The organism is Aliiroseovarius sp. S2029 (assembly GCF_023195575.1).
In the GTDB taxonomy this organism is placed as follows: domain Bacteria; phylum Pseudomonadota; class Alphaproteobacteria; order Rhodobacterales; family Rhodobacteraceae; genus Aliiroseovarius; species Aliiroseovarius zhejiangensis.
Genome location: NZ_JALPQE010000003.1, coordinates 56,248 through 112,807 on the forward strand (window position 1 = coordinate 56,248; position 56,560 = coordinate 112,807).

A 56,560-nucleotide genomic window follows, 5' to 3' on the forward strand; every position below is an offset into this window, starting at 1 on the left:
CCTTTGTCGCGGGCCATTCGCTGGGCGAATACTCGGCGCTGGCGGCGGCCGGCACATTTTCGATTGCCGACGCGGCCCGGTTGTTGCGTGCACGGGGCAAAGCCATGCAAGAGGCCGTGCCCGTAGGGGTCGGGGCGATGGCGGCTTTGCTGGGGCTGGATTTTGAAACAGCCGAAGCCGTGGCCTTGGAAGCAGCACATGATCAGGTCTGCCAGGCGGCCAATGACAATGATCCGGCACAGGTGGTTGTGTCCGGCCACAAGGAGGCGGTCGAGCGCGCCGTCGAAATCGCCAAGGCCAAAGGTGCGCGACGCGCGGTATTGTTGCCGGTCAGTGCACCGTTTCACTGCGCCTTGATGCAGCCCGCTGCGGAAGCGATGGCAGAGGCGTTGTCGCATGTTGAGATGAAAGCGCCTGTCGTGCCATTGGTGTCGAATGTGCGGGCGCGCGCGATTTCCGATGCAACCACGATCAGGTCGCTGTTGGTTGAACAGGTCACAGGCTCGGTGCGCTGGCGTGAAAGCGTGGCGTGGATGGCTGAACAGGGTGTGACCGAGATCTGGGAAATTGGTGCAGGAAAGGCCTTGTCAGGCATGATCCGGCGCATTGCAAAAGATGTCGAAACGCGCGCGGTTGGCGCCCCGGACGATGTCGCCGCTGCGGTGGCGGCGCTGAACGGGTAGGCAGTTTCAGGAGATTTCGAAATCTGCTGTCAGTCCCGTCGCGGGGAATGGCACCTGTAAAGAGATGAAGAAGGAAATATAAATGTTTGATCTGACTGGAAAGAATGCGCTGGTCACTGGGGCGTCGGGCGGCATAGGTGGGGCGATTGCCACGGCTCTTCACGGTGCCGGGGCGACTGTGGCGTTGTCCGGCACTCGTGTGGAACCGCTTGAGGCTCTGGCCGCAGAGTTGGGCGAGCGGGCGCATGTACTGCCCTGCAACCTGTCGGATGGCGACGCCGTGGATGCGCTGCCCAAGCAGGCGGTCGAGGCGATGGGATCGGTGGACATACTGGTTAACAACGCCGGGATCACCCGCGACCAGATTTTCATGCGCATGTCCGATGAGGAATGGGATAGCGTGATCAGCGTCAACCTGACCTCGACTATGCGTCTGTGCAGGGGTGTCATGCGCCCGATGATGAAAGCCCGTTGGGGGCGGATCATCAACATCAGCTCGATCGTTGGGGCGACCGGCAACCCGGGGCAGGTAAATTATGCCGCGTCTAAGGCAGGGATGGTCGGGCTGACCAAATCCATCGCCTATGAGGTGGCCAGCCGCGGCATCACGGCAAACTGCGTCGCACCCGGGTTCATTGCAACCGCGATGACCGACAAGCTGACCGACGACCAGAAAGACAAGATCAACGCGCAAATCCCCGCCGCACGGATGGGCACGCCCGAAGAAATCGCGGCCGCCGTGCTGTACCTTGCCGCACCCGAGGCAGGATACACCACCGGGGCGACGATCCACGTGAATGGCGGAATGGCCATGTTGTGACAAGGGGGGCGGGTGAACAGCACCCGGTCACCTGACCTATTGAAGGTCTAAAGCGTTTGCCTATCTAATGCGATGTGCTATAGGCGGCGCATGTTTTTCTCCAACATACCTTTCGGGGTGGGGGATGTCGGTGTTACACACCGAAAACTAAGTGGCCCATCCCGGGTCTATCGAAAAGGGCCAAGCGCCTGAAAAAACGTGAGGATTTATCATGAGCGACGTCGCAGATCGCGTGAAGAAAATCGTTGTTGAGCACCTGGGTGTTGAAGAGGACAAGGTCACGGAATCGGCCTCGTTCATTGACGACCTTGGCGCCGACAGCCTGGACACCGTTGAACTGGTGATGGCCTTCGAAGAAGAGTTCGGCATCGAGATCCCGGATGATGCTGCCGAGACCATTCAAACCTTCGGCGACGCCGTGAAATTCATCTCGGAAGCCGTATAAGGTCACGAGACTTTCTAATTCCAGAAACGGCCCGCTACATGGCGGGCCGTTTTTTTGTGCGGATTTGATACCGTGCGCCGTTTTCAGCACGCATTGAGCCGAATTTGGTCACGCTTGCGGGGATATGGTACTGTTTCACTAAACCATTGATGGTTTGGCGAAGGAGGCGATCCATGATCATCTATCCGACACTTGAGTTGCAGAACGGGCGGTGTGTGACGCTGCATCGTGGGCGGCTGGAAGAGCCGTCGATCTGGCATGTGGATCCGGTCGAGACGGCACAGGGTTTCGCCGAGGCTGGGGCTGAATGGATTCATATCACCGATTTCGATGCGGTGGATGGCAAGGGCGAAAACGCGGCCCTGATCGAACGGATCATTGAACAGGCGGGTTGTTCGGTCCAGATTGCCGGGGGCATCCGCACCCGCGACATGGTTGAAAACTGGATCGAGAAGGGAGCCGGGCGCGTTGTGCTGGGCTCCATTGCGGCGCGTGATCCTGATATGGTGAAGGAGCTTGCCAACAGACATCCCGACCAGATCGTTCTGGCTGCCGATATCTGGCAGGGCCAGCTGATGACCGACGGCTGGCGCAACCCGGTGGCCATCACGCCCGAGGATTTTCTGGCGTCCTATGCGGATGTGCCGTTGGCCAGTGTGCTGATCACCGACATTGACAGCGACATTGATCAGCCGGATGCGCAGCTTGGGCTTCTGAGTGGTTTGGCTGGCAAGACCCGGCATCAGGTCATCGCTGCCGGGACGGTCCACGAACTTGATGATGTGGCGCGCCTGAAATACATCCCCAACATTGCGGGCACGCTGATCGGGCGGGCCTTGTTTTCGAAGTCTGTTGATCTGGCTCAGGCCTTGGCAGTGGCGCGCCCCGAGCCAGAACGCCGTGCAGAGTTTATCTGAGCCCTGTAAGTGCAAGACCCGGACCGGTGACACGATGGGATCGCGGTTTTCCCTGCGTGTCACCGGACGGCCTGCGATCGGCAGCTTTTACCGGACAGGCCGAACGCCTCTTGCCCCTAAACCCTTCGCCGCGCTATCAAGCGTGGGATGAAAGACTTCCTGAGAAAGGGCAGTAGAATGCGTCGAGTGGTCGTTACAGGTCTGGGCATGGTGTCCCCCCTTGCATGTGGGGTCGAGGAAACATGGAAACGTATACTTGACGGGCAGTCGGGCGCTGGCCCGATCACCAAGTTCGATGCGTCGCGTGTGACCACGAAATATGCCTGTGAAGTTCCGCTGGGCGACGGCACGGATGGCACGTTCAACCCGGATGACTGGATGGAGCCGAAAGAGCGTCGGAAGGTGGATGACTTCATCCTCTATGGCCTGGCGGCGTCGGAAATGGCCGTGAAGGATGCCGGCTGGATGCCCGAGGACGAGGAAAGCCGGTTGCGCACAGGTGTGATGATCGGGTCGGGGATCGGCGGGCTGGCGACGATTGCCGAAACTTCGATTCTGCTGAACGAGCGCGGGCCGCGCCGCGTGTCTCCGTTCTTTATTCCCGGATCGCTCATCAACCTGATCTCGGGTCAGGTGTCGATCAAGTTCGGCTTCAAGGGGCCGAACCATTCTGTTGTCACCGCCTGTTCGACCGGCGCACATGCCATTGGTGATGCCACGCGTCTGATTCAGACCGGCGATGCGGATGTGATGATCGCCGGTGGCGCCGAGGCGGCGATTTGCGAGCTTGGGATTGCCGGGTTCAATGCCTGCAAGGCGTTGTCCACCAAGGCCGGGGACAACCCGCAAGCGGCCAGCCGGCCTTATGACGTGGACCGCGATGGCTTTGTCATGGGCGAAGGGGCGGGCATTGTCGTGCTGGAAGAATACGAACATGCCAAGGCGCGGGGCGCCAAGATTTACGCCGAGGTTCTGGGCTATGGCCTGTCGGGCGATGCCTATCACATCACCGCCCCGTCCGAAGATGGCGATGGGGGCTTCCGCGCGATGAAAGCCGCTCTGGCGAAGGCGGGGCTGGAGCCGTCGGCGATTGATTACATCAATGCGCATGGAACCTCGACCATGGCGGATACGATTGAACTGAGCGCGGTTGAGCGCCTGTTGGGCGATGCGGCTGAGAAGGCGACGATGAGCTCGACCAAAAGCTCGATCGGCCATCTGCTGGGGGCTGCGGGCGCGGTCGAGGCGATTTTCTGCATCCTTGCGCTGCGCGACCAGATCGCGCCACCGACGATCAACCTGGACAACCCGGCGGTCACGCCGAAACTGAGCCTTGCCGCCAACAAGGCCGAGAAGCGTGAGATCAACACGGTTCTGTCCAACAGTTTCGGGTTTGGCGGCACCAATGCCAGCCTGATCATGGGCAAGGTCGCTGACTGATGTGGCGCAACATCGCGTCGAATGCGCTGAGCCTGTTCGTGGTCATCATGATCGTCGCAATCGGGATGATCGCATGGGGTAAACGGCAGTACACCGGTGCCGGTCCGCTGACCGAAGCAATCTGTTTGCGCGTTGAGAAAGGGTCGAACTTTTCGCGCGTGACAAATACCCTGACCGAACAGGGTGCAATTTCAAATGCGACGATCTTTCGGTTGGGCGTCGAGTATTCCGACAAGAAATCCCAGCTGAAGGCCGGGTCGTTTCTGGTGCCAGAGGGCGCGTCGATGGAAGAAATTGTCGATGTGGTGACACGCGGCGGAGCGTCGACCTGTGGCACCGAAGTCGTATACCGGATCGGTGTTCTGGCGGCCGAGGTTCAGGTGCGCGAACTGGACCCCGCCACGCAGGAATATGAAATCACGGCCGAGTTCAACCCGGCCGAACAGGACACCCCCGTGCCCGAGACCTATCAGAAGGTGCGCAATGAAAGCGATACGCGCTATCGCATTGCGCTGGCCGAAGGAGTGACAAGCTGGCAGATCGTGGACAGTCTGAACCATGCCGATTTTCTGGACGGCGAGGTGGCTGAGGTGCCCGCCGAAGGCACGTTGGCGCCGGACAGCTATGAAGTGAAGGCGGGCGCAGACCGGGCGGCACTGCTGGCGGACATGCAGGCGGCTCAGTCGGCCATCCTGGCGGCAGCATGGGAAGCACGTGCGCCGGATCTGCCCTATGACAGCCCGGAAGAGGCGCTGATCATGGCGTCGATCGTGGAAAAGGAAACCGGCGTGGCCGAAGAGCGGCGTCAGGTGGCCAGCGTGTTCGTAAACCGGTTGAACCAAGGGATGCGCCTGCAAACGGACCCGACGGTGATTTATGGTGTCACCAAGGGACAGGGGGCTTTGGGTCGGGGATTGCGACAAAGCGAGCTGCGCTCGGAGACGCCTTATAACACCTATGTCATCGACGGTTTGCCGCCCACTCCCATCGCCAACCCGGGCAAAGCGGCGATCGAGGCGGCGCTGAACCCGGATGACACGGATTTCATCTTCTTTGTGGCAGATGGCACGGGTGGGCACGCTTTTGCCGAAACACTGGAAGAACACAACCGCAACGTTGCCAAGTGGCGCGAGATCGAAGCCGAACGGGCGAACCAGTGATCTGGTAAACAAAACATGACCTTGCCGGACGGTGTTGCGGTATGGCGGTTTGACAGAACGCACGGTCGCCCGTAGGGTCTGACTTACGCTAGAAGACGTGACTTCAACGGCCTTGGGCACCCGCCCGGGGCCGTTTTTTCATGTCGCTCGTGCGGAGACGAGCATGAGAGGCAAACATAATAATGACAATGATCACGCCCTTGGGGAAGGACGCGGCTTCGGAAGAGTACCTGAAGATCGCGGACGCGTTTTTTCTGCGCGTTTTGAAAGAGCTGGACCGCCAGTTGAGCGCGGCGGAACTGGCCGATTGCGAGACCACACCGGGATTGGCGAAAGCCGTGACCGAGGTGCGCCGTGCCATGCAGACAGTATTCGAGGAAAGGAAACGACTTGAACAAAGTGGTCAAACCGCCTTTGGCGGGGCGGGAGCGGGGGCTCTCGACCTTGCTGAGGCCCGAGATGAAATCGGGCGCCGACTGGCTTGCCTGCGCGACGCAAGAAGAGCGCGAGAGCTTCCTGAATGATCTGAGTGACGGGGCGTTGGCAGCGCTTCCGTATCTGTTCGAGTTCTGGGCGCTGGATCACCAGCTGCCCCCGGATGGCGACTGGCGCTCGTGGGTGATCATGGGGGGGCGCGGCGCGGGGAAAACCCGCGCCGGGGCGGAATGGGTGCGGGCCGAGGTCGAAGGGTCCAGTCCGCTGGACCCCGGCCGGTCCCACCGCGTGGCATTGGTCGGAGAAACCATCGACCAGGTGCGCGAAGTGATGATATTCGGCGACAGCGGCATACTGGCGTGCTCGCCGCTTGACCGGCGGCCTGAGTGGCAGGCTGGGCGGCGACGCCTGGTCTGGCCCAATGGGGCGGTGGCGCAGGTGTTTTCGGCGCATGAGCCGGAAAGTCTGCGCGGTCCGCAATTCGATGCGGCCTGGGTGGATGAACTGGCCAAGTGGAAGAAGGCCGAGGATACATGGGACATGCTGCAATTCGGATTGCGGCTGGGCGATCACCCACGGCAATGCGTGACCACGACACCACGCAATGTGGGGGTGTTGAAGGCGATCCTGAACAATCCGACGACGGTGACGACACAAGCCCCTACGGAAGCCAATCGCGCCTATCTGGCAAAGAGCTTCCTGGACGAGGTGCGCAGCCGCTATGCCAATACCAGCCTTGGACGGCAGGAGTTGGACGGCGTCTTGCTTGAAGATGTCGAGGGGGCTTTGTGGACCGTTGCGGGGCTGGATGCGGCGCGCATTACAGGCGATTTGCCAGAGTTCGACCGCATCGTGGTTGCTGTTGACCCGCCGGTGACGGGCCACAAAGGATCGGACGCCTGTGGGATCGTGGTGGCGGGTGTCATGGCCCAAGGCGCACCGGGCAATTGGCGTGCCGTGGTGCTGGAGGATGCCAGTGTCTCGGCGGCCAGCCCGACACAATGGGCGGAAGCGGCGATTGTGGCGATGCAACGCCACGGTGCCGACCGTTTGGTGGCCGAGGTCAACCAGGGCGGAGATCTGGTGGAGAGCGTGATCCGGCAGATCGACCCGACTGTGCCGTTTCGGGCGGTGCGCGCCACGCGTGGCAAATCGGCCCGCGCCGAGCCCGTTGCGGCGCTATATGAGCAGGGGCGTGTGTCCCATGCCGCCTCGATGCCTGCGCTGGAAGACGAGATGTGCCGCATGACGATGCAAGGATACGAGGGCAAGGGAAGCCCCGACCGCGTTGATGCGCTGGTTTGGGCCCTGCACGAGTTGATCATCGAACCCGTTGCCAAATACCGCCATCCGCAGGTGCGTTCGCTTGGTTAAACTGTTTTTTAACCTTGGATGTCAGAGTGCAAAACATCGAAAGGCAGGGTCCAGAACGGTAACGCTCAAGCGACCCTGACCTGACCATCACTGAGACGAAAGTTTCGCCGACCGGCGCTGCGACAGGCAGGCGACCGGGCGGGACAGATTTGCCGGGGAACCTTCCCCAACAAGGACAGAACGCGAGGAGCATCCGCCCATGGTATTCGACTTTCTCAAGCGGGGTGACGCAGCACATATGGCGGCACAACCGACCGAAACCAAAGCCTCGGCGACGGGTCCGGTCATTGCCTATGGGGGCGCGGGCCGGGTGGCCTGGAGCCCGCGTGATGTTGTCAGCCTGACCAAAACGGGCTTTGCCGCCAATCCGGTCGGCTTTCGGTCGGTCAAACTGATTGCCGAAGCCGCTGCCGCGCTGCCGCTGGTCTTGCAGGATGAAAGCCAGAGGTTCGACACCCACCCGCTGCTTGACCTTCTGGCACGCCCAAATGCCGCGCAGGGCCGGGCCGAGCTGTTCGAAGCCTTTTTCGGGCAATTGCTGCTGACCGGCAACGGGTATTTCGAGGCTGTTTCCAGGCAGGATGGGCTGCCGGGTGAGTTGCATGTGCTCCGGTCCGACCGGATGAGCCTCGTGCCCGGGGCGGATGGCTGGCCGGTGGCTTATGATTATACGGTCGGCGCGCGCAAGCATCGGTTTCACGTGGGGGAGGGCACGACCCCGATCTGCCATGTGAAGGCCTTCCACCCGCAGGACGATCACTACGGACTGTCGCCCTTGCAGGCGGCCGCTACGGCGATCGACGTGCACAATGCGGCCAGCCGCTGGTCGAAAGCCCTACTGGACAACGCCGCGCGACCATCGGGCGCCATTGTTTACAACGGGGCCGATGGGCAGGCGCAGCTGAGTGCGGATCAGTATGATCGCCTGCTGGCCGAGATGGAGACCCATCACGTAGGTGCGCGTAATGCCGGGCGGCCGATGTTGCTGGAGGGCGGGTTGGACTGGAAACCCATGGGATTCAGTCCCTCGGACATGGAATTTCAGAAAACCAAGGAAGCCGCCGCGCGCGAGATCGCGCAGGCCTTCGGGGTGCCGCCGATGCTGATCGGTATTCCGGGCGATGCGACCTATGCGAACTACCAGGAGGCCAGCCGGGCGTTTTATCGCCTGACCGTGGTGCCCTTGGTGTCGCGGGTCGCGGCCAGTGTGGGCCATTGGCTGGCCGGGTTCACGGGTGAAACGGTGATCCTGAAACCTGACCTGGATCAGGTGCCGGCTCTGGCCGCTGAACGGGATCAGCAATGGCGCCGCGTGGCTGACGCCAGTTTTCTGTCAGATGCCGAGAAACGCAGCCTTCTGGGCCTGCCGCCCCTGACATCCGACAACGCATAACCAACGAGGAAAAGCAGATGAGCGATTTCCGGCCCGATCTTGGGCTTGAGCACAAATTCGTCAAGTTGGGCGAAACGTCCGAAGTGGACGAGGGCATTCTGATCGAAGGCTATGCCAGCTTTTTCGATCAATGCGACACGGGTGGCGATATTGTAGCCCCCGGCGCCTATGGCAAATCCCTGCGTGCGCTGAAGGCAACGGATCGCGGCGTGAAGATGCTGTGGCAGCACGACCCGGCACAGCCTATCGGCGTCTGGGACGAGGTGCGCGAAGACGCGCGGGGCCTTTATGTCAAGGGGCGCATTCTGACCGATGTCGCCAAGGGGCGGGAGGCCGCTGCGCTGATCGAAGCGGGTGCGATTGATGGACTGTCCATCGGTTATCGCACCAAGCGGGCCACCAAGAACGACAAGGGCCAACGGCTTTTGACCGAGTTGGAGCTGTGGGAGGTGTCGCTTGTCACCTTCCCGATGCTTCCGACGGCGCGGGTGGGGGCGAAAGGCGATCTGCCTGCCGTTCACAATACCGCCCTGCGTGAACTGGCCGCTTCGATCGACGAAGCGCGCCATATGCTGGCCCGATATCGCCGTGCCAGCGATCTGACCCTCTGAAAAGGACACACACATGAGCAAGACCGAGACGAAGGCTCTGGGCCAGTCGGCCGCGACGGACGCCACACCGGCCGCCGAGGTGAAGACCGCGCTGGCTGGCTTCATGAGCGATATCAATGCGTTTCATGACGATATTTCCATCAAACTTCAACAACAGGAAGAGCGACTGACCATGCTGGATCGCAAAACAAACTTCACCTCCAAGTCCCCTGCGGCGCGTCCGCATCTTGCCGCCGCTGCCGATCTGGAAGCCCCGCATCAGAAAGCGTTTGAAGCGTATCTGCGGTCGGGTGACGATGACGGGCTGCGCGGTCTGGAACTGGATGGCAAGGCCATGTCGACAGCGGTTGCCGGGGACGGTGGCTATCTGGTCGATCCGCAGACCGCCGACACCATTCAGAGCGTTCTGAAATCCACCGCGTCGCTGCGCGCCGTGGCGAATGTGGTGAATGTCGAAGCGACCTCGTATGACGTTCTGATCGACCATTCCGATGTCGGCTCGGGCTGGGCCACGGAAACGGATCCTTCGGTCGAGACCGGCACGCCTTCGATTGAGCGGATCACCATTCCGCTGCACGAGTTGTCGGCCTTGCCCAAGGCGTCGCAGCGTCTTCTGGACGACAGCGCGTTCGAGATCGAGACCTGGTTGGCGGGCCGGATTGCAGACAAGTTCGCTCGCGCCGAAGCCGGGGCCTTCATTTCGGGGGACGGGATCGACAAGCCCAAGGGTATCCTGGCACATCCCACCGTCGATAATGACATCTGGACTTGGGGCAATATCGGTTACATCGTGACCGGCACGTCGGGCGATTTCGACGCCTCGAACCCGGCGGACGCGATCATTGATCTGGTCTATGCGCTGGATGCCGAATACCGCGCGGGTGCGAAGTTCGTGATGAACTCGAAAACCGCCGGGGCTGTGCGCAAGATGAAGGATATGGATGGCCGCTTCCTGTGGTCGGACGGTCTGGCTGCCGGGGAACCCGCGCGTCTGCTGGGTTATCCGGTTCTGATCGCCGAAGACATGCCGGACATTGGCACCGACGCGACCCCGATTGCCTTTGGTGACTTCGGGGCGGGCTATACGATTGCCGAACGTCCCGACACCCGCATCCTGCGTGATCCGTTCTCGGCCAAGCCGCATGTGCTGTTCTATGCGACCAAGCGTGTGGGCGGCGATGTCAGCGACTTCGCGGCGATCAAGCTTCTGAAGTTCTCGGTCTCGTAAGAGCCTGAACCCGAGCTCCGCATTCTGCCGTCTGGCAGGTGCGGGACCGGGCGCGCGCCGACCTCACCCCGTGTTGTCTAGCTGCTCCCCCTCCGTCCGAGCAACGCGGACGGTGCGCGCCCATCTTAACCCAAGTGACGTGAGGGACCCGAATTTCGGAGATGATCCATGATGTTAGTCGAGCAGACCACTGTGCCGGGCGCGGTCCTACCGGTCGCCCAATTCAAGGACCACTTACGGCTGGGCACCGGGTTTGCCGATGACGGGGTGCAGGATACGGTGCTGGAGAGCTATCTGAGGGCCGCCATCGCGGCCATCGAATCCCGCACTGGCAAAATCCTCTTGTCCCGCAGCTTTACCTGGACCCTGACCGCCTGGCGCGATCTGGCCACGCAAGCCCTGCCGGTGGCCCCAGTCAGCCAGATCACCGGCCTGAAGATCGTGGATCGCCTTGGCGGTGAAGAGGTGATCAACACCGCCCGCTATGTGCTGGAGCCCGATCTGCACCGGCCACGATTGGTGTCGACGGGCCTGTGTTTGCCAGCCATCCCGGTTGGTGGACAGGTTGTGATCGGATTTGACGCGGGATTTGGTGCCAGCTGGGCCGATATGCCCGCGGATCTGGCCCAGGCCGTGATGCTTTTGGCGGCAAGCTATTATGAAAACCGGTCCGAGGCCGGTGGGGCCTCGATTGGGCAAGCCCCGTGGCCATCCGCTGTGTCGTCGTTGATCCAGCGTTATCGCACCGTGCGCCTGTTTGGCGGTGGAGGTGCCCGATGAAACCGCCGGTTCTGAACCGCAAGCTGACACTTGAAGCGCCGGTGCGCACACCGGATGGGGCTGGGGGATTCACCCAAAGCTGGCAGGCTTTGGGCGAGCTATGGGCCGAAATCAAGCCGCGCACGGGCCGCGAACGAGCCGCCGGGTTTGCCACGGTCTCAACCATCGCGTTTCGCATCACGGTGCGGGCCGCCCCGGATGGTGCCCCGTCGCGTCCCCAACCGGATCAACGGTTTCGCGCCGGATCGCGCCTGTTTCGCATCTTGGCCGTGACCGAGGCTGATGCCAGCGCCCATTACCTGACCTGTTTCGCCCAAGAGGAGGTGTCGGCATGAGCTATGGTGTTTCAGCCGCCTTGCAGCAGGCCGTGTACCAGCGGCTGACCGGCGATGTGGCCCTGTCGACGCTTGTCGCCGGTGCGATCTATGACGCGGTGCCTGCGGGGATCATCACCGGCACCTATGTCAGCCTCGGCCCCGAGGATGTGCGCGAACGGTCCGACATGACCGGGCATGGCGCCATGCACGAAATCACCGTCAGCGTGGTGACGGATGAAGCGGGCTTTCAAAGCGCCAAGCAGGTGGCCGCCGCTGTCAGCGATGCGCTGGTCGATGCCTCGATGACATTGGCGCGGGGCCAGCTTGTTTCCCTGAATTTCCATCGTGCGCGGGCGCGGCGGGTCGAAGACGCCGATGTGCGCCGGATCGACCTGTTCTTCCGCGCCCGTGTTCAAGACGACTAACCCTCAATAACGGAGTGATCCCATGGCTGCGCAAAACGGCAAGGACCTATTGATCAAGCTCGACATGACCGGCAGCGGCGTGTTCGAGACCATTGCGGGCCTTCGGGCCACGCGTCTGAGCTTCAATGCGGAAAGCGTTGATGTGACCAGTTTGGAAAGCACGGGCGGCTGGCGCGAGTTGCTGGGGGGCGCAGGTGTGAAATCTGCCTCGATCTCGGGCTCGGGCGTGTTCAAGGATGCAACGACAGACGAGCGGGCGCGGCAGATCTTTTTTGACAACGAGGTGCCGGACTTCCAGGTGATCGTGCCCGACTTCGGCGTGGTCAAGGGGCCGTTCATGATCACAGCGGTCGAATATGCAGGATCGCATAATGGCGAGGCGACATATGAGCTGTCGATGGCCTCGGCGGGTGAGCTGAGCTTTACGGCGCTGTGATCATGGCAAACCCCTGGACAGGCGAGGTCACGCTGACCATCGACGGCAAGGCGCATGTCATGAAGCTGACCTTGGGCGCGCTGGCCGAGCTAGAGACGCAGTTGGGCGAGGACACGATCATCGGGTTGGTGGAACGGTTCGAGAGCGGTGCGTTTTCGAGCCGAGATGTGCTGGCTCTGATCGTGGCTGGATTGCGGGGCGGCGGCTGGCAAGGCCGCGCGCAGGACCTGCTGGCGGCTGAGATTGCCGGTGGCCCGGTGCGCGCGGCGCAGGCGGCGGGGCAGCTTCTGAGCCGGGCCTTTGCCACACCCGCCCCGGAAGAGGCGCAACCATGAGGTCTGGCCCTGCCTTCGATTGGCCCGGCCTGATGCGGCTGGGGCTGGGGCGGCTTGGATTGCGCCCGGATCAATTCTGGACGCTGACCCCGGTCGAACTGATCGTGATGGCAGGGCTGGATAACCAACCTGCACCGTGTCTGCGGGCGCGGCTGGAAGAACTGGCGTTGGCATTTCCGGATGCCCCGAAATACCCGACTGAAGGAGAACAACCATGAACGGTCTGGACAGCTTTGATGAACAACTGGATGCGCTGGAAACGGCCCTGGGCGGCGCGCAAGCGATGACCGCAGGCTTCGTGTTCGAACTGAAGGGCATGCATTCGACTGTCTCGGACCTGAGCGCGGATGTGAACACCTTGTCATCCGGCATTTCGTCGGGTCTGCGCAAGGCGTTTGATGGTCTGGTCTTTGATGGCATGAAGCTGTCGGATGCGTTGAAGGGTGTGGCGCAATCCATGTCGCAGGCGGCCTATAATGCTGCAATCAAGCCCGTCACGGGACATTTCGGCGATATTTTGGGGCAAGCGGTGGGGGCCGTGACCAACGCCTTCCTGCCGTTTGAAAAGGGTGGGGCCTTTGCGCAAGGGCGCGTGGTGCCCTTTGCCAAGGGCGGCGTGGTCTCAAGCGCGACGACGTTTCCGATGCGCAGCGCCACCGGCCTGATGGGCGAGGCGGGGCCAGAAGCGATCATGCCGCTGGCGCGTGGGGCCGATGGCCGATTGGGCGTGCAGGCCGGGGGCGGCGGTCGCCCTGTCAATATCACCATGAACATCTCGACCCCTGACGTCGAAGGGTTTCGGCGGTCGCAAAGCCAGATCGCCGCGCAAATGTCGCGCGCATTGTCACGTGGTCAGCGCCACCGTTAACCCAGTCATTTCGAACCTAGGAGGGTTTCCCCATGTCTTTTCACGAGATCCGGTTTCCGGCAAATCTGAGCTTCGGGTCCGTTGGTGGCCCGGAACGGCGCACCGAGGTTGTGACTCTTGCCAACGGGTTCGAGGAACGCAACACCCCGTGGGAGCATTCGCGCCGCCGCTATGACGCGGGGATCGGGATGCGGTCGCTCGACGATGTTGAAACGCTGATTGCGTTCTTCGAGGCACGGCGCGGGCAGCTTGTCGGGTTTCGCTGGAAGGACTGGTCGGATTACAAAAGCAGTCTACCGTCGCACCCCCCGGAATACACCGATCAGATCATCGCCTGGGGCGATGGCGAAACATTCGAGTTTCCGCTGATCAAAACCTATCGTTCCGGAGAGCAGACCTATGCCCGGCCCATTCAGAAACCTGTGGACGGCACGGTCAAACTGGGCCTGAAGGGCGATCCGCTGAGCGAGGGCACGCATTTCACCGTGGATTACACCACCGGGATGGTGACCTTCATGACCGCCCCTGAAACCGGGGCCGAGGTGACGGCGGGATACGAATTTGACGTGCCGGTGCGGTTTGACACCGATCGCATTCACACATCGGTTGCCTCGTTTCAGGCGGGTGATGCGCCGAATGTGCCGGTTGTGGAGGTGCGGGTCTGATGGCGTTGTCCTCTGAATTCGAAGCCCATCTGGGTCAAGGTGTCACCACGGTCGCGCGACTTTGGAAGGTCACGCGGCGCGATGGGGTTGTGCATGGCTTCACGGATCACGATCTGGATCTGGTGATGAACGGCGTGACCTTTCGCGCCGACACCGGCATGACCGCCCATGCGCTGAGCCAGACCACCGGTCTGTCGGTTGACAACACCGAGGCTTTGGGCGTTCTGAATGACGCCTCGATCTCGGAACAAGACATTCGCGCGGGCCGCTATGACGGGGCCGAGGTTGAAGCCTGGCTGGTCAATTGGGTGGACACAAGCCAACGCTTTCTGCGCTTTCGCGGTACGGTGGGCGAGCTTGCCCGCGAAGCCGGTGGGTTCCGCGCTGAACTGAACGGCTTGTCCGAAAAACTGAACCAACCGCAGGGGCGCGTCTATCAGATGCCGTGTTCCGCGGTTCTGGGGGATGGGTCGTGCCGGTTCAATCTGAACCAGTCTGGATATCGGCTGGACATCGCGGTGGGGGAAAACACGCATGAGACCACGTTTCAGTTCTCGGATATGGCGCTTTATCCCAACCGGTGGTTTGAACGGGGCAGGCTCACCGTCCTGACCGGTGCGGCCAAAGGCCTGACTGGACTGATCAAGAACGACCGCAAGGGAGCGGACGGTGCGCGGACGGTTGAGCTGTGGGAGTCCCTTCGCGCGTCCATGGTGCCGGGGGACATGGTGCGCCTTGAAGCCGGATGTGACAAGCTGCCGAATACCTGCCGGGTCAAGTTCAACAACTTCCGAAACTTTCGCGGCTTTCCCGACATTCCCGGTGAAGACTGGCTGATGTCCTACCCGGTGGGGCATGGCAAGAACGATGGCGGGGATGCGAAGGAAACCAACGACTTGCTGGATCGGCTGGATTTTGGCCGCGATGGCACCAACCCGTTTTCCCCCGAGTCAGGTGACTGAGTTGACCCGTTTGCAACAAGAAATCGTGGCCGAGGCCCGACGCTGGATTGGCACGCCTTACGTGCATCAGGCGTCTTGCCGGGGCGGCGGGTGTGATTGTCTTGGACTGATCCGGGGCGTGTGGCGTGGGGTGCTAGGGGGGGAACCGGCCCAAGTGCCGGCCTATACCGCCGATTGGTCCGAGGCTGCGGGCGCGGAACGCCTGTGGGAAGCCGCCCGCAAGCACCTGATCGAACGTCCCGTCCCGGCGGCACGTCCGGGCGATGTGCTGCTGTTTCGGATGCAGGGCGGCGCGGTGGCCAAGCATCTGGGGTTCCTCAGTCAAGCCGGTCCGACACCTGCCTTTGTCCATGCCTATTCGGGTCATGGCGTGGTCGAAAACTCACTGTCTGCCCCCTGGGCCCGCCGCATCGTGGCGTGTTTCGCATTTCCTGAAAGGAACAACTGATGGCAACGATCTTACTATCCGCAGTCGGTGCAGCCGCCGGAGCTTCGATTGGCGGGGGCGTTCTTGGCCTTTCATCGGTGGTGATCGGCAAGGCGATTGGGGCGACGGTCGGTCAGGTCATCGACAATCGTATCCTGGGCGAAGGCTCGGAGCCTGTCGAGACCGGCAAGGTCGACCGGATGCGCCTGACCGGTGCGTCCGAGGGGGCCGCGATCCCGATGGTCTTTGGCCGCGCCCGTTTGGGCGGGCAGGTGATCTGGGCCACGCGCTTCAAGGAATCGGTCACGACCACTGGCGGTGGTGGTGGGGGCAAGGGGATGCCATCCCCGCCTGAACCCGAGGTCACGACCTATAGCTATTCGATCAGCCTTGCGATTGCCTTGTGCGAAGGCGAGATCACCCGCGTCGGACGGATCTGGGCAGATGGGAACGAGGTGTCGCCAACAGACCTGAACATGCGCGTCTATACCGGCACTGAATCGCAACTGCCGGACCCGAAGATCGAAGCCGTCAAGGGGGCGGGCAAGGCACCGGCCTATCGCGGCGTCGCCTATGTGGTGATCGAAGACTTGCCCTTGGGCCAGTTCGGCAACCGTGTGCCGCAATTCAGCTTCGAGGTGTTCCGCCCCGAACAGCGCGACCAGCCCAGGGAAGTGGCACGCGGCACCCGCGCCGTCGCGCTGATACCCGGCACGGGTGAATATTCTCTCGCCACAAGCCCTGTCTTTTACAAAAGCGCGCCCGGCGCGGTCGAAGGGTCGAACATGAACACCCCGTCCGGATTGACGGATTTCAAAACCTCTTACCAGATGATGCGGCAGGAAATGCCCAACTGCCGCAACACCGCTTTGGTGGTGTCGTGGTTCGGTGATGATTTGCGCTGTGGCAACTGCCGCGTCCGCCCCCGCGTCGAGCAGAAAGAGGTGGATGGCGACAGCATGCCGTGGAGTGTCTCGGGCGTGAGCCGTGCGCAGGCAGGGCTTGTGCCGAAGGACGACAAGGGACGCCCGATCTATGGCGGAACGCCATCCGACAAAGCCGTGATGGAAGCGATTGCTTTGGCGTCCAATTCCGGCCGCAAAGCGACATTCTATCCCTTCATCCTGATGGAGCAGATGGAGGGCAACACGCTGCCCGATCCCTGGAGCGGCAATCTGGGGCAGGCGGTCCTGCCCTGGCGCGGACGGATCACCACGTCCTACGCGCCCGGCCATGTTGCATCACCTGATGGCACGGCAGGGGCGGTGGCGCAGGTCAACGCATTCTTTGGTGCGGCACAGCCGGGCGATTTCACGGTCACGGATGACGGCGTTGACTATACTGGCCCTGCGGGGTTTTCGTATCGTCGCTTCATCCTTCATTATGCCCATCTATGTGCGGCGGCAGGCGGCGTGGATGCCTTCCTGATCGGGTCCGAGTTGCGGGCGCTGACCCAAATTCGTGGCCCCGGCAACAGCTTTCCGGTTGTTAACCAATTGATCACGCTGGCGCAGGACGTGCGGGCGATCCTTGGGGCGGGCACCAAGATCTCATACGCCGCCGATTGGTCCGAGTATTTCGGTTATCACCCGCAGGACGGGTCGGGCGATGTGTTTTATCATCTGGACCCGCTTTGGAGCCACCCGGATATCGACTTCATCGGCATCGACAACTATATGCCGCTGTCCGATTGGCGTGATGGGTTCGACCATGCGGATGCGCATCACGGGTCGATCTATGATCTGGCCTATCTTCAGTCCAACATCGAGGGCGGTGAGGGATATGAATGGTACTACAAAACGTCTGATGCGCGCGCGTTGCAAATTCGCACGCCCATCACCGATGGCGCGCATGGCGAGCCATGGGTCTTTCGTTACAAGGATCTGCGCAATTGGTGGGAACGGTCGCACCACAATCGTGTCGGCGGCGTGCGTCAGGCGGCCCCGACCGGCTGGCTGCCCGGATCGAAACCATTCTGGTTCACCGAAATTGGCTGTGCCGCCATCGACAAGGGCACCAACCAGCCCAACAAGTTTCTGGACCCGAAAAGCTCGGAAAGTTCAAAGCCGCGCTATTCGAACGGGCGGCGGGATGATCTGATTCAGGCGCAATATCTGCGCGCGATCTATGACTATTGGGCCACGCCTGACAACAATCCGACCCACAGTGCGACGGGTGTTCAGATGCTGGACATGACCCGCGCGCATGTCTGGGCGTGGGATGCGCGACCTTTTCCGCAGTTTCCCAACCGCAAAGGATTGTGGAGTGACGGGGCGAATTACGACCGGGGACATTGGCTGAACGGCCGCGTCTCGGCGCGCTCGCTCGCCTCGGTCGTGGCCGAAATCTGCGAACGGTCGGGGGTGACGCGCTATGATGTCTCGAAGCTTTACGGGCTTGTGCGTGGCTATATCGTCGATCAGGTCGGCGGGGCACGGGCCGCGTTGCAGCCCTTGATGCTGGCCTATGGTTTCGAAGTCACCGAACGCGGGGGGATGTTGGTCTTCAAAACCCGCACCGGGCGGTCCGACCACCTGCTTGATCCGCACAAGATGGCCCTGTCGCCCGATCGCGACACCACGCTGGAACGCATCCGCGATCCCGAGGCCGAGATCGCCGGTCGCGTGCGCCTGACCTATGTGGAAGGGGCCGGGGATTACGATGTCCGCTCGGTCGAGGCGACTTTCCCGGATGAAACCAGCCGGTCGGTCGCCGCCTCGGAGATCCCGCTGATCCTGACCCGGGTCGAGGCGCGGGCCATTGTTGAACGCTGGCTGTCGGAAGCCCGCGTGGCGCGGGACAAGGCGACATTTTCGCTGCCGCCATCCGAGTTGGCGAAGGGGGCCGGGGATGTGATCGAGATGACCACCGAGGCCGGGACCGAACAATACCGGATTGACCATGTGGATCATACCGGTGTGCAGACCCTGCGCGCCGTGCGGGTGGAGCCGGGCCTGTTCCAGCCATCAGACAGCGTCGAGCCTGCGCCTGCGGTCAAACCCTATATTCCCCCCGCACCCGTGTTTCCCTTGTTCATGGATTTGCCGCTTCTGACCGGGGATGAGGTGCCGCACCAGCCCCGTATCGCTGTTGCGGCCAGACCGTGGCCGGGGCGCGTGGCGCTTTACAGCTCGGTCACGGACAATGGCTACGCGGTCAATCGCATGATCACGGATCCGTCGATCATTGGCGTGACGCAATCGGTGCTGGACCATGCACCCTCGGGCATGATCGACCGGGGTCCAGCCTTGCGGGTTGCGTTGACTGACGGGGCTCTGTCGGCCTGCTCCATCGACGACATGCTGAATGGCGCCAATGTGGCGGTCATAGGAGATGGCAGCCCGGATACGTGGGAGGTTTTCCAGTTTGCCGGGGCCGAACTGGTGGGCGAGCGGACATATGACCTGACCTTGCGTTTGCGCGGGCAGGCGGGCACCGATGCCACAGCGCCCCAGTCCTGGCCGGTGGGCAGTTATGTGGTTTTGCTGGGCGCACACCAAGCGCAGGTCCGGCTGGCGTCATCGGCGCGGGGGTTGAGCCGGCATTATCGGATCGGACCGGCCCGCAAAAAGCTGTCAGACCCGTCCTTCCTGCATGAAGTCCATGCGTTCAAGGGGATAGGTCTGCGCCCCTATGCGCCGGTGCATCTGGGCAGTGAGTTGTCTGGTGCGGACCACCTGATCCGCTGGGTCCGGCGCAGTCGTGTGGATGCGGATGCGTGGGATGCCACCGATGTCCCGTTGGGGGAAGCCTTTGAACGCTATCGCCTGCGTGTCATCGACGGTGGGTCGGTCAAGCGCGAGGTCGAGGTTGCAGCACCTGTCTGGACCTATGACGCTATGATGCGCACAGCCGACCTTGTCAGCGGAGCTTACACGGTCGAAGTGGCGCAGGTGTCAGACCGGTTTGGCCCCGGACCGTACGCGCGGCTGGATGTGGCGCTGTAACCATGCGTCCTGTTCTGCCCGGAGATGTCGCGGCTGCCGGATGCGCTCTTTTGGCGCTTCCGGCCAAAAAGCGTCCCGGCGCCATGCTGGAAATGCTGCACCGTGCCGAAGCGGCGGACAGATACCGACGCGCGCTGGGCCAAGCACATCCGGATTGGGGCAATGGCAGCCTTGGATCGGTTGCCATGTCCCTGCCACGAGTGGCCGAGCCGTTCCTGAACGACCCTGATTATGTCGATTGCATGTTGACCGTGTTTGCAGCGCTGAAGGCAAGAAATGACCGGCGCGGGCGCCTTATCCGCTTGCGCAGCTGACGCATTTGGTGACACAGGGATCCAGATCAAGCCGACCTGTCGGGATATCTTCGCCGCAATCCTCGCAAAAGCCGAACTCGTCTTCGTCGATCCGTGCCAGGGCGGCAAGGATGCGTGTGCGCTGGGCCGCGCGGCGCGCACCGGTTGCTTTCGCCATTGCCTGATTCTGCAATGCATCCATCCGGCTGAGCCGCCCCACGGCCTGCTGGTCCAGCTCGACCGTCTTTTGCCCGGATGCCCCGCGCGCATCGCTGCGATCCAGCGCGGCCAGTGCGTCGATCAATTGTGCGCGATATGTTGCGATCCGGGATTCATTCATGTCGGTGATCCGTGCTACCACGGGTTTGCATTTTGAACTCCGACCCTATCTGTTGTAGGGAGGGGCTTCAACACGAGGATTGACCATGGCCGAGAAGCGCGCGCTCGTTACCGAAATCGAACCCGTTTGGGATCGTATTACCCGTGAAGCACGGCAGGCGGTCGCGGATGAACCCTTGATGGGGGGCTTGATCCACGCCTGCGTTCTGCACCACCGTACGCTGGAAAAGGCGCTGTCCTATCGCTTCGCCGCCAAGCTCAGCTCGAACGAAATGAGCATGGTGTTGCTGCGGGAGATTGCAGACGAAGCCTATGCCGACAACCCGGCACTGGCCGAAGCCGCCCGCGCCGACATTGCGGCCGTTCTGGACCGCGATCCTGCCTGCCACCGCATGTTGCAGCCGGTGCTGTATTTCAAAGGGTTTCAGGCGATGCAGGCCTATCGCCTTGGGCATCACCTCTGGAAGCAGGGGCGCAAGGAACTGTCGTATTTCATCCAGATGCGTTGTTCCGAGGTCTATGGCATCGACATCCATCCCGGTGCGCGCATCGGGCGCGGGATCATGATCGACCACGCCCATTCCATCGTGATCGGGGAAACTGCTGTGGTGGGTGACAATGTGTCGATGCTGCATTCGGTGACGCTGGGCGGTACGGGCAAGGAAGACGAAGATCGTCACCCGAAGATCGCCGACGGCGTACTGATCGGCGCCGGCGCCAAGGTTCTTGGCAACATCAAGGTCGGCACCTGTTCACGGATTGCAGCAGGCTCGGTCGTGTTGGAAGACGTGCCAAGCAACAAGACCGTTGCAGGTGTTCCGGCGCGGATCGTGGGCGAGGCAGGGTGCGATTGCCCCTCGATCAACATGGATCAGCGCCTGATCCAGTAACCATCGGCGGAAATCCGCAAACTTGAGATAAATCAATGTTTTGATGTTCCGACTTCATCTATACGAAGCGGTGAACAATGATCGGAGTTCCGAGATGAAACAGATTTGGTTTGCGACGGTGGTGGGTTTTTCGACCCTTTTCCTTGTCGCTGTCGCTGGTTAACCAGCCCGCCAGAACGGGGATACCCCCAGCCGAAATGACCAAGGGCGACGCGTTTGCGCCGCCCTTTTGTATTTCAGATCGCGATTTGCTTTGACGGTTATTGCGACAATTGATCAAAGGCGCGCAAGGCGCGCGCGCCGTACATGTAAGCCGGACCACCCCCCATCATGATGGCCACGGACACGGTTTCGGCCACTTCGTCGCGGGTGGCGCCAGCCTTCAGGGCGGCGCGCACGTGAAAGCCGATGCAATCGTTGCACTGCTTGGCGATGCCGATGGCAATGCATTGCAGTTCCTTGTCCTTGGTGGTCAGCGCCCCGTTCGCCATCGCGGCGCGGTGCATTCCGGTGAACCCTTTCGCAGCCTCAGGATGCGCGGAACGAAACCGCTCTGTATTGGCCGAGGTATCATCAAGTAGGGTTATGAAATCCATCTGCTTCTCCTGTATTTTCAGCATGTTGGAAAAGCACATGGCCCAAGGCGTCCGGGTTCGCCTTGAGCCATGTCAATAGATTGCAAGTTTTGAATGCGACGTTACGCCAACATCGTCATCGGGTTTTCAAGGTTCTCGACAATCGCTTTCAGCAGGTTCGCCCCGACAGCGCCGTCAATGACCCGGTGATCGACCGACATCGTGACGCTCATCACGGTGGCTGTGGTCAATTCGCCATTGTCGCCGACGACAGGTTTCTTGACCCCCGTGCCCACGGCCAGAATACCCGCATGGGGCGGGTTCACGATGGCGTCGAAATTGTCGATGCCGAACATACCAAGGTTCGAGATTGCAAAGCTGCCGCCCTGATATTCATGCGGGGCGAGCTTACGGTCGCGTGCCCGCGCGGCCAGATCTTTCATCTGTTTCGACAGGCTGGACAGGGATTTCTGATCCGCGTCCTGCAAGACTGGCGTGAACAGACCGCCTTCGATGGCCACGGCAACCGCCACGTCGGATGCCTTCATTTGCAACACGCGATCCCCGGCCCAGACCGCGTTGGCCTCGGGCACCTGTTGCAGGGCGATCGCGACCGCCTTGATGATGAAGTCATTGACCGACAGCTTCACGCCACGGCTTTCCAGTTGCTTGTTCAACTGGCTGCGGAAGGCCAGAAGCGCATCCAGCTTGATGTCACGCCGCAGATAGAAATGCGGGATGGTCTGCTTGGCTTCCGACAGACGGGCGGCAATGGTCTTGCGCATTCCGTCCAGTTTGATCTCTTCAAAGTCGCGACCTTCATACATCGCGGCCACGGCATCAGCTGATACGGACGGCGCAGGCGCGGCTGCAGCAGGTGCGCTTGCGGCCTCTGGGGCGGACTTGGGCGCGGTTGCGGTCGCGCCCTCAACATCTGCTTTGATGATCCGTCCCTTGGGACCGGAGCCCTTGATCTGGGCCAGGTCCAACCCTTTGTCCGCCGCAATGCGCCGCGCCAGAGGCGAGGCAAAAATGCGTGTCCCATCAGCGGCTTGCGGGGCAGGGGCGGCAGGTTTAGCGGCGGCGGGGGCTGATGCCTCCTTGGCTTCCGGCGCAGCTTCAGCCTCGGCGGCGGCAGGCGTTGCGGGGGCGCTTTCAGCCACCTCTCCGACCTCTTCGCCTTCTTCAACAAGGATCGCGATGGCGGTGTTCACCTTCACGCCCTCGGTGCCCTCTTCGATAAGAATTTTGCCGATGATGCCTTCGTCAACGGCTTCGAACTCCATCGTTGCCTTGTCGGTTTCAATCTCGGCCAACAGGTCGCCCGAAGCCACCTCGTCACCTTCCTTGACCAGCCATTTGGCCAGCGTGCCTTCCTCCATCGTGGGGGACAGGGCGGGCATCAGAATTTCAGTTGCCATGTCAGTGTCTCCTTAACGGTAGGTCACAGCGCGCGCGGCGTCGATCACTTCTTTCGTCGTCACAAGCGCGAGCTTTTCAAGGTTGGCGGCATAGGGCATGGGCACGTCCTTGCCGGTCAGGTTGATCACCGGGGCGTCCAGATAATCGAAGGCGCGTTCCATGATGGTCGCCGAGATGTGGTTGCCGATCGAACAAACCGGCCAGCCTTCTTCCACCGTGATGCAGCGGTTGGTTTTCATGACCGAGTTCAGCACCGTGTCATAGTCCAACGGACGCAGGGTGCGCAGGTCGATCACCTCGGCGGAAATGCCGTCTTCGGCCAGCGCGTCGGCAGCCTCCAACGCGTATTTCATGCCGATGCCGAAGCTGACAATGGTAAGGTCATTGCCTTCACGCCAGATACGCGCCTTGCCGAAGGGCACGGTGTAATCGTCCATCACCGGCACATCGAAGCTCTGCCCATAGAGCAGCTCGTTCTCCAGAAATACGACCGGGTTTTCATCGCGGATCGCGGTTTTCAGCAGACCTTTGGCATCCGCCGCCGAATAGGGCATCGCCACATGCAGACCGGGGATTTGCGCATACCATGCAGCGTAATCCTGGCTGTGCTGGGCAGCCACACGGGCCGCGGCGCCGTTGGCACCACGGAACACGATGGGGCAGGACATCTGGCCGCCGGACATATACCGAGTCTTCGCCGCGGTGTTGATGATGTGGTCAATCGCCTGCATGGCGAAGTTGAAAGTCATGAATTCGACAATCGGTTTCAGACCGCCCATCGCCGCACCGGTTGCCAGCCCGGTAAAGCCGTGTTCGGTGATCGGCGTGTCGATCACGCGCTTGGCGCCGAACTCGTCCAGCAGGCCTTGGCTGATCTTGTAGGCGCCCTGATACTCGGCAACTTCCTCGCCCATCAGGAACACGGTGTCATCGGCACGCATTTCCTCGGCCATCGCGTCGCGCAACGCCTCGCGCACCGTGGTCGCGCGCATCTCGGTGCCCTCGGGAATGTCCGTTTCGGGAGGCACGACCGGGGTGATCGGCTGGGCGGCGGCTTTGGCCTCGTCCGGCGCGTCGGCGGTATCGGGCGCATCGGTGTCCGGTTGCGAGGCGGCCGGGGACGCAATGTCATCGGCGCTTTCGCCTTCCTCGATCAGAACCGCAATCGGCGTGTTCACCTTCACGCCCTCAGTGCCTTCCTCGACCAGGATCTTGCCGATGATCCCCTCATCAACGGCTTCGAATTCCATCGTTGCCTTGTCGGTTTCGATCTCGGCGATGATGTCGCCCGAGGCAACCTCATCGCCCTCTTTCACAAGCCATTTCGCCAGCGTTCCCTCTTCCATCGTGGGGGACAGGGCGGGCATCAGTACTTCGGTTGCCATGGATTAATGCTCCGTATTCAAGGATTTGATAAGGCCGACGACATTTCCCTGTCCGTCCTCGACATAGGCACAGCGTCCGACGCCGGGATAATCCTGCGGCGGCAGCGCCTCGGCACCGCCATGCGCAAGCGCCCAGGCATAGCGGTCGTCACAATCGTCGACGTCGAAGGTCACTGTGCAGCCCCGGATCGGTGCGCCCTTCTCGGGGCTGTCGCCCATTCGGCGCATCAACCCGCCGGTCACGGCTTTTCCCATGCCGATATCGTGCCCTTCGATCAGGTGATAAGCGATCTCTTCGCCGCCCTCCATCGGGTGGAACGTCCAGCCGAACAATCCGGCATAGAACGCCTTGGCGGCAGCAATATCATGTGCGTGGATCTCGATATGTGGCATCAGGCATGGACCCCCGATTGTGCATCCTCGGCATAGATGTCGGTCCACAGCTCTTCCAGCGCGGGCTCCGGGCTGTTTTTCGAGAACTCGGCGGCGTCGTTCACGATGCCCTTGATCTCTTTGTCGATGGATTTCAACTCGTCCTCGGACGCGTGTTTGCCCTGCAACAGCAACTCGCGCACATGTTCGATTGCGTCGCGTTCTTCGCGGACCTTCTGAACCTCTTCGCGGGTGCGGTACTTCGCCGGATCGGACATCGAATGGCCACGGTAGCGGTAGGTTTTCATCTCAAGAATATATGGCCCGTTGCCTGACCGGCAGTGTTCGGTCGCACGCAGACCGGCTTCTTTGACTGCCAATACGTCCATCCCGTCGACCGCCTCGCCGGGAATGCCGAAGGCTTCGCCACGCGTATAGATGTCGGGGGTCGAACTGGACCGCTGCAAGGATGTGCCCATGGCATACTGGTTGTTTTCAACCACATAGATCACCGGCAGCTGCCAGAGCGATGCCATGTTGAAACTTTCATAGACCTGACCTTGGTTGGCCGCGCCATCCCCGAAATAGGTAAAAGTCACGCCGCCGTTTTCAAGGTATTTGTCGGCAAACGCCAACCCGGTGCCAATCGGCACCTGCGCGCCCACGATGCCGTGGCCGCCATAGAAGTGCTTTTCGGTCGAAAACATATGCATCGACCCGCCCTTACCCTTGGAATACCCCCCTTCGCGGCCCGTCAACTCGGCCATCACACCTTTGGGGTCCATCCCGCAGGCCAGCATGTGACCGTGGTCGCGATACGAGGTCAGACGCTTGTCGCCGTCTTTCGCAGCGGCCTCAAGCCCAACTACCACGGCTTCCTGACCGATATAGAGGTGACAGAACCCGCCGATCAGACCCATGCCATAAAGCTGGCCGGCCTTCTCCTCGAATCGACGGATCAGCAGCATCTCGCGATAGAAGCCAAGCAGCTCTTCCTTCGATGTGTTTGATTTTGCGGATTTTTTCGGGGCGCTTTTCCGGGCGGCCATATGGCGTCCTCCTCCTGGCGTCGGCTGATGCGAAGCGGTAGTTTAGTATTAAACTATCTTATACAGAAAATACGCTTTCAGGTCGATAAAAACTTGACGCCACGACAGGTTGACAGGATTGCGTCATGCGCATGGACAGGTATGCACATCTGCAAAAGGTCAATGTGTGATGTTGGCAGAGAGAAGGGGCAGCGTACTCGCGCGCCGTCAGCGCAGGACAACCTCGTCCGCGCGCACCATGCCCAGCACGGACCGGGCCTGTTCGTCCAGCAGGTCGAGGTCCAGATAATCGTCCGACAGGCGGCGGGTCTTGTTGGACAACGCGGCAATCTCGGCCGAGAGCGCATCCCGCTCTTTCAAAAGCGATTGCGTCTCAGCCTCGATCTGCACGCGACGAAAAAGGCCAAAGTCGCCCTGCACACTGGCAAAGGTGAAATACAGGCCAAGCCCCACGATCACCACGAAGTAGATCGCCCCACCAAAACCAGCTTGTGCACGAGGTGCGCCCATAGGTGTCCCGTCTGTATGTACTGCCTCTTGCCCATCTCTTTTCGGATGGTGCACCGGCACTATGGCACAGGCGATTCGCCTTGTGAATCCCAAATCGAATCACCAGATGCTTTTTTTGTGGACGGGCAGGGAAGCCGACTACCGGCACAGGGACCGGCCGTTTGGATCAACCTTCCGGATGGCGATCGTGTGTCAGCGTCCGTTGGAATGCAGCCAGCAGCGCCCGATTGTTCCTGACATGCCGTTTCACCAGTGTTCTGACGCGCGCGCCACGGGTCAATGGCCGCGATGGTGTTTGCGACAGCGCGGGCATCCCAAGACCGCCTTGTGGGCACAAAAGCCGCAACTCCTCTTGCGCATCATCTGACAGGGCGGTCATGGCGCCGGGTCCCAAATAAAGACTTTCTGCCGCAATCCCGTTTGCGTTCAGAATTTGGTGTTTGTCCAACAGGACGTGATAATAGAAAAAGCCTGTGTCCGGATGGTGCACCCGGATGCCCTCGCACCCCGTCAAATCCTTTGCAGCGGCCAATATCTGTTCTGCGCCGAACATGCGTCGGGCGATTTTCCCTTCAATCAGAATGCGATGCTGACGCGAGATCAATAGCGGCGTGGAGGGTTGGTTTTCACCCAAACCATTGGCGCTTATCGCAATTGGCAACAGATGCGGGTCAGCGTGCAGATCGGCTAGCGTGACGCGCCGGGCGAAAATCCAGCGAATGGGCTGCCAGCCATCATCCATCGTGTTGACAAGGTCGCCCGCGCGCAATGCCGCGATCGGGGTGAAGCCTTGCGGGGTCTCAAGCAGGGTGCCGGAGGCAAAACAGACGATGTCCGTTCCGGGTGTTGGGGTCAAAGAGTTGTTAAATCCCGCCGAGGTCCGCTGGATCGAAAACCCGTCCTGATCGTTTCCCCAATCCTCGGTTGTCCCGGATTGCGTGGCGGTGCTGGAAAACCCGGAATATCCCGAGCCGTTAACAGGGTCGTCGACCGAGTCGCCGTTGTAGATCGCCTGAATATATTCGTCATTGTTGGGGTCATAGACGACAATATTGTCGCCGTTGTTGCTGAACACACCGCTGCCGTAATTCGCGTCGAAAGCCAGATTGTCACCGGTCACAGCAGGCAAGCTGCCGCCGCTTTGGACATTGCGCACCACCACTGCGACTGCGCCGGGCTCCAGGATGGTGCCGGGTGGAAACGTGAACCAATTGTCGCGTACACGGTCCCAGAGCTCAAGTCCGGATATGTCGATCGCGACGTCAGAGGTGTTGATCAGCTCAATGAACTCATCTGCACCGCGCGCAACGCCATTGCCGTCTGTGTCAAAATCATTCGCGCCATTGGGGTCAACCAGAACTTCGTTGATCGCGATGCCGCCAAGAAGGGTGCTGGCCATGAGGCGCGCCTTTCAACTTGTTAACTTATGTAAACTGATCTGTATTCAGTATGCAGGATTTCAAGCAAAAGGCAAAATCCCGGGGTGCGGCGCTTGTCATAGCCAACCCGACACAAAACGCCCGCAGCGTGCGCTACGGGCGTCAGGTTCGTGCAAGACCGGGATCAGCCCGCGATCGACGCCTGATAGATGCTGTCGATCGTATCCGCGATGGTGGCGTTGAACTCTTCGTCCGATTGCTGCGCGGACAGCCCTTCGGTCAGCGCGCGCGAGAAGCTGGCGATCATACCGGTGTTCTGGCTGAGACGGGCGTTGGCTTCGGCCCGGCTGTAACCACCCGACAGCGCCACCACGGCGGCCACGCGTGGATGATCCACCAGCGCCTTGTAATGGTTCGGCGTCTCGGGCAGGGTCAGTTTCAGCATCACGGTCTGATCGTCCGACAGGGCATCCAGTTGCGATTGCAGCGCGACCAGCAACAGGTCTTCCGCTGCCGCCTTGTCTGGGATCGAGATGTTGATCTCGGGCTCGATGATCGGCACCAGCCCGTGCGCCATGATCTGTCTCGCAACCTCAAACTGCTGCGCCACATTGGCGTTGATGCCGTCTGCATTCGCCGCGTTGATGACCGAGCGCATCTTGGTGCCGAACACGCCTGCTTTCACGGCGCGGTCGCACAGCGCATCGAGATCGGGCATCGGTTTCATCAGTTGCACGCCGTTCTCTTCATCCGCCAGCCCCTTGTCGACCTTCAGAAACGGCACGACACCGCGGTCTTCCCACATATAGGTCGCGGTGGGTTTCCCGGCGATCTCGCGATCCATGGTCATTTCGAACAGGATCGCGCCAATCACCTTGTCACCATTGAAGGCCGGCGCCTGTGCGATCCGTGCGCGCATGGCGTGGATCAGGTCGAACATCTCGGCCTCGCTCGAATAGGCGTCTTCCTCGATCCCATAAAGGCGCAGCGCCTTCGGGGTCGAGCCGCCCGACTGGTCAAGTGCGGCGATGAAGCCCTGTTTGGCTTTGATCTTATCCATTTGTGCTTGGTTTGGCATGTCGGTCCTGTCTGGAACTGGTGAGTTTCCCTTGTTCTAGGCGACAGGCCCGGCCCTTGCAATTGTGCTGGCGCTAACGACGGCAAGAAGACCCTGCGCAAGGGGTGGAAGGAACAGTGGGGGCAAGACGGATGAAACGGTCGTGGGTCTTGCCCCCTGTCCGGGCGCGGGGGAAATCCGTCGGGCGGGAACGCAGCCAGACACGCGCCACAGCATGGGTCACTTGGTCAGGATCAGTTTGCCCGCCCGTGTGATCGTCAGCGTATAGACCATGTCGTTCAGCACGATCTGCGCCTTCTTTCCATATCCGGTCAGGTCCAGCGCATCATGTTTGGGCGGAGGCGTCTGGCGGGCCGTGTCAAACACCGAGGCGGGCAGGGGGGCGGTCATGGTCTGTCTCCTTCAAAGCAGGTCACGATCCAGGTGGCCAACGATGTCAGGCCGGTCAGGATGGACAGCGGGTGTGGGATATCGGTTCTGGCCAGTTGTGGGCCTTCGCAGGGAATTGTCATTGTCGCGCTCCTGTCGGGGGGCAAAATTTGCCCCTGTTTCTCCGGCTGGTCGCTTGGGCAACTGGCTGATGCTCATAACCTACTAAAACACTCAGGAACTCGTCAAGTAGCGAAATCAGATAAAAGAAAACCCCGCTACCGTCACCGGTGCGGGGATTTTTATTGCGGAAAATGAATGGGTTAGTCAGAAAGCGCCGCCACACCGGGCAGCGTCTTGCCCTCCATCCATTCCAGAAATGCACCACCTGCGGTCGAGATATAGGTGAAATCCTCGGCCGCATCCGCCTTGTTCAACGCCGCCACCGTGTCGCCGCCACCGGCAACCGACACGAGCTTTCCCGCCGCTGACAGTTCGGCGGCTTTCTTTGCAGCGGCATTGGTGGCCGCGTCAAACGGCTCGATTTCGAACGCACCCAGCGGGCCGTTCCAGATCAGGGTCTTGGCTGCTTCGAATATCTCACAGATGCGGGCCACCGTGTCCGGTCCGGCATCCAGAATCATCGCATCTGCAGGGCAGGCATCGGCGGCAACCGTTTCGTGCGCTGCACCCGCCGCAAACTCGCGCGCCACAACCACATCCGAAGGCAGGACGATCTCGCATCCTTCGTCGTCGGCCTTGGCCAGAATCTCGCGCGCGGTGTCGGCCATGTCATGTTCGGCCAGTGATTTGCCCACATCAATCCCCTGTGCGGCCAGGAAGGTGTTTGCCATGCCGCCGCCAATGATCAACTGGTTCACGCGGTCCACCAGATTGCCCAGCAGATCCAGCTTGGTCGACACCTTGGCCCCGCCCACGACCGCCACCAGCGGGCGTTCGGGATCGCCCAATGCCGCCTCAAGGGCAGAGAGTTCTGCCTGCATCAGTCGCCCGGCACAGGATGGCAACAGATGCGCCAGGGCTTCGGTCGAGGCATGCGCCCGATGCGCTGCTGAAAACGCATCGTTGCAATAGATGTTGCCAAGGGCCGCCAGCGAGGCCGCGAACAACCCGTCATTCCTGGTCTCGCCCTCATGAAATCGCGTGTTCTCCAACAGCAGAACTTCTCCGCTCTGCAACGCCGCAACCGCTTTTTTGGCAGGACCACCAATGCAGTCCTCGGCGAATTTTACCGGGTGTCCCAACGCAGCTTCCAACGCCGGTTGCACCACCGACAGTGACATCTCCGGCACGCGCTGCCCCTTGGGCCGCCCGAAATGGGCCAGCAGAACCGGTTTGCCACCTGCCGCCAGAATATCGCGCAATGTGGGCAGGATACGCTGGATGCGGGTGTCGTCGGTGACTTTTCCATCCTCGACCGGCACGTTGATATCCACGCGCGTCAGCACAACCTTGCCGTTCAGATCCATATCGTCGAGTGTTTTCCAGGCCATCCGTCCCTCCATCAGCTTGTGGCAAGTTGCACATCAAAAGCGGGTCGGGGTCAACGGGGTTGGTGAGGAAAATGCACCCGTCGCCTCTTTCATCTTGCCCCGCAGACGCATAGGTTGGCCCGCGAAGAAAGACCCAACAGACGAACCGGAAGGAGGCCAAGATGGCCGAATACAAAGACCCCGAAAACACCATCCTGATGGAGCTGAAAGGCGGCACCGTGGTGATCGAGCTTCTGCCCGATGTGGCCCCCAAACACAGCGAACGGATGAAGGAACTGGCGCGCGCCGGTGAATATGACGGCGTGGTCTTTCACCGCGTGATCGACGGCTTCATGGCCCAGACTGGCGATGTGGCCAATGGCAAAGACCCGATGTCGCTGCGTCGCGCGGGCACGGGCGGTTCGTCGCTGCCGGATTTGCCGGCCGAGTTTTCGAAACTGCCCCATGACCGTGGCACGCTGGGCGCGGCACGCTCGCAAAACCCCAACTCGGCCAACAGCCAGTTCTTCATCAATTTCAAGGATAACCACTTCCTGAACGGGCAATATACGGTCTATGGCCGCGTCACCTCGGGGATGGAGCATGTGGATGCCATCACGCGTGGCGAGCCGCCGGCAAATCCCGATGTGATGATCTCGGTCAAGGTGGCGGCAGATGTCTGAGACGCACCCGACACGTGACAAGATGACCTTCTGGATCGCGTTTCTGGCCGGGGTCGCCATTGTCGTGGGCTATGCAATCTACACGCTCTGGCCGCGCGAACCGGCGCCTGCCGACCTGTCCGCGCTTGGCGATGCACCGAAACTGGAGCTGTCCATCGCCGGGCAGGGACAGGGCAAGGTGGTGATCACCCTGCGCCCGGATCTGGCCCCGCAACATGTGGAACGGATTGTCACCCTGGCGCGCGAAGGTGCCTATGATGACGTGGTGTTTCACAGGGTGATCGACGGGTTCATGGCGCAAACGGGCGATGTTGAGTTCGGCAAGGCCGATGGCAATGGCGGACGCGCCGGGATGGGCGGCTCCAGCTATCCCGACCTGCCCGCCGAGTTCTCGGACGAACCCTTCGTCGAAGGGGTCGTGGGCATGGCCCGCGCGCAGAACCCGAATTCGGCGAACAGCCAGTTCTTCATCATGTTCGCTCCCGGCCCCTTTCTGGACGGCAAATACACGGTCGTCGGGCATGTCACCGAAGGGATGGACGTGGTGCACGCCATCAAGCGCGGTGACGGCCCCAATGGCGCCGTCACCAGTCAGCCTGACGTGATCACCGAAGCGCGCGTGGCCGACTAGGCCGCGCACGTTTGCTCAAACCCCTGTGAAGGGGGCTATGGGGCCTCGTCTTTCTCTGTCACGATCACATCGGACAGCCAGGAAAGAGAGGCCCCATGCGTATCCTCCTTACATTGATCGCCATCACGCTCGGTCTGTGGGTGCACGAGGTGCGGGCCGAACCCACCGACTGGGCGTCTGAATTTCCCAAAACGGATTTTGGCGAAACCTCGGTGCAAAACTGGTCCGAGATCCTCTCCGGCGGTCCCGGGCGCGATGGCATCCCCGCGCTCAGCGATCCAACCTTCATCAAGGTTGCGGATGAAACCCGCCTGGGCGCGCGCGAACCCGTGCTGACGGTTGAACTGACCGGAACCAAACCGCGCGCCTATCCCCTGCGCTACCTGACATGGCACGAGATCGTGAATGACCGCGTGGGCGGGGTGCCGATTGCCGTTACCTTCTGCCCCTTGTGCAACTCGGGCATGGTGTTTGATCGTCGCGTGGCAGGGCAGACCCTGAGCTTCGGCGTGACCGGCAAACTTCGCAACTCGGACATGGTGATGTATGACCACCAGACCGAAAGCTGGTGGCAGCAGGCGATCGGCGAAGGGATCGTCGGGCAGCACACGGGCGTGCAGTTGAAACAGCTTCCCGCCTGGATGGAAAGCTGGGCCGAATTTGCCGCGCGCAACCCGCAAGGCCTGGTGATGAACCAGCCCAAAGCGCGCCGCCCCTATGGGCAAAACCCCTACGCGGGCTATGACAGCCGCAACCGCCCCTATCCGTTCTTCACAGGCGAAAACCCACCTCACGGAGTGCCCGCCCTGGCCCGCGTTCTGCGCGTGGGGGACCGCGCATGGCCGGTGTCACGTCTGGCCAAGGCGGGCGAGATCCGCGAGGCCGGGCTGACCATCCGCTGGGCCGCGGGTCAGGCTTCGGCGCTCGACACGGCGCAGATTGCCAAGGGGCGCGACGTGGGCACGATCCGGGTTAAGGACGCAAAGGGGCGCGATGTGCCCCATGATGTGCTCTTCGCCTTTGCGTTCCACGCCTTCTGGCCGGACGGAAAATGGATGATGGGCAACTGATCCAGCAGTTTCTTCTGGCCAGAAATATCCTGGGGTGAGGCCGCATGGCCGAGGGGCAACGCCCCTTTACCCGTTGCCGCCGCGCGTGAACATCGCGGCATCTTCCGCGGCCCGCCGGATTGCTTTGGACTTGTTCACCGTCTCTTCATATTCCGCCTCAGGGTCGCTGTCATAGACGACGCCCCCCCCGGCCTGAATATAGAGCGTCTCGTCCTTCACCACGGCGGTGCGCAGGGCGATGCACATATCCATGTCGCCACCTGCGCTGAAATAGCCAACCCCACCACCATAAACGCCGCGTTTTTCGGGCTCCAACTCGTCGATGATCTCCATTGCGCGGACCTTTGGCGCACCCGACACAGTGCCCGCAGGCATCCCGGCGAAAAACGCCGACAGCGCATCCTGATCCTCGTGCAGTTCGCCCACCACATTCGACACGATATGCATCACGTGGCTGTAGCGTTCGATGATGAACTCCTCGGTCGGGCGCACCGTGCCGATTTTGGCCACGCGCCCCACATCGTTGCGTCCCAGATCCAACAGCATCAGATGTTCGGCCAGCTCTTTCTGATCAGCCATCAGATCGGCCTCATAGGCCTTGTCTTCCTCAGGCGTGGCACCGCGCGGACGGGTGCCAGCAATCGGGCGGATCGTCACCTCGCGGTCAAAAACGCGCACAAGGATTTCAGGCGATGCGCCCACCACCTGGAAGCCGCCGAAGTTGAAATAGAACATGAAGGGCGACGGGTTGGTGCGCCGCAGGCTGCGATAAAGCGCGAAGGGGGGCAGGGGGAAGTTCTGGGTCCAGCGTTGGCTGGGCACCACCTGAAAAATATCACCTGCGCGGATGTAGTCTTTCGCCTTTTCCACCGCCGCCAGATAGTCGGGCTTTGCAAAGTTTGACACCAATGGTCCCAATGCGCGTGCCTCGCCCAGATTGCGCGTTTCGGCCGGGGCAGCGCGCTCCAGATCGCGCAGCGCATCCATCACCCGTTCTGCCGCTTGCGCATAGGCCGCCTTGGCGCTCAGACCACTGTCGACAAAGGCTGGCGACACCAAAGTCACGTCCCCCTTCACCCCGTCCAGCACGGCCACGACCGACGGCCGCATCATCATCGCGTCCGGCAACCCCAGCGGATCCGGGTTCACATCGGGCAAGTGCTCGACCAGACGGATCATGTCATAACCCAGATAACCGAACAGACCCGCCGATGCCGCCGGCAGGTCGGCAGGCAGGTCGATCCGGCTTTCCGCCAACACGTTGCGGAGCGCGTCCAGCGGGTCGCCCGCCATATCCTCGAACGCCTCGGCGTCGAACCGCGCCTGCCGGTTGATCCGCGCCCGATCGCCCCGGCATTCCCAAATCAGATCGGGTTTCATCCCCACGATGGAATAGCGCCCGCGCACCTCTCCACCCGTCACACTTTCCAGCATGAAACTGTCGCGCCGCGCCTCGGTCAGTTTCAGCATCAGGCTCACCGGGGTGTCCAGATCGGCCGCAAGCCGCGTGTACACGACCTGATTTCGCCCAGCTTCCCAACCGGCTTCGAAATCCTCGAACGAGGGGGTCAGAGCCATCACATGTCCTTTCCGGTCCTGTCAGCGGGTCGGGTTACTGAAACTGCGCATTCACGGCGTTGATCACCGCGCGGTTTAGCTCGATCCCGGCGCGGGCCTGAACGGCGCGGGCAAAGGCGTTTTCGATGTCCAGCGCGATTTCCTGCGCGGTGCCGGCGGCAAAGCTGGCCTTCAATTCACGCGCCTCGTCACTGTCCTGATCGGCAGGCTGAACGGCATCCAGCCGCACCAGTATCACGCGGTCCTCAGCCTCAAGCACCTGCCAATCCCCCGGCGCCATGTCAAAGACGGCAGCCATGAAGCCCGGCGGTGTGCCTTCGACAAAGGCTTCGCGCGTCAGGCCTTCCTCGACCACTTCGGTCAGCCCAAGCGACGACAGGGTGGCCTCGCCTTCCAATTCAGGGATCAGCGCGCGCGCCTGTTCGGCCAACAGCTCCAGCCGCTTTTCAGCCTCCCACCCCGCGCGCACGGCGTCGGCCACTTCCGCCTGGTCTTGCAGGCGCGGGGCCTGAAGCTCATCCAGCCGCATCGCAAAGACACCGCCATCTTCCAACAGGGTGATTTCGGGGAAATCATCGGTGGTGACCGCCTGGGCGGCCTCGCGGAACGCATCATAGGCGGCAATTCCGTCGCTGTTGCCAGCGGTCCAGCGCAACGTATCAAGGCGCATGTTGTGACTTTTTGCGATTTCTTCGATGGTGGCCCCCCCGGCCATCTGGTCATCAAGCTCGGTCACCATGTCGCCGATCATGCGGCGCGCCGCATCGGCGGCCAACTCGCCATGCAGTTCTTCGCGCGCCTCTTCAAAACTGGTTTCGCGCGCCTCAAGGATGGCGTTCATGCGATAGATCGCCGGGCCAAGATCGCTGTCATGCGGTCCGGTCACATCACCGGGTTCGGTCAGCGCGAACACTGCTTCCCCCGCAGCCCCCAACTCGTCCTGTGACACATCGCCCAGATCAACGTCTGAAAGCTGCAGGTTGCGCCCGGTCACCAAACCTTCGAAGGTCTGATTGCCGGTGGCAAGCGCGTCCATCGCGGCCTCGGCCTCGTCGTTGCTGTTGAAGACCAGACGTTCGACCATCCGGCGTTCTGGGACAAGGTACTCCGAAGCGCGTTCGTCATAGAGCGCGCGGATCTGCGCCTCTTCCACCTCGATGGTCGGAATGACATCCTCCGGGTTCATCCACGCATAGGTGATGACCTTGGTTTCCGGCAGGGTGAAGTCCTGCGGATGCGCTTCATAATAGGCGGTCAACTCGTCATCGGTCGGGGCCGGCACCTCCGTCTCCAACTGGTCCATCGGAAGCGCGGCCCAGGTGAAATCCCGCGCCTCGCGGGCATAGGCATAGAGTGTGTCGACATACACAGGCTGCGTCGCCACCCCGTTCACCACGGCGGCCTGCAAGATCTGGCGGCTGACCTCATCGCGCAGACTTTGCTCAAACTCTGACGCGGTCAGGCCTGATTGCTCCAGCGCAAAGGTATAGCCTTCGCGGTCGAACTTGCCATCAACCCCCTTGAAGGCTGGAATGTCGACGATCCGGTCGCGCAATTGCGCATCCCCCACAGAAATGCCCATCCGCGCGGTTTCATCTTCCAGCGCCGCAGTGGCAATCACGCGCGCCAGCACCTGCTGATCCAGCCCGAACCCCTTCGCCATCTCCATCGTCAGGCGCTGCCCGGTTTCCGCCTGAAATGCATTCATCTCGGATTGCAGCTCGCGCAGATACCGGTTGGCGTCCACCTCGGTGTCACCCACGGTCGCAATCGACCGAACCGAGCCGCCAAAATTGGTCGAGCCAAACCCCACGAGCCCCACCATCACCAGACCCATCAGGATCCAGCCAAACGTGCGGGATGCTTTGCCGGTTGCCATGCGTGTGTTCCTTTTACCACCTGTTTGCAAGGGTTGTAGGTGAGCCAGCCGGGAATGCCAATATCTGTTGATGCATCGGATGGCGAGCCCCATCAGGGACGGACTGTCGCCAGCCGTTTCAACACCTCGGCAATTCCCGTTTCATCACTATTGGCGTAGGCAATGCGCAGGTGCGATGCGCCCGCCGCGTCGCCCTCCGGGGTAAACATGGTGCCCGGCAGGGCAAGCACGGCGCACTGATCCACCAAGGCCCGCGCCAGTTCGTCCGAGGGCAGATCAAACGGATGCTGCACATAGGCAAAATAAGCGCCACACCCCCTGAGCCGCCACCCCCGTTCGGCAAGGGGCGCAAATCCCGAACGCATCGCGTCGCCCCGTGCCAGGATCTTCCGCCGCTCCCCCTCCAGCCAGTCGCCCAGATTGCGCAACCCCCACAGCGCGGCGTGCTGGCCCAGCTGAGCAGGGCAGATGGTGACCGTGTCGATGAACTTCTCGACCTCGCTCAGCCGAGCAGGCGATGTTGCCATCGCACCCACCCGATGTCCCGTCAAACGAAACGACTTCGAAAAACTGTAAAGATGAATGACCGTGTCATCCCATTGCGGATCGCCAAACAGGTCATGCGGCGCGCCGGGGCGGGAATGGAAATCGCGATAGGTCTCGTCGATGATCAATGCGATCCCATGGCGGCGGGCCAGATCGCCAAAAGCCGCAATCACCGTGGGCGGATATTCGACCCCGGTCGGGTTGTTGGGCGTGACCAGAACGATGGCACGGGTGCGCGCGGTGATCAGGGCTGCGGCATCCCCGGCATCAGGCACAAGATCATCCCCACAGGTCAAGGGAACGGTCGCAATCCCGTTCATGTCCAGCCACATCTTGTGATTGAAATACCAGGGCACCGGCAAAATGACCTCGTCCCCCGGTCCGGCCAGTGTGGCGATCGCCGCGCAAAACGCCTGATTGCAGCCTGACGTGATCGCGATGTTTTTCGCGCTGACATGGCCCTGATAATGGCGCGCGATGCTGTCGGCCAATTCGGACCTCAGCGCTGGCAACCCCAGGTCAGGGCCATAAAGATGCACAAGATCCTGCTGCAAAACCGCCTTGGCCATGGCCTGCCGCATCTGGTCGGGCGGCGGATCAACAGGCGCGGCCTGGCTCACATTGATCAGCGGTCGATCCGCACCAAACACCTTGCCCGCGATCCAACGACGCGCCTCCATCACCGGAGGGGCCATTGTGGCGGCAAGACGCGGGTTGTTCGAAGTCATGGCACAGCAATCCTGTCTTTTTGCGCCAGCCTAACGGCCCCCTTCACGAACGGCAATTCTCCAGGACCACCCCCTGACGATTTGCGTGCTTCTTCTGGCCTCAAATATCCCGGGGGAGGTTCAAATCCACGATTTGGACCGTAGGGGCAGCGCCCCTCAGGCTCACAACGTGAGCCACCTCCCGTCAACCCCGACACGTGCAGAGGTCGGGCTCAGGTCAATTCAGGCTGAAATAGGTGTTTGCCACCCGTGCAAACCGCGCGACATCCAGCAACACGCCCTTGATCACGTCCTCCATCCCCGCAACGGCCAGCTTCCGCCCCTTGCCGTATTCGGAGGCATATTCGAAAACGCTGTCACAGGCTCTGTCCAGAAAAATTAGGTCGTTGGTTGGATCTTCATATTTAACCGAGCAGGATCGCAGCGAACGTCCAGATACCTTTTCCGCAATGAAGCTAAGTGTTGCCCCCCCTTTTTTAGCGCCGTTGTTGACGAAAATCTTGAACACGCGGTGGTTCTGTTTCAGGGCCTCGGATTGCTCCGGATTGCCCATGAGGGTACTGCTCGTGGCGGCATTGGCGATCTCCTGCAACAGCTCCCGATTTTCGCGCATGATCTTTGCATCCGGCACCAGCGCCAGTTTCGGTTCCGGATTGTGGGACTTGATCAGGCTTGCCGCCTCGAAACTCGCCGCGGCACGGGGCAGGAAATAGGCATAGACGCGGGTTTCGAAATCGGTCAGGGGGCGGTTCTGAAACTCCCGATCCGCGAAGGTCCTGATCCGGTCGGCTGTTCCATCACAGTCGAAGTCAATGATCTTGTTTGGAAAATCATCCTCGGCATCCGACAGCCAGATCAGGAACTGACAGATCTCCTTGTCGACATTGTAGGTGAAAGAAAAGATCGCCTTGCTCCAGTATTCCACCCGGATCGTGCGCCATCCGCCTTCCTCGGCGAAGGCGGGCGCAGCGCGCGCAGCGGCATAGGTGCGCAAGAACGGCTCGCTGGTGCGGTCCTGGGCGGTGGCGATCCCGGCAAAGGCATACGCCGCCAGCGCCACCGCAACTGCCCATGCCCAACGGGCTGTGACCGTTTCGAACGTCGACATTTCGCTCCCCCCGGAACTGAATGGGGGCAGAATATCACAGTTGCGCGAAATCAGAAAATCGCTCCGCAACCTGATGGGTGTGTTCTTGGGCGCCGCGTGAGCTTATGCGTGGGACAGGTCGACCCGTATCAGAGCCGACGGCGTCCGGGTCAGCCCGCCAACACCACCAGCGCGTGGCGCTTCTTGCCTGCCGAGAGCTTCATCGGCTGATCCAGATCGTTCGCAACAACCATCCGGCCGGGATCTGTCAGGGCTTCGTCGTTCACCTTTGCCCCGTTTTCCGAGATCAGACGTTTCGCATCCTTGCCGGATTTGGCCAGTCCGGATTTGACGAACAATTGCACGATCGACATCCCGTCGCCCAGATCACCGGCACTCAGCGTCAGGGTTGGCAAGTCGTCGCCTGCACCTCCTTTTTCGAACACTTCGCGCGCGGTGGCTTCGGCAGCCTTGGCAGCCTCCGCACCGTGCAAAAGGGTTGTCACCTCGTTGGCCAGAATGATCTTGGCCTCGTTGATCTCGGCCCCTTCCAGCGCGCCCAGACGGTCGCATTCCTCGACCGGCAATTCGGTAAAGATTTTCAGGAACTTGCCGGTATCGGCATCGGTCGTGTTGCGCCAGAATTGCCAGAATTCGTACGGGCTGAGCATATCGCCATTCAGCCAGATCGCGCCGCCCTGGCTTTTGCCCATCTTGCGCCCGTCCGAGGTGGTCAGAAGCGGAGTCGTCAGGCCGAAGACCTCGGTTTCGGCCACTCGGCGCGTCAGATCGACACCGTTGACGATATTGCCCCATTGGTCCGATCCACCCATCTGCAACAGGCAGCCATAGCGGCGGTTCAGCTCAAGAAAATCATAGGCTTGCAGGATCATGTAGTTGAATTCGAGGAACGACAGCGATTGTTCGCGGTCCAGCCGCGACTTCACGCTTTCGAACGACAACATCCGGTTGACCGAGAAATGCCGCCCAATGTCACGCAGGAAATCGAGGTAATTCAGTCCGTCGAGCCACTGGGCGTTGTTCAGCATGATCGCATCGCTGGCCCCGTCGCCATAGCGCAGGAACCTGGCGAACACCTGCTGCATGCCCGCGATGTTGGCCTCGATCTGTTCAGGGCCCAAAAGCGGGCGCTCGTCCGACCGGAACGAGGGATCGCCCACCTTGGTGGTGCCGCCACCCATCAGGGTGATCGGCTTGTGGCCGCATTTTTGCAACCACCTCAGCACCATGATGTTCATCAGATGCCCCACATGCAGCGACTGCGCCGTCGCGTCATAACCGATATAGGCGGACACCACCCCCGCGTTCAGCGCATCGTCCAGCGCCTGATAGTCGGTGCAATCGGCCAGAAAGCCGCGCTCGATCATCACACGCATGAAGTCGGATTTCGGGTGGTAGGTCATGTTCTTTTGGTCCATCCTGATCTTTGAACCTTCCGTATAGACGCGGGGCGGGAAAAGGAAAAGAGCGTGTTGAAAGCCATCGACAAGACCAGGGCCGACGGGGCATTGCGGGCCCGCTTGCAGCAAGGGCCGGTCTGGGCCCTGGGGTGCATGTCAGGCACATCACTGGATGGGGTGGACGCCGCCCTGATCGAAACCGATGGCGATGTGATCGTGGGGTTCGGTCCGACCGTATTTCGCCCCTTTTCCGCGGCGCAACGCAAAACCCTGCGGCGTGCTTTGGGCAAATGGCAGGATGCACCAGAAATCCCCGCCGCCGCGCAGATTGTCGAAACCGTGCATCATGCGGCCATTGCCGAGCTGATGCAGACCGACCCGGCCCCGGAGCTTCTGGGTTTTCACGGCCAGACCTTTGCCCATGACCCGCGCGGGCGGGGCACCCATCAGGCGGGCGACGGACAGGCGCTGTCGCAGGCGCTGAACCTGCCGGTGGTCTGGGATTTTCGCAGCGCGGATGTGGGTTTGGGGGGCGAAGGTGCGCCACTTGCACCGTTCTTTCACCATGCCTGCGCGCGGTTCATCGGGGCTGACGCGCCCTTGGTTTTTCTGAATTTGGGGGGCGTTGGCAATGTCACATGGGTCGACCCACGGGTTGCGCGGCCGGATGCGGACGGGGCCTGCCTGGCCTTCGACACCGGCCCGGCCAATGCGCCGCTGGACGACCTGATGCAAGCCCGGCGCGATGCTGCCCGGGACGAGGGGGGGAAACTGGCCGCCTCGGGTGTGGCAGATGACGCGATGGTCGACAGGTTCCTGACCCATCCCTATTTCCATCGTATACCGCCCAAATCGCTCGACCGTGACGATTTTCCTGACCTTCCGGGATTGGTTTCAGATCTGTCCGATGCCGATGCCCTGCGCAGCCTGACCGCCTGTGCTGCGGCTGCTGTTGCACGCGGTCTGGAGCATTGCCCGTCACCGCCCACACAGGTGCTGGTCACGGGCGGCGGACGCCACAATCAAGCCCTGATGGGTGAGCTTCGGGCGCGGCTTTCCGTCCCGGTCCGGGACATCGACGCCACCGGACTGAATGGCGACATGCTGGAGGCGCAGGCATTTGCCTATCTTGCGGTGCGCGTCGCGCGGGGGATGACAACCTCGGCCCCCGGTACGACAGGCGTTGCCGCGCCGGTGGGTGGGGGGCAGGTTTCGACCCCAAAGGCGCCATGACGCCGCAGCGTCAGGTGCGCGCGATGGTCGCCTTTTCGGCATAGAAGGCCAGATGATCCTTCAACGCGGCCAGTTTTTCGACCGGCGCGTCATACATGTAACCCGCATCCTCGATCACGGTCGATTTGGTCTGGATCGAGAAATGCCGCGCCTCGCCACGATACGGGCAGGTGGTGATCGTGTCGCTTTTGTCCAGAAACGCCATCGCCACGTCGCCCTTCGGGAAATAGATCACCGGCGCGCGGTTGCCTTCGACCACCTCAAGCGCCGATTTGCTTTCCCCCAACACCGCGCCCCCGGCGCGAACAGTCCATTTCCCTTCGGCGGGGCGGATCTTGATTTGGTCAGCCATGGTCATCCTCGTGTTGCGGGTTCCGTGCGCGGAACAATATCAGAAAAAAAGTGACGGTCGCGTGTCAAATAGGCGCACAGGCCGCTTTGAGCCAGCGCAACGCAGCGTCACCCAGAAGCGGCGACAGTTTTTCAACGCAGGTGGCGTGATAGTCGTTCAGCCACGCCCGTTCTTCGCCCGACAACATATCGGGAAGGATCAGGTCACGATCAAGGGGGACAAAGGTCAGAGTCTCGAGGGACAGCATGTCGCGATCGGCATCGCCGCCATCGGGGCAGGTGGCCTTTTGCACGACGATCAGGTTTTCCAGACGGATGCCAAACGCGCCTTCGCGATAATAGCCCGGTTCGTTCGACAAGATCATCCCGGGCAGCAACTCGATATCCGAGATAGAGTTGAACCGTTGTGGCCCTTCGTGCACCGACAGATATGCCCCGACACCATGCCCGGTGCCGTGGTTGAAATCCTGATGGGCCGCAAACAAGGGATAGCGCGCGATCGGGTCCAGATCGCGACCGGTGCGCCCCTTGGGAAAATAGATACGCGACAAAGCAATCATGCCTTGCAACACACGCGTGTAGCAGCGTTTTTCCTCGTCCCCGACATGGCCGACCCGCAAGGTGCGGGTGATGTCCGTGGTGCCGTCGCGATATTGCCCGCCGCTGTCCAGAACCACCAGATCGCCGGGGGCAAGGGTGCGGTTCGTGTCATGCGTCACGCGATAGTGCATGATCGCCCCGTTCGGTCCGGCGCCCGCGATGGTCTCGAACGAAATGTCCAACAGCGCATTTGATGCGCGGCGCTTGTCTTCCAGTGTCGTGACCAGGTCAATCTCGGTCAGGGTGGTTTTCTCTGCGGCGTCATACCAGGTCAAGAACTCGACCACGGCGGCGGCATCGCGAAGATGCGCCGTGCGCGCGCCCCGAAGTTCGGTCGGGTTCTTTTGTGCCTTGGGCAGAATGGCGGGATCGCTGTCCCAATCCACCGCAATGCCCGCCTTGTCCAACAGCTGCGATACCGCCAGCGGAGCGGTGGCTTTATCCACCCGGACCGGGCCATCAAGTGTTTTCAGATAATCGGCGAAATCCTTGACCGGATGCAGCGTGACATCTTTGTCCAACGCAGCCTCGATCTGGCGCCCCTCGGTGGTGAAAAACGCCACCGCAGCATCGTCGCCCAGAACGGCAAAGCCCTGCACGACCGGAATGCGGGGCAGATCGTCGCCGCGGATGTTCAGCATCCATGCAATGCTGTCGGACAAGGTCATCACGCAGGATTTCTGCCCTGCCGACAACAGCATATCCGCCAGTTCAGAGCGTTTGGCCGCACTCGACATGCCCGCAAACTCAACAGGTTGCTCGATGATCTTGCCATTGGGGGCAGGGGGACGATCCTCCCATATCCGGTCAACCAGATTGTCAGTTGGCACAAGCGTGACCTTGGTGCCTGACAGCGCCTTTTCGATGGTCTCGATCTCGCCTTTCGTGTGCAGCCACGGATCAAAGCCGATCTTGGCGGCCTTTCCCGCAAGTGTGTCCTTCAACCACGGGCCGGGCAGGGTTTCGGGCCAGTGGACCGGTGTAAACGCCTCCATGTCAGCCTGCGCACGCACCTGGGTGCGATACCGCCCATCCACGAAAATCCCGGCGTGGTCCTTTAACGCAATGCAGAACCCGGCAGAGCCCGTGAACCCGGTCAACCACGCCAGACGCGCATCACAGGGGGCGACATATTCGCCTTGATGCGCATCCGCACGCGGCACGATGAACCCGTCCAGCCCTTTCATCGCCATCGCCCGGCGCAGCCGCGCCAGCCGGACAGGGCCATGCGAGGGGTCGGCGGTCGTGTCGAAGGATTGGAACATGGTGTTCTCCGGTGTCTAAAGGTGTCGGGTAAAGCCGCGCGCCACAAGTAGGCGCAGGGTGCGCGCAACATGCCGTGAAACGTGGGCCGAGGGAAGGGGGTCAGCTGACCTTCTTTATGCCCAGAAGACGCGCCCGCGCACGGGGATCACTGTCAAACAGAGACGCCAGTTGTTCTGTCATCGCACCGGCCAGTTGTTCGACATCGGTGATCGTCACAGCGCGGTCGTAATAGCGTGTCACATCATGGCCGATGCCGATCGCCAACAGCTCGACCTGCTTGCGTTTTTCGACCATGGCGATCACGTCGCGCAGGTGTTTTTCCAGATAATTCGCGGGGTTAACCGACAAAGTTGAATCGTCCACCGGCGCCCCGTCAGAAATCACCATCAGGATCTTGCGCTGCTCGGGTCGGGCCGCGATCCGCCGATGCGCCCATTCCAGCGCCTCGCCGTCGATATTTTCCTTCAGAAGCCCCTCTTTCATCATCAGGCCCAGATTGTCGCGCGTCCGCCGCATCGGCGCGTCGGCCTTCTTGTAGATGATGTGGCGCAGATCGTTTAGACGGCCGGGTTGCTGCGGACGTCCATCGGCCAGCCACTTCTCGCGCGCCAGCCCGCCTTTCCAGGCGCGGGTCGTGAAGCCCAACACCTCGACCTTCACCTGGCAACGTTCCAGCGTCCGCGCCAGAACATCGGCACAGATCGCCGCAATGGAAATCGGACGGCCCCGCATCGACCCGGAATTGTCCAGAAGCAGTGTCACCACCGTGTCGCGGAACTCGGTGTCCTTTTCCATCTTGAACGACAAGGGGGTCGTGGGGTTGGCGACGACGCGCGCCAGACGGCCCGCATCCAGAATGCCCTCCTCCAGATCAAATAACCACGAGCGGTTCTGCTGCGCCTGAAGCCGCCGTTGCAACTTGTTCGCCAGACGGCTGACCGCGCCTTTCAACGGCTCCAACTGCTGATCCAGATAGGCGCGCAGGCGTTCCAACTCAGCCGGTTCCGCCAGATCCTCGGCCATGATCTCTTCGTCATGTTCGTTGCTGTAAACCAGATAATCCGGATCCGCTTCCGACGCGGGCGGCGGGGCGGGCGGTTCAAGCGGGGCATCGGCCTCGGGCATTTCCGCCTCGTCGCTCATCTCGTCCTCGGCCATGTCGTCCAGCGTCACCTGCGCTTCGGACTGGTCCATCTGCTCGTCCTGCGACCGTTCGGGGTCGGCCTCGGCCTCTTCATCGTCCTGCGATTGTTCGTTTTGCTGATCGTCCTCGGTCTGATCCTCGTCCGGCTCGGCGTCATCCTCGGCCTGGTCATCCTCACTGTCCGGGTCGTCACCGAGTTGATCACCATAGCCCAGATCTTCGATGATCTGGCGGGCAAAGCGGGCAAACGCCGTCTGGTCGCCCAGTTTTTCGCCCAGATCATCCAGATGATCGCCTGCCTGACCTTCGATGAAGTCGCGCCACAGGTTCATCACATTGGCCGCAGCAGGGGGCATATCGCGCCCCGTCGCCAAATGGCGCATGAGGTATCCGGCCGCCGTCGCAAGCGGAGCATCTGCAGCAGCGGTGAGTTGGTCAAAACCCGCCCGCATCGCGTCGCTTTCGATTTTGGCGTCGATATTGCCCGCCGTGCCGGGCATGTCGCGTGCACCCATCGCCTCGCAGCGGGCGGTCTCCATCGCCTCGTAAATCTCGCGCGCCATGCCGCTGGCAGGGGCATATTTCGCGTGGGTCGCTTCGTTGTGATAGCGCAGCTTCATCGCATAGGCATCCGCCGTGCCCCGCGCCAGCAACACCTCGTCCTTTGTCATCCGCCGCGTGACCTGCGGCAGCCGCATCGCGTCCTTCGTCACCCCAGACGGGTCCACGGTGAAGCTGACCGACAGCTCCGGCTCGTCGGCAAGCGTCTTCGTCGCTTCAGCCAGCGCTTTCTTGAATGGATCAGCAGGGTTGTCGGATGGTTTGTTCATGACTTCAAAAGTCCAAATCCTGTGTCAACGGGTATCTCGCAGCTAATTTTTTGCATCCGTCCACAAATTCTTCAAATCGAACAGAGCTGGAGGTTTTATTTAATATGAAGCTTTCAATAACCTCGCTAGGTACAGGTCTTGAGATTTCCGCCTCCACTATGTCGGCAACTTCAGGACGCATTTTAATATACAAAGCTTGAAACGCCTTGGAGTATTTTAATGCCTGCACATGCGGAATTTGTTCTTGCTTGTCGTATTCGCTCCAGATCTTGAAAAAGCGGGAACATCGAATGGCTGCGGTTTTATCTCCCCCTTCGTCCTTTGGGAAAAACTCCTTGTTATTTGCTGCGTCCGCATAGGGATCAGGTTCGCAGCCAACTGCGGCGAAAGCCACAACTAATGCTACGCAAACCAGTTTAACCAAGGCTCATGCTCACAGCACTCTCCGGCAATTCCTCGTCAAAACAACGCTGATAGAACTCGGCCACGGTCTGGCGTTCCAGCTCGTCACATTTGTTCAGGAAGGACAGGCGGAACGCATACCCGACCGAGCGGAAGATATGCGCGTTCTGCGCCCAGTTGATTACCGTGCGCGGGCTCATCACCGTGGACAGATCGCCATTCATGAACGCGGTGCGGGTCAGGTCGGCCACCGTCACCATCTGGCTGACGGTCTTGCGCCCATGCTCGGTGTTCAGGAACGGGTTCTTCGCCAGCACGATGTTGGTCTCGGCATCATGCGACAGATAGTTCAACGTGGCGACCAGCGACCAGCGGTCCATCTGCGCCTGGTTGATCTGCTGCACCCCGTGATACAGCCCGGTCGTGTCGCCCAGACCCACGGTGTTCGCGGTGGCAAACAGGCGGAAAGACGGGTGGGGGGTGATGACCTCGTTTTGATCCAGAAGGGTCAGCTTGCCGTCATGCTCCAGCACGCGCTGGATGACGAACATCACATCTGCGCGGCCCGCGTCATATTCGTCGAACACAATCGCGGTCGGGTTGCGCAAGGCCCAGGGCAGGATACCTTCCTGAAACTCGGTCACCTGCTTGCCGTCTTTCAGCTTGATCGCATCCTTGCCGATCAGGTCAATCCGGCTGATGTGGCTGTCAAGGTTCACCCGGACCGCAGGCCAGTTCAGACGCGCGGCCACCTGTTCGATATGGGTCGATTTCCCCGTGCCGTGATAGCCCTGGATCATCACGCGACGGTTGTGCGAAAACCCTGCAAGGATCGCCAACGTCGTGTCGGGATCAAACTTGTAGGTCGTGTCGATTTCCGGCACGCGGCTGGTGCGGTCGGCAAACGCCTTGACATGCATGTCGCTGTCGATCCCGAACACCTCACGGACCGAGATTTCTTCGGTGGGTTTTGCATTCATATCCTGTGTGCCGTCAGCCATCTGCGTAGTTCCTTCTGCCTCGCGCGTCGCAACCCGAGTGTGATGCCTGATCAACGGGACGGGTTCAAGGGGAAGGGGGCGAGTTTTATGACGCATTGACAGGCTGGTCATAGAAACATCCGGAACTGGTCCGACAGCCTCCCGCCGGCTTCTTCTGGCCAAAAATATCCTGGGGTGAATGCGCAACGCGCAGAGGGGCAAGGCCCCTGTTCCCCCGCAGCCCGGTCCCGCGGTGCTTACTTGAAACTGCGGCTTTCCTTGATCTGATCCCAGGCCCAGACCACCTCCTGCAACTGTTCTTCCTGGCTGCGGTCGCCGCCATTCATGTCCGGATGCAAGACCTTGATCAGCTTCTTGTAGGCCTTGCGGATCTCGGCCTTGGTCCAGTGATCCTTGGCGTCCAGAATCTCGATCGCGCGCCGTTCAGTCGGCGGCAGTTTGCGGGTGCCGGTGATCGACTTGCCGGGGTTGCGGGTCGCGTTGGCGCCCAGCACCTGGTGCGGGTCATCCACGCCCAGCCGTGCCCAGGCCCGTTGTTCGTCCTTTGATCCGAAAGGCTTTGTCTCGCGCTCCCACACACGATCCTTTTCGAACTGCTCATGGACCTCGTCCTCGGGCGCGCCTTCAAAGAAGTTCCATTTCAGGTTGTATTCCCGCACATGGTCTTTGCAGAACCACTTGAACTCGTCCAGATGATCCGGCGACCGCGGCGCGCGATATTGCCCCTGTTCTTCGCAGCCGGGATGTTCGCATACCCGTTTCGAAGTCTCGAACGCCCCCGACATCCCACGCTTGCCGCGCGGGTTCTTTTTCTTGGCCGCTGAGACCGAGATGTCAAAACCAAATGGATCATTGTTGGGCATGGGAATACTCTTTTCGACTCGGACCCGAGAGTTTACTGCATTTTCGAGCCGATTGAAGAGGGAAAGGGCAGGAAATGACCAGGGCCGATCAGATTACCAAGGCGTTGCAAACCGCGTTTGCGCCGCAACATCTTGAAGTTATTGACGAAAGCGAAATGCACCGGGGGCATGCGGGTTATCAGGAAGGTGGGCAAAGTCATTTCCGCGTGGTGATCCGCGCGCCGGCTTTCGGCAAGATGTCGCGCGTGGCCCGCCACCGGGCCGTTCACGCGGCGCTGGGGCCGGAGCTGGTGGGGCAGATCCACGCGCTGGCACTGGATATCTCGGACTGACCCGGCTCAGTTGTCCTGACGGGTGACAGCGGGGGCATGGTCGCCTACCGCATTGGCCGCGTCCGCCGATGGCAGCGACGGCGCCGCGTGGCTGTCGACCGGATCCACCGGCGCCGCGACGGCGGGTGCGCGGTAAGCCGGTGCTTCCTCTGTCTCGTCCGTGTCTGTGTCCACGGCGGCTTCTGTCAGCAGCGGGCGACGGAACACCAGGACGTTCTGATAGACCGTGGTGCGTCCGGTAAATCCCGACCGCTCGTCGCAAGGCAGCGTGTCGGCGCGCAGATATTCCCACCCGTCGGCGGCCATGTCATTCAACACTTCGGTCATCGCATGGGCGAACCGGTCTTCGCTGGTCTTGACCCCGCGGGCCTTTTTGCCCTTGCGCGGGGCGGGGATCGCTTCGTATTCGAACATCTGGATACTCTGATCAGGATTGTGGTCGTGCAGACGCTTAACAGGTGGCGTGGCGCATGACCAGACATCGCGCCCGGCCCAAGCGGTTCTGTGCGCAGCGGCGGTTGTGACCGGATGGCCCTGACACCGGACACAGTCCGCGCGATCACGGCACCACCCACATGAGCCTGCACGAAGCCGCATGAAGCCACATTAAGCCGTTGTAAAAACAACACGAAACCCATCCCAATGGATAATTTCCACGCAAAATGGAAAATCGGCATGTCAGAAGGGATTAACACTTGTTAACAGGCTGTTACCAGATCGCAGCCACGCCGATTTCTGCGTGACGGGATCCGGGCGAGACAACGAATATGAGATATGAGACGAGCATGACACACCTAAAGAAGGTCCTTTTCACATCGGTCTGCGCCGCCACCCTGGGTGCGATGCCGGCTGCCGCCATGGAACTGACCGGTGGCGACATTTCCCTTGGTTATTCGGCCTTCAGCGAAGACAGCGACCTGTCGCGCATGGCTGTGGAAGGCTCGTTGGAGCTTGGTATCAACCGCGCATTTTCCGTGCAGTTCGACCTTTCGCATTACGAATTCGGGTTCGTGAACGAGGGCGTGACCTCGGGCGCTGTTCACGCGATCTATCACTTCAATGACACGACCTCGGCGGGTCTGTTCTATGGCCGTGAAAGCAACAGCCTCACCTCGATCGACTTCTATGGCGCCGAGGTCGGCCGCGATTTCGGGGCGCTTGATCTTGAAGCCTATGTCGGGTTCGGCGACGAAAGTGGCGTGTCTGCCACCGCCTTCGGGATTGCCGGCGCCTATCAGATGAACGACCACTTCTCGGTTGGCGCGGCCTATGATCGGGTCGACTTCGATGGCGATGTTCACATCTATTCCACCGCATTCCGCGCGAATTACGAGCCTGCTGAGAACGTGACATTGTATGGTGAAGTCGGATCCGCCGGGATTGGCGCCACTGCGTTCGGCGTCACCGCCAACCTGTCGTCAACCTATCTTGGGCTGGGTGTGGAATACGCCTTCGGAGCCAAGCGTGGTGCCACCTTCGGCGAACGTGGGCTGACGCGTCTGCTGCCGGGGCTGTAAAAAACGAGATTCAAAACGGGTCCAGCGCGGAGCCGCTACGATCAACGTCGTAAAAAGAAAGGGCGCCCGAGCGGCGCCCTTTTTGTCAGCTCCGAAAGGTGAGCCTACAGCCCCAGTTTCGCGGTCACGATCTCGTTCACAGCTTTCGGGTTGGCCTTGCCGCCGGTGGCTTTCATCACCTGACCCACGAAGAACCCGACCAGTTTCGGGTTCTCTTTGGCTTTTTCGACCTGGGCCGGGTTGGCGGCAATGACCTCGTCCACGGCAGCTTCGATGGCGCCGGTGTCAGTGACCTGTTTCATGCCGCGATCTTCCACGATCTTGGCTGGATCGCCGCCTTCGGTATAGACGATTTCAAACAGATCCTTCGCGATCTTGCCAGAGATGTCGCCCTTCGAGATCAGCTCGATGATGCCGCCCAGTTGCGCGGGGCTGACCGGGCTGTCGGCAATGGTCTTGTCGTCTTTTTTCAGACGGCCGAACAGCTCGTTGATGACCCAGTTCGCGGCCAGCTTGCCATCACGCCCGTCGGCGACCTCTTCAAAATACGCGGCGTTACGCACACCGGCGGTCAACACGCCCGCGTCATATTCCGACAAGCCGAAATCGTTGACGAAGCGCGCCTTCTTTTCGTCCGGCAGTTCGGGCAGCGACCGCGCAATGTCGTCGACCCAGTCCTGTTCAATCTCAAGCGGCAGCAGGTCGGGGCAGGGGAAATAGCGGTAATCATGCGCCTCTTCCTTCGAGCGCATCGACCGCGTTTCGTTCTTGTCGGGGTCATAAAGCCGGGTTTCCTGCGTGATCTCTCCGCCGTCCTCCAGAATGGCGATCTGGCGGCGGGCTTCAAAGTCAATCGCCGCCTGAATGAACCGCATCGAGTTCATGTTCTTGATTTCGCACCTTGTGCCCAGATGGCCGAAATCCTGTGTCTCCATGTATTTCTCATACTGGCCCGGACGGCAGACCGACACGTTCACATCCGCGCGCAGGTTGCCGTTTTGCATGTTCCCGTCGCAGGTGCCCAGATAGCGCAGGATCTGGCGCAGCTTGGTGACATAGGCTGCGGCTTCTTCGGGGCCGCGAATGTCGGGGCGGCTGACGATCTCCATCAGCGCGACACCGGTGCGGTTCAGGTCGACAAAGGACATATTCGGGTCCATGTCGTGCACCGATTTGCCCGCGTCTTGCTCCAGGTGAATGCGTTCGATCCGCACACGGCGCGCCACACCCGGCGCCATGTCCACGATCACTTCGCCTTCGCCCACGATGGGGTGATAGAGCTGGCTGATCTGATAGCCCTGCGGCAGGTCCGGATAGAAATAGTTCTTCCGGTCGAATGCGGAAAACAGGTTGATCTCGGCCTTCAGGCCCAGCCCGGTGCGCACCGCCTGTTCCACGCAGTATTCGTTGATCACCGGCAGCATGCCCGGCATCGCGGCGTCGACAAAGGACACGTTCGCGTTGGGTTCCGCCCCGAATTTCGTGGACGCCCCGGAAAACAGCTTGGCGTTCGAGCTGACCTGCGCGTGGATCTCCATCCCGATGACCAGTTCCCAATCGTCCTTGGCACCCGCAATGACTTTCGGTGCAGGGGGTTCATAGGCGAGATGATCCAGCATGTGTGTGTTCCCGTGTTTGGTGATCTTCTGGCCTTCTAGGGCAGGCATGCGCGCGGGGCAAGAGGTGCTGGCAGCCGAGGGTGCACCGGGCCGCTCGGGGCGCGCGACGGGTTCTGGCGCGCGTTGCTCACCCTCAGATTGCGCTGCGGCGCAGCAATTGTGCGATTTTCTGGCAATGGTAGAACGTCATGGGCACAAATTGGCATTATAAACATGATTTTCAGCAAGACTCTGCCAATTGCTGCGCCGCCGCATTGGTGAGGTTGCTAAATGCAACCGCGCCCCTTATTTCGCCGCGATGACGTAAGAAAGACAGCAACCGGACCTGAGCGAGGGACGATGAAACGACTGATTTTGGGCCTGGCGGCGGCGTTGATGCTTGCCCCCAGCGCACAGGCCAACGACATTTTCGGCACGCGTGGGGTGCGCATGCCTATGTTGACGATGAAATGGGATGAAAAACCGCAGGCCCCGGCCTGGACAGATGCCACGATGAAGGCGCTGGAAACCCATGGGACGATCCTGGCAGAGACGGTGCCCGACGATATCGACGCCTGGTGCCCCGGCTACAAGACGCAGGACAAGGTGGGGCGAAATGCGTTCTGGACGGGCCTTCTGTCCACTTTGTCCTTTTACGAAAGCACGTGGCGCCAGACCGCCGTGGGTGGCGGTGGCAAATGGTATGGTTTGGTGCAGATCCTGCCCGCCACCGCGCGCGGTTATGGTTGCCAGGCGCGGTCGGGGGCCGACCTGAAAAAGGGCGAGCTGAACCTTAGCTGTGCCATCCGCATCATGTCGGTCACTGTGCCGCGTGACAACGTGGTGTCCAAGGGCATGCGCGGCGTCGCCGCCGACTGGGGCCCGTTCCATTCCAAGCGCAAGCGCGAAGGCATGCGCAACTGGATCAAAGAACAGAATTACTGCGCGGTCAGCTAGACCCCGCGCACAGCAAAACGAAACGGACAGTGAAAAGAAAACGGGCGGGCCAGACGGCACCGCCCGTTTTTTCTGGTGCTCAGTCGCCCAGCATACGGCCCACCATTTCCTGGCTATCGCGGCTCAACCCGTCCGTGGCGGCGATGCGTTTCAGGGCCGCGGTCATCATGTCCTGCCGGTCCGCGTCATAGCGTCGCCAGGTTTCAAACGCCGTTGTCATGCGTGCCGTGATCTGCGGATTGACCGGGTCGAGCTTGATCAACCAATCCGCCAGCAGCGCATAGGCCTTGCCCGATGCATGATGGAACCCTGCCTGATTCATCGAAAGAGCGCCGAAAAGGGCGCGGAACCGGTTCGGGTTCTTCCAGTTGAACGCCGGATCCTTGGTCAACGTGTCGGCTAGGTCGGCGGCTTTTTCAGGATCAGTATGGGCGACCTGCATGGCAAACCACTTGTCCATGACCAACGCGTCGCCTTCGAAGCGGGTACGGAAATCGGCCAGTTCATTGCTGCCTTTATCGACATCGAGCAGACAGCCAAGTGCACCCAACCGATGGGTCATGTTGTCTGCGCTTTCATAAAGGGCCTGCGCCGCCGCGCCACCATCCAGACGGTTGGTCAGTTTCAGAAGCTCCAGCCCCAGCGCCCGCTTGCCCGCCTGTTCGGCGTTGGGCTCATAGGGCGCGTCCACCTCCATCTCGGCCGAAAGGCGCGGCAACAGGTCTTGCAGATGCTCGGCCGTTGCCTGTTTCAGGGTTTCACTGGCGCGATGGATCTTCTGCGGGTCCGGGGTGACGCCCGCGTCAAACAGGGTCTGCGCCAGATCATCCTGGCCCGGCAGGCCCATCGCCAGCGCGCGGAAGGCCGGGTCAAGGCTGTCGTCGCGCAGCATAACCGTCAGCGCCTCGTGGTAATCTGACAGCGGGGCATCCTCGCCCGTCACCATGGCGATCAGCACATCCTTGGCCAGCGCGCGCCCGGCCTCCCATTTATTGAATGGGTCGGTGTCATGGGCCAACAGAAAGGCGCGTTCGGCGGGCGAGCTGTCACGTTGCAGGATCACAGGGGCCGAGAAGTGGCGCAGGATCGACGGCGTGGGCTTGGCCCCCAACCCGTCGAAGGTGAAACTTTGCCGGGCCTCGGTCAATTCCAGCACCTGAGTCGGCACCACCTCGTCCCCGTTGGGGCCGATCAGGCCGACCGCCACCGGAATATGCTGCGGCAGTTTTTTGTCCTGCCCCGGCGTGGGCGGCGTTTCCTGTTCAAGATGAAGGGTATAGGTGCCGTCCTTGAAGTCATCTGTCACCTTCAGGCGCGGGGTGCCCGCCTGTTTGTACCAGCGCCGGAACTGGGTCAGATCGCGGCCTGTGCTGTCCTCAAAGACCCGCACCCAGTCTTCAATGGTCGCGGCTTCGCCATCATGGCGGGTGAAATACAGGTCGAGCGCCTTGTAGTATTCCTCCTCCCCCACCATCGTTTTCATCATGCCGATCAGTTCGGCGCCTTTTTCATAAATGGTCGCGGTATAGAAATTGTTGATCTCGACGAAGCTGTCGGGTTGCACCTGATGGGCCAGCGGGCCGTTATCCTCGCGGAACTGGCGCCCGCGCAGCGCGATCACATCGTTGATCCGGCACACCGCCTTGGACCGCATGTCGCCTGAAAACTGCTGATCGCGGAACACGGTCAGACCCTCTTTCAGCGACAGTTGGAACCAGTCGCGGCAGGTGATCCGGTTGCCGGTCCAGTTGTGGAAATATTCATGCGCGATGATGGCCTCGATCCGCTCGAAATTGGCATCTGTCGATGTTTCGGGGCTGGCCAGCACGGCGGAGGTGTTGAAGATGTTCAACCCCTTGTTTTCCATCGCGCCCATGTTGAAATCCGACACGGCGACGATCTGGAAAATATCCAGATCGTATTCGCGCCCATACACCTCTTCATCCCATTTCATCGAGGCTTTCAGTGCCTCCATCCCGAAGGCGGTCTTGCCTTCATCGCCGGGACGCACCCACAATTTCAGATCCACCTCTTTGCCGGACATGGTGGTGAACTTGTCCTCGCGCGCGATCAACTCGCCCGCCACCAGCGCGAACAGATAGGCAGGTTTGGGCCAGGGGTCGTGCCATTCGGCCCAGCCTTCGCCGGACCCGGTGGGGTTGCCGTTGGACAGAAGCACCGGCATATCGCCTTCGATCCGCACCCGGAAGGGGGCCATCACGTCGGGGCGGTCGGGATAGAAGGTGATGCGGCGGAAGCCCTCGGCCTCGCATTGGGTGCAATACATGCCGTTCGACATGTACAGACCCGACAATGCTGTGTTTGTTTCGGGGCTGATCTCGACCTCGGCCTCCCATGTGAAAGCGGTGTCTGGCACTTCTGCTGTCAGCCCGCCGTCGACCATCTCGGGCGTGATCTCGGCCCCGTCAATGGCGGCGTGGGTCAGGTTAAGATGCTCACCATGCAGGAAAAAGTCGCGTGATCTGGCATCGGGGTTGGGGGCAAACCGGATGGTCGACCGCACGCGCGTCGCGGTCGGATCCAGAACGAAGGTCAGGGACACGTCCTCGACCAGCCAATTGGGAGGCGTGTAGTCGGCAAGGTAAATGGGCTGGGGCGTTGTGTCGGTCATCGTGAATCCTTTTGGCTCGCGTGCAAGTCGGCAGGTTAGACCCGCCGTCCGGGGGCTGCAAGGCACGAGCGATGCTTGGCTCACGGTTAAGTTTTGCTTATCTGTCGGGGCAGGAAATCCCACTTGTGATTCCCTGCGGTATGCGAGAGTGTACCGCAACTTGTTTGACTGCCGACTGAAGGAACCGGGGATGAGCGATTATATCGACCGCAAAGGATTGTCCGTGCATCGCGAGCTGGGGCGCTTTCTGGAAACGCGCGCCTTGGCCGGGACGGGGCTGAAATACGACGATTTCTGGCGCGGGTTCGCCGAAATCGTGCACGAGCTTGGTCCGAAGAACCGCGCCCTTCTGAAAAAACGTGACGACCTTCAGCAGCAGGTCGACGACTGGCACAGGGCCCGTGCAGGCCAGCCACATGACGCCGAAGCCTATCGCGCGTTTCTTGAAGACATCGGATACCTTGTCCCCGAAGGCCCCGATTTTCAGATTGAAACCGCCAATGTGGACCCCGAGATTGCCGAGATCCCCGGCCCGCAACTGGTGGTGCCGATCATGAACGCGCGCTTTGCCCTGAACGCGGCCAATGCCCGCTGGGGCAGCCTGTATGACGCGCTTTATGGCACCGACGCTCTGGGGGCATCGCCCAAGCCGGGGGGGTATGACCCCGAACACGGCGCCCGCGTGATTGCCTGGGGGCGCGACTTTCTGGATCAGGCGGTGCCGCTGGCTGATGGGAGTTGGGCCGATGTGCAGGGCATTTCGGTCAATGCTGGTGCTCTGACACCTGCGCTGGCCGATCCCGCTCAATTCGCAGGTCATGCCGAGGGGCGGATATACCTGAAAAACCACGGCTTGATGATCGAACTGCGTCTGGACGCGAACACGCCGGTCGGAAAGCAGGACCGCGCCGGCATTTCGGATATCCGCCTGGAAAGCGCGATGTCGGCGATCATGGATTGCGAAGACAGCGTGGCCGCGGTGGATGCCGAAGACAAGGTGCTGGCCTATTCCAACTGGCTGGGCCTGATGGACCGTTCCCTGACCGAAGAAGTCACCAAAGGCGGCAAGAGCTTCACCCGCAAGCTGGCAGATGACATTCACTATACCGCGCCTGATGGCACGCCCATGACCCACAAGGGCCGGGTTCTGATGCTGGTGCGAAATGTGGGCCACGTGATGACCAACCCCGCCATTCTGGATCGCGACGGCAATGAGGTGCCGGAAGGCATCATGGACGCGGTTATCACCACCCTGATCGGAATGCGCGACCTGGACCGAGCGGATGGCAATACGCACAAAGGGTCGATCTATGTCGTGAAACCCAAGATGCACGGCCCGGAAGAGGTCGCCTTCGCCGATGAGATTTTCACCCGCGTCGAGGCGATGTT

58 protein-coding genes (2 of these 58 running past the window's edge) are annotated in these 56,560 nt (G+C 61.1%); 32 read left to right on the plus strand and 26 right to left on the minus strand.

Annotated features, from left to right (window positions below; all coding sequences use genetic code 11):
- From fabD to MUY21_RS07285, 23 genes are all read left to right on the plus strand, one after another.
- Positions 1-683 carry the 3' portion of an ACP S-malonyltransferase gene (fabD, locus tag MUY21_RS07175; protein ID WP_248409647.1) on the plus strand. 259 nt of this gene lie to the left of the window's left edge, so 683 of the gene's 942 nt are visible here — the last part of the coding sequence; the start codon falls outside the window, past its left edge; its stop codon occupies positions 681-683.
- An 82-nt stretch (positions 684-765) separates the two neighbouring features.
- Complete coding sequence (gene fabG, locus MUY21_RS07180; RefSeq protein ID WP_191284671.1) at positions 766-1,503, plus strand: 3-oxoacyl-[acyl-carrier-protein] reductase; 738 nt, start codon at positions 766-768, stop codon at positions 1,501-1,503.
- Between the two features lie 211 nt (positions 1,504-1,714).
- The gene (locus tag MUY21_RS07185) at positions 1,715-1,948 is read left to right on the plus strand and encodes an acyl carrier protein (protein WP_091430496.1); all 234 of its coding nucleotides are present in this window, start codon (positions 1,715-1,717) and stop codon (positions 1,946-1,948) included.
- A 173-nt stretch (positions 1,949-2,121) separates the two neighbouring features.
- Complete coding sequence (locus MUY21_RS07190) at positions 2,122-2,865, plus strand: 1-(5-phosphoribosyl)-5-[(5-phosphoribosylamino)methylideneamino] imidazole-4-carboxamide isomerase (protein ID WP_248409648.1); 744 nt, start codon at positions 2,122-2,124, stop codon at positions 2,863-2,865.
- Between the two features lie 177 nt (positions 2,866-3,042).
- Positions 3,043-4,305, plus strand: a complete 1,263-nt coding sequence (fabF, locus tag MUY21_RS07195) for a beta-ketoacyl-ACP synthase II (RefSeq protein ID WP_248409649.1) — start codon at positions 3,043-3,045, stop codon at positions 4,303-4,305.
- Entirely contained in the window at positions 4,305-5,465 is a 1,161-nt protein-coding gene (mltG, locus tag MUY21_RS07200) for an endolytic transglycosylase MltG (RefSeq protein ID WP_248409650.1), read from the plus strand. The genes fabF and mltG overlap by 1 nt, the downstream gene beginning before the upstream one ends.
- A 182-nt stretch (positions 5,466-5,647) precedes the next feature.
- Positions 5,648-5,989: a permease gene (locus tag MUY21_RS07205; protein ID WP_191284667.1), complete on the plus strand. Its 342-nt coding sequence runs from the start codon at positions 5,648-5,650 to the stop codon at positions 5,987-5,989.
- The gene (locus MUY21_RS07210; RefSeq protein ID WP_248409651.1) at positions 5,925-7,274 is read left to right on the plus strand and encodes a terminase family protein; all 1,350 of its coding nucleotides are present in this window, start codon (positions 5,925-5,927) and stop codon (positions 7,272-7,274) included. Before MUY21_RS07205 ends, MUY21_RS07210 begins: the two co-directional genes overlap by 65 nt.
- A 199-nt stretch (positions 7,275-7,473) precedes the next feature.
- Positions 7,474-8,667, plus strand: coding sequence for a phage portal protein (locus tag MUY21_RS07215; RefSeq protein ID WP_248409652.1), 1,194 nt, complete (start codon positions 7,474-7,476; stop codon positions 8,665-8,667).
- A 17-nt stretch (positions 8,668-8,684) separates the two neighbouring features.
- Positions 8,685-9,278: an HK97 family phage prohead protease gene (locus tag MUY21_RS07220; RefSeq protein ID WP_248409653.1), complete on the plus strand. Its 594-nt coding sequence runs from the start codon at positions 8,685-8,687 to the stop codon at positions 9,276-9,278.
- A gap of 13 nt (positions 9,279-9,291) precedes the next feature.
- Positions 9,292-10,506 carry a phage major capsid protein gene (locus MUY21_RS07225; protein ID WP_248409654.1) on the plus strand — a complete coding sequence of 405 codons (1,215 nt, stop codon included), beginning with the start codon at positions 9,292-9,294 and terminating at the stop codon, positions 10,504-10,506.
- Between the two features lie 168 nt (positions 10,507-10,674).
- Entirely contained in the window at positions 10,675-11,286 is a 612-nt protein-coding gene (locus tag MUY21_RS07230) for a head-tail connector protein (protein ID WP_248409655.1), read from the plus strand.
- Entirely contained in the window at positions 11,283-11,621 is a 339-nt protein-coding gene (locus MUY21_RS07235; RefSeq protein WP_248409656.1) for a phage head closure protein, read from the plus strand. The genes MUY21_RS07230 and MUY21_RS07235 overlap by 4 nt, the downstream gene beginning before the upstream one ends.
- Complete coding sequence (locus MUY21_RS07240) at positions 11,618-12,028, plus strand: DUF3168 domain-containing protein (protein ID WP_248409657.1); 411 nt, start codon at positions 11,618-11,620, stop codon at positions 12,026-12,028. Before MUY21_RS07235 ends, MUY21_RS07240 begins: the two co-directional genes overlap by 4 nt.
- A 22-nt stretch (positions 12,029-12,050) precedes the next feature.
- Entirely contained in the window at positions 12,051-12,464 is a 414-nt protein-coding gene (locus tag MUY21_RS07245; RefSeq protein WP_248409658.1) for a phage major tail protein, TP901-1 family, read from the plus strand.
- Positions 12,465-12,466: 2 nt separating this feature from the next.
- Positions 12,467-12,799, plus strand: a complete 333-nt coding sequence (locus MUY21_RS07250) for a gene transfer agent family protein (RefSeq protein WP_248409659.1) — start codon at positions 12,467-12,469, stop codon at positions 12,797-12,799.
- Positions 12,796-13,017 (plus strand): rcc01693 family protein, encoded by a 222-nt coding sequence (locus MUY21_RS07255; protein WP_248409660.1) that lies wholly within the window; start codon positions 12,796-12,798, stop codon positions 13,015-13,017. The genes MUY21_RS07250 and MUY21_RS07255 overlap by 4 nt, the downstream gene beginning before the upstream one ends.
- Positions 13,014-13,667 (plus strand): phage tail tape measure protein, encoded by a 654-nt coding sequence (locus MUY21_RS07260; RefSeq protein ID WP_248409661.1) that lies wholly within the window; start codon positions 13,014-13,016, stop codon positions 13,665-13,667. The genes MUY21_RS07255 and MUY21_RS07260 overlap by 4 nt, the downstream gene beginning before the upstream one ends.
- A 32-nt stretch (positions 13,668-13,699) precedes the next feature.
- Positions 13,700-14,332: a DUF2460 domain-containing protein gene (locus tag MUY21_RS07265; RefSeq protein ID WP_248409662.1), complete on the plus strand. Its 633-nt coding sequence runs from the start codon at positions 13,700-13,702 to the stop codon at positions 14,330-14,332.
- Positions 14,332-15,294, plus strand: a complete 963-nt coding sequence (locus MUY21_RS07270; RefSeq protein ID WP_248409663.1) for a DUF2163 domain-containing protein — start codon at positions 14,332-14,334, stop codon at positions 15,292-15,294. The genes MUY21_RS07265 and MUY21_RS07270 overlap by 1 nt, the downstream gene beginning before the upstream one ends.
- 1 nt (position 15,295) lies before the next feature.
- On the plus strand, positions 15,296-15,742 hold the full coding sequence (locus MUY21_RS07275; protein WP_248409664.1) for an NlpC/P60 family protein: 447 nt from the start codon (positions 15,296-15,298) through the stop codon (positions 15,740-15,742).
- Positions 15,742-19,668 (plus strand): glycoside hydrolase/phage tail family protein, encoded by a 3,927-nt coding sequence (locus tag MUY21_RS07280; protein WP_248409665.1) that lies wholly within the window; start codon positions 15,742-15,744, stop codon positions 19,666-19,668. Before MUY21_RS07275 ends, MUY21_RS07280 begins: the two co-directional genes overlap by 1 nt.
- A 2-nt stretch (positions 19,669-19,670) precedes the next feature.
- Positions 19,671-19,982 carry a hypothetical protein gene (locus MUY21_RS07285; protein WP_248409666.1) on the plus strand — a complete coding sequence of 104 codons (312 nt, stop codon included), beginning with the start codon at positions 19,671-19,673 and terminating at the stop codon, positions 19,980-19,982.
- On the opposite strand, the gene MUY21_RS07290 is transcribed toward MUY21_RS07285, so the two are convergent.
- Positions 19,963-20,301, minus strand: coding sequence for a TraR/DksA C4-type zinc finger protein (locus MUY21_RS07290; protein ID WP_248409667.1), 339 nt, complete (start codon positions 20,299-20,301; stop codon positions 19,963-19,965). The two genes, MUY21_RS07285 and MUY21_RS07290, sit on opposite strands and share 20 nt — an antisense overlap.
- 85 nt (positions 20,302-20,386) lie before the next feature.
- On the opposite strand from MUY21_RS07290, the gene cysE reads away from it, so the two are divergent.
- Entirely contained in the window at positions 20,387-21,190 is an 804-nt protein-coding gene (cysE, locus tag MUY21_RS07295; protein ID WP_248409668.1) for a serine O-acetyltransferase, read from the plus strand.
- 260 nt (positions 21,191-21,450) lie between these two features.
- On the opposite strand, the gene MUY21_RS07300 is transcribed toward cysE, so the two are convergent.
- The 11 genes from MUY21_RS07300 to MUY21_RS07345 form a co-directional block, all read right to left on the minus strand.
- Positions 21,451-21,786 (minus strand): carboxymuconolactone decarboxylase family protein, encoded by a 336-nt coding sequence (locus MUY21_RS07300; protein WP_191284649.1) that lies wholly within the window; start codon positions 21,784-21,786, stop codon positions 21,451-21,453.
- 101 nt (positions 21,787-21,887) lie between these two features.
- The gene (locus MUY21_RS07305; protein ID WP_248409669.1) at positions 21,888-23,186 is read right to left on the minus strand and encodes a pyruvate dehydrogenase complex dihydrolipoamide acetyltransferase; all 1,299 of its coding nucleotides are present in this window, start codon (positions 23,184-23,186) and stop codon (positions 21,888-21,890) included.
- A 12-nt stretch (positions 23,187-23,198) separates the two neighbouring features.
- Positions 23,199-24,572 carry a pyruvate dehydrogenase complex E1 component subunit beta gene (locus MUY21_RS07310; RefSeq protein WP_248409670.1) on the minus strand — a complete coding sequence of 458 codons (1,374 nt, stop codon included), beginning with the start codon at positions 24,570-24,572 and terminating at the stop codon, positions 23,199-23,201.
- 3 nt (positions 24,573-24,575) lie between these two features.
- Positions 24,576-24,965: a VOC family protein gene (locus tag MUY21_RS07315; RefSeq protein ID WP_248409671.1), complete on the minus strand. Its 390-nt coding sequence runs from the start codon at positions 24,963-24,965 to the stop codon at positions 24,576-24,578.
- Positions 24,965-25,993, minus strand: coding sequence for a pyruvate dehydrogenase (acetyl-transferring) E1 component subunit alpha (pdhA, locus tag MUY21_RS07320; RefSeq protein WP_248409672.1), 1,029 nt, complete (start codon positions 25,991-25,993; stop codon positions 24,965-24,967). The genes MUY21_RS07315 and pdhA overlap by 1 nt, the downstream gene beginning before the upstream one ends.
- A 207-nt stretch (positions 25,994-26,200) precedes the next feature.
- Complete coding sequence (locus tag MUY21_RS07325) at positions 26,201-26,503, minus strand: septum formation initiator family protein (RefSeq protein WP_191284645.1); 303 nt, start codon at positions 26,501-26,503, stop codon at positions 26,201-26,203.
- A 166-nt stretch (positions 26,504-26,669) separates the two neighbouring features.
- Positions 26,670-27,902, minus strand: a complete 1,233-nt coding sequence (locus MUY21_RS07330) for a Hint domain-containing protein (protein WP_248409673.1) — start codon at positions 27,900-27,902, stop codon at positions 26,670-26,672.
- A 164-nt stretch (positions 27,903-28,066) separates the two neighbouring features.
- On the minus strand, positions 28,067-28,942 hold the full coding sequence (locus MUY21_RS07335; protein ID WP_248409674.1) for a fructose bisphosphate aldolase: 876 nt from the start codon (positions 28,940-28,942) through the stop codon (positions 28,067-28,069).
- A gap of 237 nt (positions 28,943-29,179) precedes the next feature.
- Complete coding sequence (gene hemP, locus MUY21_RS07340) at positions 29,180-29,350, minus strand: hemin uptake protein HemP (protein WP_191284642.1); 171 nt, start codon at positions 29,348-29,350, stop codon at positions 29,180-29,182.
- Positions 29,347-29,472, minus strand: coding sequence for a hypothetical protein (locus MUY21_RS16075; protein ID WP_282568984.1), 126 nt, complete (start codon positions 29,470-29,472; stop codon positions 29,347-29,349). The genes hemP and MUY21_RS16075 overlap by 4 nt, the downstream gene beginning before the upstream one ends.
- Before the next feature lie 180 nt (positions 29,473-29,652).
- Entirely contained in the window at positions 29,653-30,843 is a 1,191-nt protein-coding gene (locus MUY21_RS07345; protein WP_248409675.1) for a phosphoglycerate kinase, read from the minus strand.
- A gap of 161 nt (positions 30,844-31,004) precedes the next feature.
- Here MUY21_RS07345 and MUY21_RS07350 point away from each other — a divergent pair, with 161 nt between their 5' ends.
- The 3 genes from MUY21_RS07350 to MUY21_RS07360 all read left to right on the plus strand — a co-directional run bounded on the left by MUY21_RS07350 (position 31,005) and on the right by MUY21_RS07360 (position 33,206).
- A complete protein-coding gene (locus MUY21_RS07350; RefSeq protein WP_248409676.1) occupies positions 31,005-31,505 on the plus strand; it encodes a peptidylprolyl isomerase in 501 nt (166 codons plus the stop codon).
- A complete protein-coding gene (locus tag MUY21_RS07355) occupies positions 31,498-32,136 on the plus strand; it encodes a peptidylprolyl isomerase (protein WP_248409677.1) in 639 nt (212 codons plus the stop codon). Before MUY21_RS07350 ends, MUY21_RS07355 begins: the two co-directional genes overlap by 8 nt.
- A gap of 95 nt (positions 32,137-32,231) precedes the next feature.
- On the plus strand, positions 32,232-33,206 hold the full coding sequence (locus MUY21_RS07360) for a DUF3179 domain-containing protein (protein ID WP_248409678.1): 975 nt from the start codon (positions 32,232-32,234) through the stop codon (positions 33,204-33,206).
- A gap of 66 nt (positions 33,207-33,272) precedes the next feature.
- Here the strand turns inward: MUY21_RS07360 and trpE are convergent, their stop codons facing one another.
- The 5 genes from trpE to tyrS form a co-directional block, all read right to left on the minus strand.
- On the minus strand, positions 33,273-34,784 hold the full coding sequence (gene trpE, locus MUY21_RS07365) for an anthranilate synthase component I (RefSeq protein WP_248409679.1): 1,512 nt from the start codon (positions 34,782-34,784) through the stop codon (positions 33,273-33,275).
- A 34-nt stretch (positions 34,785-34,818) separates the two neighbouring features.
- Positions 34,819-36,663 (minus strand): SurA N-terminal domain-containing protein, encoded by a 1,845-nt coding sequence (locus MUY21_RS07370; RefSeq protein ID WP_248409680.1) that lies wholly within the window; start codon positions 36,661-36,663, stop codon positions 34,819-34,821.
- 92 nt (positions 36,664-36,755) lie between these two features.
- A complete protein-coding gene (locus tag MUY21_RS07375) occupies positions 36,756-37,937 on the minus strand; it encodes an aminotransferase (protein WP_248409681.1) in 1,182 nt (393 codons plus the stop codon).
- Positions 37,938-38,154: 217 nt separating this feature from the next.
- Entirely contained in the window at positions 38,155-39,045 is an 891-nt protein-coding gene (locus tag MUY21_RS07380) for a hypothetical protein (RefSeq protein ID WP_248409682.1), read from the minus strand.
- Between the two features lie 149 nt (positions 39,046-39,194).
- Entirely contained in the window at positions 39,195-40,448 is a 1,254-nt protein-coding gene (gene tyrS / locus MUY21_RS07385) for a tyrosine--tRNA ligase (RefSeq protein ID WP_248409683.1), read from the minus strand.
- A gap of 66 nt (positions 40,449-40,514) precedes the next feature.
- Here tyrS and MUY21_RS07390 point away from each other — a divergent pair, with 66 nt between their 5' ends.
- Positions 40,515-41,678 (plus strand): anhydro-N-acetylmuramic acid kinase, encoded by a 1,164-nt coding sequence (locus MUY21_RS07390; protein WP_348984583.1) that lies wholly within the window; start codon positions 40,515-40,517, stop codon positions 41,676-41,678.
- A gap of 10 nt (positions 41,679-41,688) precedes the next feature.
- On the opposite strand, the gene MUY21_RS07395 is transcribed toward MUY21_RS07390, so the two are convergent.
- The 6 genes from MUY21_RS07395 to MUY21_RS07420 form a co-directional block, all read right to left on the minus strand.
- Positions 41,689-42,030 (minus strand): DUF427 domain-containing protein, encoded by a 342-nt coding sequence (locus MUY21_RS07395; protein ID WP_248409684.1) that lies wholly within the window; start codon positions 42,028-42,030, stop codon positions 41,689-41,691.
- 64 nt (positions 42,031-42,094) lie between these two features.
- A complete protein-coding gene (locus MUY21_RS07400; protein ID WP_248409685.1) occupies positions 42,095-43,894 on the minus strand; it encodes an aminopeptidase P family protein in 1,800 nt (599 codons plus the stop codon).
- A gap of 100 nt (positions 43,895-43,994) precedes the next feature.
- Positions 43,995-45,869, minus strand: a complete 1,875-nt coding sequence (gene cobT, locus MUY21_RS07405; RefSeq protein WP_248409686.1) for a cobaltochelatase subunit CobT — start codon at positions 45,867-45,869, stop codon at positions 43,995-43,997.
- A gap of 4 nt (positions 45,870-45,873) precedes the next feature.
- Complete coding sequence (locus tag MUY21_RS07410) at positions 45,874-46,293, minus strand: hypothetical protein (RefSeq protein WP_248409687.1); 420 nt, start codon at positions 46,291-46,293, stop codon at positions 45,874-45,876.
- The gene (cobS, locus tag MUY21_RS07415) at positions 46,286-47,272 is read right to left on the minus strand and encodes a cobaltochelatase subunit CobS (protein ID WP_248409688.1); all 987 of its coding nucleotides are present in this window, start codon (positions 47,270-47,272) and stop codon (positions 46,286-46,288) included. Before cobS ends, MUY21_RS07410 begins: the two co-directional genes overlap by 8 nt.
- Positions 47,273-47,508: 236 nt before the next feature.
- Positions 47,509-48,135 carry a J domain-containing protein gene (locus tag MUY21_RS07420; RefSeq protein WP_248409689.1) on the minus strand — a complete coding sequence of 209 codons (627 nt, stop codon included), beginning with the start codon at positions 48,133-48,135 and terminating at the stop codon, positions 47,509-47,511.
- 74 nt (positions 48,136-48,209) lie between these two features.
- On the opposite strand from MUY21_RS07420, the gene MUY21_RS07425 reads away from it, so the two are divergent.
- Positions 48,210-48,467 carry a BolA family protein gene (locus tag MUY21_RS07425; RefSeq protein WP_248409690.1) on the plus strand — a complete coding sequence of 86 codons (258 nt, stop codon included), beginning with the start codon at positions 48,210-48,212 and terminating at the stop codon, positions 48,465-48,467.
- Between the two features lie 6 nt (positions 48,468-48,473).
- On the opposite strand, the gene MUY21_RS07430 is transcribed toward MUY21_RS07425, so the two are convergent.
- On the minus strand, positions 48,474-48,887 hold the full coding sequence (locus MUY21_RS07430; protein ID WP_248410032.1) for a DUF4177 domain-containing protein: 414 nt from the start codon (positions 48,885-48,887) through the stop codon (positions 48,474-48,476).
- Positions 48,888-49,252: 365 nt separating this feature from the next.
- On the opposite strand from MUY21_RS07430, the gene MUY21_RS07435 reads away from it, so the two are divergent.
- Entirely contained in the window at positions 49,253-49,984 is a 732-nt protein-coding gene (locus MUY21_RS07435; RefSeq protein WP_248409691.1) for a porin, read from the plus strand.
- Positions 49,985-50,088: 104 nt separating this feature from the next.
- On the opposite strand, the gene gatB is transcribed toward MUY21_RS07435, so the two are convergent.
- Positions 50,089-51,603: an Asp-tRNA(Asn)/Glu-tRNA(Gln) amidotransferase subunit GatB gene (gene gatB, locus MUY21_RS07440; protein WP_248409692.1), complete on the minus strand. Its 1,515-nt coding sequence runs from the start codon at positions 51,601-51,603 to the stop codon at positions 50,089-50,091.
- Between the two features lie 339 nt (positions 51,604-51,942).
- Here gatB and MUY21_RS07445 point away from each other — a divergent pair, with 339 nt between their 5' ends.
- The gene (locus MUY21_RS07445) at positions 51,943-52,539 is read left to right on the plus strand and encodes a transglycosylase (protein ID WP_248409693.1); all 597 of its coding nucleotides are present in this window, start codon (positions 51,943-51,945) and stop codon (positions 52,537-52,539) included.
- A 79-nt stretch (positions 52,540-52,618) separates the two neighbouring features.
- Here the strand turns inward: MUY21_RS07445 and pepN are convergent, their stop codons facing one another.
- Positions 52,619-55,171 (minus strand): aminopeptidase N, encoded by a 2,553-nt coding sequence (gene pepN, locus MUY21_RS07450; RefSeq protein WP_248409694.1) that lies wholly within the window; start codon positions 55,169-55,171, stop codon positions 52,619-52,621.
- A 190-nt stretch (positions 55,172-55,361) separates the two neighbouring features.
- Between pepN and MUY21_RS07455 the strand changes: the two genes are divergently transcribed.
- Positions 55,362-56,560, plus strand: partial view of a malate synthase G gene (locus MUY21_RS07455; protein ID WP_248409695.1) — the 5' portion only. Its footprint extends 925 nt past the window's final position; 1,199 of the gene's 2,124 nt are visible here — the first part of the coding sequence; its start codon is at positions 55,362-55,364; its stop codon lies beyond the right edge, outside the window.

Coding starts and splice junctions, on each gene's coding strand:
- cysE (WP_248409668.1), top strand. CDS start 20,387: ATGGCCGAGAAGCGCGCGCTCGTTACCGAAATCGAACCCGTTTGGGAT.
- MUY21_RS07220 (WP_248409653.1), top strand. CDS start 8,685: ATGAGCGATTTCCGGCCCGATCTTGGGCTTGAGCACAAATTCGTCAAG.
- MUY21_RS07400 (WP_248409685.1), bottom strand. CDS start 43,894: ATGTTCCAATCCTTCGACACGACCGCCGACCCCTCGCATGGCCCTGTC.
- fabG (WP_191284671.1), top strand. CDS start 766: ATGTTTGATCTGACTGGAAAGAATGCGCTGGTCACTGGGGCGTCGGGC.
- MUY21_RS07310 (WP_248409670.1), bottom strand. CDS start 24,572: ATGGCAACCGAAGTACTGATGCCCGCCCTGTCCCCCACGATGGAAGAG.
- gatB (WP_248409692.1), bottom strand. CDS start 51,603: ATGCTGGATCATCTCGCCTATGAACCCCCTGCACCGAAAGTCATTGCG.
- MUY21_RS07445 (WP_248409693.1), top strand. CDS start 51,943: ATGAAACGACTGATTTTGGGCCTGGCGGCGGCGTTGATGCTTGCCCCC.
- MUY21_RS07205 (WP_191284667.1), top strand. CDS start 5,648: ATGACAATGATCACGCCCTTGGGGAAGGACGCGGCTTCGGAAGAGTAC.
- MUY21_RS07330 (WP_248409673.1), bottom strand. CDS start 27,902: ATGGCCAGCACCCTTCTTGGCGGCATCGCGATCAACGAAGTTCTGGTT.
- MUY21_RS07270 (WP_248409663.1), top strand. CDS start 14,332: ATGGCGTTGTCCTCTGAATTCGAAGCCCATCTGGGTCAAGGTGTCACC.
- MUY21_RS07240 (WP_248409657.1), top strand. CDS start 11,618: ATGAGCTATGGTGTTTCAGCCGCCTTGCAGCAGGCCGTGTACCAGCGG.
- MUY21_RS07215 (WP_248409652.1), top strand. CDS start 7,474: ATGGTATTCGACTTTCTCAAGCGGGGTGACGCAGCACATATGGCGGCA.
- MUY21_RS07190 (WP_248409648.1), top strand. CDS start 2,122: ATGATCATCTATCCGACACTTGAGTTGCAGAACGGGCGGTGTGTGACG.
- pdhA (WP_248409672.1), bottom strand. CDS start 25,993: ATGGCCGCCCGGAAAAGCGCCCCGAAAAAATCCGCAAAATCAAACACA.
- MUY21_RS07315 (WP_248409671.1), bottom strand. CDS start 24,965: ATGCCACATATCGAGATCCACGCACATGATATTGCTGCCGCCAAGGCG.
- MUY21_RS07290 (WP_248409667.1), bottom strand. CDS start 20,301: ATGAATGAATCCCGGATCGCAACATATCGCGCACAATTGATCGACGCA.
- MUY21_RS07285 (WP_248409666.1), top strand. CDS start 19,671: ATGCGTCCTGTTCTGCCCGGAGATGTCGCGGCTGCCGGATGCGCTCTT.
- MUY21_RS07350 (WP_248409676.1), top strand. CDS start 31,005: ATGGCCGAATACAAAGACCCCGAAAACACCATCCTGATGGAGCTGAAA.
- MUY21_RS07355 (WP_248409677.1), top strand. CDS start 31,498: ATGTCTGAGACGCACCCGACACGTGACAAGATGACCTTCTGGATCGCG.
- MUY21_RS07265 (WP_248409662.1), top strand. CDS start 13,700: ATGTCTTTTCACGAGATCCGGTTTCCGGCAAATCTGAGCTTCGGGTCC.
- MUY21_RS07395 (WP_248409684.1), bottom strand. CDS start 42,030: ATGGCTGACCAAATCAAGATCCGCCCCGCCGAAGGGAAATGGACTGTT.
- MUY21_RS07420 (WP_248409689.1), bottom strand. CDS start 48,135: ATGCCCAACAATGATCCATTTGGTTTTGACATCTCGGTCTCAGCGGCC.
- MUY21_RS07260 (WP_248409661.1), top strand. CDS start 13,014: ATGAACGGTCTGGACAGCTTTGATGAACAACTGGATGCGCTGGAAACG.
- MUY21_RS07360 (WP_248409678.1), top strand. CDS start 32,232: ATGCGTATCCTCCTTACATTGATCGCCATCACGCTCGGTCTGTGGGTG.
- MUY21_RS07250 (WP_248409659.1), top strand. CDS start 12,467: ATGGCAAACCCCTGGACAGGCGAGGTCACGCTGACCATCGACGGCAAG.
- cobT (WP_248409686.1), bottom strand. CDS start 45,869: ATGAACAAACCATCCGACAACCCTGCTGATCCATTCAAGAAAGCGCTG.
- mltG (WP_248409650.1), top strand. CDS start 4,305: ATGTGGCGCAACATCGCGTCGAATGCGCTGAGCCTGTTCGTGGTCATC.
- MUY21_RS07210 (WP_248409651.1), top strand. CDS start 5,925: ATGAAATCGGGCGCCGACTGGCTTGCCTGCGCGACGCAAGAAGAGCGC.
- MUY21_RS07280 (WP_248409665.1), top strand. CDS start 15,742: ATGGCAACGATCTTACTATCCGCAGTCGGTGCAGCCGCCGGAGCTTCG.
- MUY21_RS07370 (WP_248409680.1), bottom strand. CDS start 36,663: ATGGCAACCGGCAAAGCATCCCGCACGTTTGGCTGGATCCTGATGGGT.
- MUY21_RS07185 (WP_091430496.1), top strand. CDS start 1,715: ATGAGCGACGTCGCAGATCGCGTGAAGAAAATCGTTGTTGAGCACCTG.
- MUY21_RS07425 (WP_248409690.1), top strand. CDS start 48,210: ATGACCAGGGCCGATCAGATTACCAAGGCGTTGCAAACCGCGTTTGCG.
- MUY21_RS07435 (WP_248409691.1), top strand. CDS start 49,253: ATGACACACCTAAAGAAGGTCCTTTTCACATCGGTCTGCGCCGCCACC.
- MUY21_RS07325 (WP_191284645.1), bottom strand. CDS start 26,503: ATGGGCGCACCTCGTGCACAAGCTGGTTTTGGTGGGGCGATCTACTTC.
- MUY21_RS07380 (WP_248409682.1), bottom strand. CDS start 39,045: ATGTCGACGTTCGAAACGGTCACAGCCCGTTGGGCATGGGCAGTTGCG.
- cobS (WP_248409688.1), bottom strand. CDS start 47,272: ATGGCTGACGGCACACAGGATATGAATGCAAAACCCACCGAAGAAATC.
- MUY21_RS07255 (WP_248409660.1), top strand. CDS start 12,796: ATGAGGTCTGGCCCTGCCTTCGATTGGCCCGGCCTGATGCGGCTGGGG.
- MUY21_RS07345 (WP_248409675.1), bottom strand. CDS start 30,843: ATGGCCTGGAAAACACTCGACGATATGGATCTGAACGGCAAGGTTGTG.
- MUY21_RS16075 (WP_282568984.1), bottom strand. CDS start 29,472: ATGACAATTCCCTGCGAAGGCCCACAACTGGCCAGAACCGATATCCCA.
- MUY21_RS07305 (WP_248409669.1), bottom strand. CDS start 23,186: ATGGCAACTGAAATTCTGATGCCCGCCCTGTCCCCCACGATGGAGGAA.
- pepN (WP_248409694.1), bottom strand. CDS start 55,171: ATGACCGACACAACGCCCCAGCCCATTTACCTTGCCGACTACACGCCT.
- MUY21_RS07230 (WP_248409655.1), top strand. CDS start 10,675: ATGATGTTAGTCGAGCAGACCACTGTGCCGGGCGCGGTCCTACCGGTC.
- MUY21_RS07245 (WP_248409658.1), top strand. CDS start 12,051: ATGGCTGCGCAAAACGGCAAGGACCTATTGATCAAGCTCGACATGACC.
- MUY21_RS07235 (WP_248409656.1), top strand. CDS start 11,283: ATGAAACCGCCGGTTCTGAACCGCAAGCTGACACTTGAAGCGCCGGTG.
- trpE (WP_248409679.1), bottom strand. CDS start 34,784: ATGGCTCTGACCCCCTCGTTCGAGGATTTCGAAGCCGGTTGGGAAGCT.
- fabF (WP_248409649.1), top strand. CDS start 3,043: ATGCGTCGAGTGGTCGTTACAGGTCTGGGCATGGTGTCCCCCCTTGCA.
- MUY21_RS07375 (WP_248409681.1), bottom strand. CDS start 37,937: ATGACTTCGAACAACCCGCGTCTTGCCGCCACAATGGCCCCTCCGGTG.
- hemP (WP_191284642.1), bottom strand. CDS start 29,350: ATGACCGCCCCCCTGCCCGCCTCGGTGTTTGACACGGCCCGCCAGACG.
- MUY21_RS07300 (WP_191284649.1), bottom strand. CDS start 21,786: ATGGATTTCATAACCCTACTTGATGATACCTCGGCCAATACAGAGCGG.
- MUY21_RS07225 (WP_248409654.1), top strand. CDS start 9,292: ATGAGCAAGACCGAGACGAAGGCTCTGGGCCAGTCGGCCGCGACGGAC.
- tyrS (WP_248409683.1), bottom strand. CDS start 40,448: ATGACCTACCACCCGAAATCCGACTTCATGCGTGTGATGATCGAGCGC.
- MUY21_RS07335 (WP_248409674.1), bottom strand. CDS start 28,942: ATGGATAAGATCAAAGCCAAACAGGGCTTCATCGCCGCACTTGACCAG.